The sequence below is a fragment of the Streptomyces flavusporus genome, assembly GCF_046267975.1.
In the GTDB taxonomy this organism is placed as follows: Bacteria; Actinomycetota; Actinomycetes; order Streptomycetales; family Streptomycetaceae; genus Streptomyces; species Streptomyces flavusporus.
Genome location: NZ_CP176503.1, coordinates 785,636 through 841,295, shown reverse-complemented (window position 1 = coordinate 841,295; position 55,660 = coordinate 785,636). Strand labels below are relative to the sequence as shown.

Below are 55,660 nucleotides of genomic sequence, written 5' to 3'. Positions count from 1 at the left end.
CGAGTGTGTGGCCAAGTCCAGGGCCGTGCACGCGCACAACACGGCGCATCCCGAGGACAAGTTGACGTGCGGCCCGGCCCGGCTCGACAAGATGCTGACCGAGGCCCGCGAGCGTACGCCGTGGCTGCGCGAGGGCAGTTCGGTGCCGCAGCAGCAGACCATCCGGGACTTCGGCAGGTCCCGCGCCAAGGCACACAAGAAGGTCGCCCGGCAGCGGCAGGACACCGGCCGCAAGTGGGCCAAGCGGGTGGTGCGCGACCACGACGCCATCGCGGTGGAGGACTTCCGTCCGAAGTTCCTCTCCAGGACGTCGATGGCGCGCAAGGCGGCCGACGCCGCGATCGGCGCCACCAAGAAGGCCTTGCTGGAGATGGGCCGTAAGCACGCACGGGACGTCCGCCTCGTACACCCCGCGCACACCACCATGGACTGCGCATCGTGCGGAGCGAGAACCAAGCACGCACTGCCGCTGTCGGAACGCACCTACACCCGCACCGCGTGCGGAGCCGCCTCCCCCAGGGACAAGAACTCCGCCCGCGTGATGCTCGTCCGGGCAGGTCTGAACCCGGCTGGTGCCGAGGGCGTAAGACCACCCGGAGCGCCGCTCCGGAAGGCAGCCTGAGCCAGAAATCCCCCCTCCCTTCAGGGAAGGGGAGCATTCAAGTCCTGGGAGCGCGTCAGTCGGCCACCCGCAGCAGCAACTTGCCCGTCGACGTGCGCCCGCCCATCAGCCGGTGGGCCTCGGCCGCGTCCCGCAGCGGGAACTCCGCGGTGACCGGAAGGCTCACGGTGCCGTCGGTGACCTTGCGGAAGGCGCGCTCGGCGAGCGAGCGCAGCGCCTCGGGCGCGGACTGTGCGAGAGCCAGGATGGAGAAGCCCGCGACCGAACGGCCCTGGGTGTAGAGCTCGGGCTGTCCGACGTGCCACGGCGCTGCCCCGCTCGCGTTACCGAAGGACACCAGGCGCCCGAAGACCGCCAGCACGTCGAGGCCGCGGCGCAGGGTGTCGCCGCCCACCGGGTCGAGGACCAGGTCGACGCCCCTGCCGCCGGTGGCGCGGCGGACGTCGTCGGGGAACGAGTCGGCGGTGAACACCTCGTCGTAGCCGTGCTTGAGGGCGTGCTCGGCCTTGGATGCGGACGAGACCACGCCGTACAAGGCTCCGGCTCCCGCCGCTCGGGCCAGCTGTCCGGCCACCGTGCCGATGCCTCCCGCGGCCCCGTGCACCAGCACGCTCTCTCCGGTGCGCAGCCGGCCGACCTCGTGGAGCAGGGCGTGCGCGGTCGGTACCACGGTGGGGAGGGTGGCTGCGGTCCGCAGGTCCAGGCCCTCGGGGAGCGGGAAGACGGTGGCGGTCTCGGCGACGACCACCTCCGCGTAGGCTCCGCTGTTGACGAGGGCCGCGACTTCCTGCCCTGGGCGCAGCCCCTCGACGTCGGGGCCGACGGCCCGGATCCGTCCGGAGACCTCCAGGCCCGGGCGGAAGGGCAGCGATTCCACCCGGTAGCCCTCGGCGCGGGCCTTGAGGTCGGCGAAGTTCACGCCCACATAGGCGGCGTCGATGGTCACCTGGCTCGGCCCGGGTTCGGGGGTCTCGGCCTGCACGATCCTCAACACCTCGGGGGCGCCGTACTCCCGGAATTCGACTGCACGCATCAGTGGAACGCACCCTTCGACGAGTGTTCAATGGAAAGCGAACACTGGGACTGTAAGATATCCGTCGAACACTCGGCAAGCGGCTGGGACACTTCGCGAGGGGCCCGGCGAGGGTGCGCAGGACGGGGGAGAGGGGCATGTCGAACCAGGGTGCAGGCGGCAGTCACCGCGCGGCGCCGGTGCACACGCATCCCGAGGACGTGTCCGTCCTCACCGCGCTGTCCGCGCTCGCCGACCCCGTGCGCATCCAGCTGGTCCGCGAGTTGGCAGGCTCCGCCGTCTGGACGCGCAGCTGTGGCAGCTTCGACGTACCGGTCGGCAAAGCCGCACTCAGTCACCACTTCTCGGTCCTGCGCGGCGCCGGCCTGGTCGAGCAGCGTGACGAGGGGCCCAGGCGGGTCAATCGGCTGCGCCGCGAGGAGTTCGACGCGCGCTTCCCCGGGCTGCTCGACCTGGTCCTCCGTGAGGACGTCGACGGCTGACATCGGCCATGACCCCGGCGGCATCGCCGGGACCGTGAGCTGAACCCCGGTCCGGGACGGCCGTCGGGATTCATCGATTACGCGTCCCTGGTGGACGAGGTGGCCGCTGGGCGCCTGGACGAGAAGGTCGTCGACGTGGCCGTGGCCCGCGACCTGCACCCCGAGGCCCCCACCGTCCTGGACGCACTCCGAGATCTGGACGCGAAGATCGAGTACGTGTCGCTGGGCCGGTTCGAGAAGGACGGCTCCCTCGACGCCGACGCCGACGCCGTGCGGGCCGCCGTGGCCGACGCCGACCTCGTCCTCGCAGTCCTCGGCGAACGCACGGGCTGGGTCGGCAACAACACCGCCGACGAGGGCGGTCCAGGAGGTCATGGCCAGGTACGTCGGCGCGGTGGACAGCCGGGACGGCGACGCTTTGACGTCCCTGTACACGACGGACGGCAGGGAGCGGCTCGTCTACCACAACAGTGGTGGAACTCCTCAGGAGATCGCGACCTTCGCCGGCAGGGCGGAGATTCAGACCTCGCTGAACACGCTTCTGCCGGAACACAAACCGGGGGCTTGGGCGCACCACACCACGTTCGATCACATAGTGACGCTCAGCGGCGACCGAGTAACGCTGCACGCGCAATTCGTCGTCTGGACCATCGCCGGCCCAAGGTGGTCCGCCCGTACCCGAGTTCACCGGCTACTACGACTGGCAGCTGGTCCGCGTCGACGCCGAGTGGCTCATCACTGACAACCAAACCGTCCTGACGGTCGCGCCACCGGGGACGCCCTCGCTCGATGCCGGTAGCCAAGGGCGGGCCTGTCTCCTCTTGAGCCGTGTCAATGCCCTCGTGCGATGCGGTGCAGACATCGCGTACGAGCGGCACCTCGCCCTGAGTGAGGGTCGTCCTCGAGGCGTCGAGCGCGAACAGTACGGCAACTGCCGGAGCTGGTAGGGCGCTCGACGCCTCGTCGAGCTCAGGGGCCGACGATCTCATCGAGGCGATCACCCACCTCGCCTTCTACGCCGGCTGGCCCAAGGCCATGACGGCGATCACGACCGCGAAGCAGGTCTTCGTAGCCTGAACACCGGGGGAGGAGCCGCCAGGGCCCCTCTCTGGCGGCGGGCCGCACAGCGGCTTGGCACCCCGAACAAACCGGGCGGGCGACCCGAACGGAAGGAAGCACTCCCATGCGAGGACCATTCACGCACGGTGCCGGCGCGGCTCTCACGCTCCCAGTCGTGGCGTCTGCCCGGACGTCACGCGTACGAGAGGCGGTGCGACCGTGAGTCGGATCCTGGTGACCGGTTCCGCGGACGGCCTTGGACGCGCTGCGGCGGATGCGCTGCTGTCCGCGGGACACGACGTGGTGGTGCACGCCCGCAACCGGGAGCGCGCAGCGGGCCTCGACCCGCTGGCCGACCGTGGGGCGCACCTCGTGGTCGGCGACTTCATGGACCGTGACGCCGTACGGCGCATCGCCGCCGAACTGAACGACGCCGAACCGCTCGACGCGGTCATCCACAACGCCGGCGTCTGGAGCGGACCGGCGGTCATGCCGGTCAACATCATCGCCCCGTACCTGCTCACGGCCATGCTCCGCGGCCCGCGGCGCCTGGTGTACCTCAGCAGCAGCTCGCACTTCGGCGGCCGGCCCTCGCTCGACGGCATCGACTGGCGGGGGCGGAGCGCGGGCTCGTACGCCGACAGCAAGCTGTTCGTCACGACGCTCGCGGCCGCGGTGGCCCGCCTGCGCCCCGAGGTGCTGAGCAACGCCGTGGATCCGGGCTGGGTGCCGACGAAGATGGGCGGCCCGAGCGCACCGGACGATCTCGAGCTCGGCCATCAGACGCAGGAGTGGCTCGCCTCCAGCGACGAACCCGAGGCCCTGACCACCGGCGGATACTGGTACCACCGCCAGAGACTGCAGCCGCACCGCGCAGTCCACGACGAGGCGTTCCAGGACCGTCTCCTTCAGGTATTGGCACAGAAGACGGGCACCACGCTCTGAACAGTGAAGCCTCCCCCAGCGGCCGTTCACGATCCCGGGGCCACCGGAGGCAAGGCCCGAATGAAAGCCCTGTTCAGCGAGGCTGAACAGGGCGGCTACGGCGTCGAGTTACGCGGAACCGGCGCCAGTGGGGGCAGGGCGATCGCAAGGGTGAGTGCCGCCGGCCGACGGGCGGCGGCACCGGCGGTCAGGCGGACCGCAACTCGAACCAGTCGAAGGCCACGCTGCCTCGCGTGGCGTACATGCCGAAGACCCGGCCGGTGAAGCCGCCGGCGACCTCGGTGGTGAGGTAACGGCCGTCGAGTTCGGCGAGGATCTCGAAGTCCCCGCTGTCCGTCTCGTAGCCCAGGCGGAGGGTGTCGGGGCCGCCGACCCGGAGGCCGGGCGGGGGAGTCGCGTCGGGGCCCGTGCCCCGGGCTGTGACCGTGGGCGGCAGGATGTCGGAGGTTGTGACGTCGATCCGCAGGGTCAACGGGCCGGACGGTACGGCTTGTTCGGCGATGGCGTGGCGCAGCGGGCCGATCCTGGCGACCGCGCGGACCATGCCGTCTCCCACCTCCACCTCGTAGTGGTGTGCCTCGTCCAGCCGTACCGTGAGCCCGCCCCGACCGCCTTCGGCGACGTCGGCCACTGTGCGCGCGGTGCAGTCGGCATCGCGCTGGCGCCGCCCCACGAAGAGTGCGCCGGGCCTGTCCAGGCTGTCCCCGCGGGCGTGCAGCACCAGGTGGCCGGGCCGTTCGTCGAGACGGGCGGCCTCCGGATCGTGGCGTCGGAGCGACACCCAGCACGGCGCGAGGGCGGGGGAGTCGAAGTCGTCCCGGTCCGGCTCCTGGGGCCAGGGGTGCGGCGCCAGTGCCGGGGCCTGCGCACGCAACTCCAGCGGGCCGGGCAAGGGCCACTCGTCCTCCCATCGCACGGGTGCCAGGAACGTCTCCCGGCCCATGCCGTGGTACATCGGTGTGTCGCCGCGGGGCCTGGTGCCGAGCAGCACCATCCACCACGTGCCGTCGTGCGCCTGCACCAGGTCGCCGTGGCCGGTGTTCTGCACCGGGTGGTTGGTACTGCGGTGGGACAGCACCGGGTTGGTGGGGTGGGGTTCGAACGGCCCGGGCAGGGCGCGGGCCCGGGCCAGCGACAGGGCATGCCCGCGTTCCGTGCCGCCCTCCGACAGCAGCAGGTACCACCAGTCGCCGACCCGGTACAGGTGCGGGCCCTCGGGATACTGCAGCCCGCTGCCCGACCACATCGGCACCGGCTCGCCGAGCAGTTCGCCGGACTTCGGGTCGATGCGGACCCCGCGGATGCCGTCCGACGAGAACACGCACCAACACGTCCCGTCCTCTTCCCAGGCCAGGTCGGGGTCGATGCCGGGTACGCCGATCGGCACCGGGTCCGACCACGGTCCCGCGGGGTCCTCGGCGGTCACCAGGATGTTGCCCGCCCCGGCGACCACGGTCGTGATCAGCCAGAACCGGCCGTCGTGGTACCGCAGTGTGGGTGCGTACACTCCCGTGGAGGACGGGGCCGTGTCAGGCAGCTCCAGCTGCGAGGGCCGGTCCAGGGCGTGGCCGATCAGCCGCCAGTGCACCAGGTCACGGCTGTGCCAGATCGGCACCCCCGGTACGTACTCGAAGCTGGATGTCGCGACGTAGTAGTCGTCACCGGCCCGGCAGATGCTCGGGTCCGGGCTGAAGCCGGGGATCACGGGATTGTCGAAGAACGCCATGTCCGTCCTGAAGGGTGTGGTCGGGGGAGTGAACACCGAGGCGGGCCGCACGGGTCGAACTGAACTGTTTAAGCGCTTCGAAAGTTCGCATGCGGGCCTGTGGCATGTCAACAGGTCAGCAAAGTATGGAGAGGTCGTTAGGGCAGCGGTGGCGTCGAAGCGCTTCGATCGGTGGCATCGTCCCGGGTCGTGGGCGACGGGCGTTCCGTCTGCGTCGGCCTGGCCGGTGAGGGCTGGGAGCCGAGCATGTCGAGGAGGACCAGGGCGTCGTACTCGGGTGTGTCCCGCTCGGCGTAGTACGTGATCAGACGGTGGCCGGGGGTGCCGTCCAGCTCCATGGACTGGTAGCCGAGGGTGAGGTCGCCGACCTCGGGGTGGTGGAAGGTCTTGCGGCCGTGGCTGTGGCCCTTGACGTCGTAGCGTTCCCACAGGCGGGCGAAGTCGGGGCTCTTGAGGAGGAGTTCACCGGCGAGCCGGGTCAGGTCGGGGGCGTCGGGGTCGGTGCCCGCGAGTGCCCTGAGCCGGGCGACGCAGCCGCGGACCTGGTTGTGCCAGTCGTCGAACAGGTCGCGGGCGGCGGGGTGGAGGAAGACGTAGCGCGCGACGTTGCGGTCCTTGGCGGGCCAGTCCTCGATACCCGCGAGCAGGCGCAGCCCGCTCGGATTGTGGGCGAGCAGGTCGTTGGTGCGGCTGACCACATGGGCGGGGTACGGGCGCATGCCCTCGAGCAGCAGCTTCACGCCGGGGCGCACCGTTCGTGACGGGGCGGCCGGCGGTTCGGGGATGCTGCGGGCGGCGCGGGCCGCCAGGCTGCGCAGATGCTCGTGCTCGCCCTCCTCCAGGCGCAGGACGCGGGCGAGGGAGTCGACGACGGACGGGCTGGGGCGGGTCTCCTTGCCGCGTTCGAGGCGGGTGTAGTAGTCGACGCTGATTCCGGCGAGTGTGGCCAGTTCCTCGCGGCGCAGCCCCGGCGTGCGCCGCACCCCGGAGCCGGCCGCGAGCCCGGCCTCGGCGGGGGTCACCTGGGCTCGGCGGGCGCGCAGGAAGCGCCCGAGCTCGGTGCCGCCGTCGACGGTGTGCTCACGATTCATGTCATCCAGTGTCACCAGGCCGTGACCTGCGCGGGAGGTGTCTGGGGGGCCCTGTCACTCCCTCGAACGGCACTCCCCGGCACAGCACGGCCTGCCACCGCAGGCCTCAGCGGCGAAGAGTGGAGGAGGCGGGAAGCGCCGTTTCCCCGCCCCGGGCCACCCCGGCCGCGCAGTGGTCCACCGGCGTCGGCCGCTCACCCCATCGGCCGGGAGCTGAGCCCGAAGCCGGCACCCCGCACCGCCACCTTCGAACGGAGCACCACCCATGAAGCACATCAAGCTCGGCGAGCTGGACGTCTCCCGCATCGGTCTGGGCGCGATGCCCATGAACGCGTTCTACACCGGCAAGGACACCGACGAGGCCGAGGGAATCCGCACCATCCACCGGGCCCTCGACCTGGGCATCACCCACATCGACACTGCCGAGGTGTACGGGCCTTTCACCAACGAGGTGCTGGTCGGCAAGGCCCTCAAGGGCCGCCGCGACCAGGTCGTCCTGGCCACGAAGTTCGGCTTCGTCTCGCACACGGGCCGCGAGGGCAACCTCGACAGCAGCCCGGCCGGCATCCGCATCGCCGTCGAGGGCTCCCTCAAGCGGCTCGGCACCGACTACATCGACCTGTACTACCAGCACCGCGTCGACCCCGAGGTTCCCATCGAGGAGACCGTCGGAGCACTCGCCGAGCTGGTCGGCGAAGGCAAGATCCGGCACATCGGGCTGTCCGAGGCCGCGCCCGCCACGATCCGCCGCGCCCACGCCGTCCACCCTGTGACCGCGCTGCAGACGGAGTACTCCCTGTGGTCGCGCGAGCCGGAGGACGAGATCCTGCCGACGACCCGGGAGCTGGGCATCGGGTTCGTGCCCTGGTCGCCGCTCGGCCACGGCTTCCTGACCGGCGCGATCCGCTCGACCGAATGGTTCGACGACGACGACTTCCGCAAGAACAACCCGCGCTTCACCCCGGGCAACTTCGAGAAGAACCTGCGCATCGCCGACGAGGTCAAGGCCGTCGCCGACGAGGCCGGCGCCACGCCGGCGCAGGTGGCCCTGGCCTGGCTGCTGGCCCAGGGCGACGACATCGCCCCGATCCCGGGCACCAAGCGGGTCGTCCACCTGGAGGACAACGCCGCCGCCGACGCGGTCGAGCTGACCGCCGAGCAGATCGAGAAGCTGAACAGGCTCACCCCTGCCACCGGTGAGCGCCTGGACGAGGCGGCCATGCAGCTGTCCAACCGCTGACCCGCCCGTCACTACTGAGCACCAGGAGAGACCTCATGCGAGCAACAGTGATGTACAGCGCCGGCGACGTCCGCGTCGAGAACGTCCCCGACCCGAAGATCCAGAACCCCACCGACGCCGTCGTCCGCGTGGCGGCCTCCTGCATCTGCGGCAGCGACCTGTGGCCGTACGCCCAGATGCCCGCCACCCCCACGGGGCGCCGTATGGGACACGAGTTCCTGGGCGTGGTCGAGGACGTCGGCTCGGAGGTGTCCGGACTCGACCGCGGTGACCTGGTGGTGGCGCCGTTCGTGTGGGCCGACAACACCTGCGACTTCTGCCGCGAGGGTCTGCACACCTCCTGCCGCCACGGCGGCCAGTGGGGCCTGGACGGCGTGGACGGCGGCCAGGGCGAGGCCGTGCGCGTGCCGCAGGCCGAGGGCACACTGGTGAAACTGCCCGTCGGTGCGGACTCCGCGCTGCTGCCCTCCCTGCTCACGCTCTCCGACGTGTACTGCACCGGCCACCACGGCGTGGTGACCTCCCGGGTCGGCCCGGGGAAATCGGTGACGGTGATCGGCGACGGAGCGGTCGGCCTGTGCGCCGTACTGGCCGCCCAGCGGCTCGGCGCCGAGCAGACCATCCTCATGGGCCGGCACAAGGACCGCACCGACCTCGGCCGCGAGTTCGGCGCCACCGACGTCGTCTCCGAGCGCGGCGAGGAAGGCATCGAGCGCGTACGGGAGCTGACCGGCGGCGACGGCACGCACGCGGTCGTGGAGGCCGTCGGCGCCGAGCAGTCGATGCACACCGCCCTCGGCATCGTCCGCGACGGCGGTGCCATCAGCCGCCTCGGCGTGCCGCAGTACACCGCCGTCCCGCTCGGCATGGACACGATCATGAAGAACGTCACCGTCACCGGTGGCGCCGCTCCGGCCCGGGCCTACATCGAGGAACTTCTCCCGGACGTACTGGAGGGGAAGGTCGAGCCGGGCCGGGTGTTCAACCGCACGGTCGGCTTCGACGCCGTTCCGGAGGGCTACCGGGCGATGGCCGACCGCGAGGCGCTCAAAGTGCTCATCCAGCCCTGACAGGTGAGCGGCCGTCAGCGTCCGCCCTCGACCGAGGATGCCACCGTCCGCTCGACCCCCGACATGTCGAGGAGGACCAGCTTGTCGTGATCGGGGGTGCCGGGTTCGGCGTAGTAGGCGATGAACCGCTGCCCCTGGGTGCCTTCGAGCTGCATGGACTGGTAGCCGGGAGTGAGGTCGCCGACCGCGGGGTGGTGGAACGTCTTGCTGCCATGGGTGTGCCAGCGCACGTCGTACCGCTCCCACAGGTCGGTGAACTCCGGGCTCTTCTTGAGGAGTTCGTCGACGAGTTCGGCCAGGTCCGGGGCGTCGGGCTCCAGGCTGTACAGCGCGCGCAGGCGGCCGACGACGGCGCGCAGCTGCTCGTCCCAGTCGTCGAACAGCGTGGTCGCGTTGGGATGGAGGAAGACGTAGCGCACCAGGTTGCGCTTGTCCGGCGGCCAGTCCGCCATGCCGGCGAACAGGCGCAGTCCGCTCGGGTTGCAGGCGAGGATGTCCATGGTGCGGCTGATCACGTACGCCGGGAAGGGCCGGAGGCTCTCCAGCATCAGCTCGGCCCCGGCCGGGACAGCCCGGGTGGACAGGGAGCCGGACTCCACGGGGGCGCTGCCCACAGCCAGGGCGACGAGCTCGCGCAGGTGCGTGTGCTCGGCCGGGTGCAGGCGCAGGGCCCGGGCGAGGGCGTCGACGACCGAGGGGCTGGGGTTGGTCTCCTTGCCGCGTTCCAGACGGATGTAGTAGTCGACGCTGACCCCGGCGAGCGTGGCCAGCTCCTCCCGGCGTAGCCCGGGGGTGCGCCGCAGTCCGGGGCCGGTGGGCAGTCCGGCCTCTTCGGGGGTGACCTGCGCGCGGTGGGCCCGCAGGAAGGTTCCCAGTTCGGTGCCGGCGTTGCCGTTCTGCCGCTCGCGTGCCATGTGCCCAGTGTGGCAGGCCGGGCGTGATGGGGCCATGAGCTGGGCTGACGCGCGGAGAGGGGCCCTGTCACACCCCCGAACGCCACTCCCCGGCACAACGCGGCCTGCCACCTCGCGCGCTCCGGGCGCAGGGTGGATCACGGATCACTCATCCGCCGATGGCCGCCGAGCCACCTCGTTCCACAAGCCGCGACCACGATCACGAGCCTGCTGCTCAGGCCCGCCCCCACCGCCGCGACGGCCGCGCCCGCCGCACCTGAGAAAGACCCCGAGAAAGAGGCGAAGCCATGACCACCACGACGGCTTGGACGGACGACGAACTCGACCGCGTCGGACATGCCGAGGAACTGCAGATCGCGTCACTACGGCGCGACGGCGGGCTCAGCAGCCGACGGACCATCTGGGTCGTACGCCTCGGCGACGACATCTACGTCCGCTCGGTCAACGGCCCCGGCTCCGACTGGTACCGCGGCACCCGCGTACGCCAGGAGGGCCGCATCCTGGCCGGCGGAGTGACCAGGGACGTCACCTTCGTCGACGCCGCCGACGACGAGGTCAACGACGCCGTCGACGCCGCCTACCGCGCCAAGTACGGCCACTACGCCGCCTACATCATCCAGGCCATCACAAGCCCCGAGGCGAGCTCCACGACCATCCGGCTCGTGCCGCGCCCGCACGGCTCCTGACCCACAGCTTCAACGGCCACGGAGCCGTCGAGGAACCACGCACACCCCGTTACCTTTTTCGTGGCCCCGCAATGGGGCGCCTGGCCCCCGGGTCCGGTATGGCTGTGTGCCCCCTGTCGTACGGATGACCTGGGGGGTGTTGCCGCCGGGCTTCGGGGCACCGCTTGACCGCTGATGAGGGGCCTGACGACCGCCTGGTCCGGCGCAATGCCGGGCCGCTTCACGGGCGGCATGTCTGCGTAACGTGGTTGCCGGCGTGTGGTGCCGCAGGGACGGCCGGGAGCTGAGGAGACGAGTGGCGAGGGGCACGCGCACATGGTCGACACGACCGCGATAGATCTCTTCCTCGGCCTGGACCTGGGCAAGGAGTTCCACCACGCCCACGGCCGGACCGCGGACGGCAGAACCGTGCACGACAAGCGGCTGCCCAACACCGAGCCGAGACTGCTGGAGCTGTTCACCAAGCTGGTGGCGAAGTTCGGCACCGTTCTGGTGATCGTGGACCAGGTCGCCAACATCGGCGCGCTGCCGTTGACGGTGGCCCGCGCGGCCGGCTGCCGGGTGGCCTACCTGCCCGGGCTGTCGATGCGGCGGGCCGCCGATCTGCACCCGGGCGAGGCCAAGACCGACGCCCGCGACGCGTTCGTGATCGCCGAGACCGCCCGCACCATGCCGCACACACTGCGCGCGGTGGACCGCGACGACGAGGTGCTGGCCGAGCTGACCATGCTCACCGGCTACGACAACGACCTGGCCGGCGAGGTCAACCGCGCCACCAACCGGCTGCGCGGCCTGCTCTCCCAGATCCACCCCTCTCTCGAGCGTGTGCTCGGCCCGCGCCTGGCCTACCCCTATGTCCAGGCCCTCCTTCAGCGCCACGGCTCCCCGGCGAGACTGAGGAAACTGGGCCGGGCCCGCTGCGAGGCCCTGCTCAAGGTGCACGGTTCGCGCAAGGCCCACCACCTGACCGCAGAGATCTTCGACGCGCTCGCCGAGCAGACCCTGGTCGTTCCGGGCACCGAGGCCAGCGCGCTGATCGTGCCAGGACTTGCCGCCCAGCTCGCCGCCGCCCACACCCAGCGCCGCCAGGCCGAGCAGGAGATCGCCGCCCTGCTGGAGGCCCTCCCTCTTTTCCACCTCTTGACGTCCCTGCCCGGCCTGGGCGTCAGGACCACGGCGGCCGTGATCGTCGCGATCGGTGACGGCACCGGCTTCCCCACCGCCGGGCACCTCGCCTCCTATGCCGGACTCGCGCCCGCCACGAAGTCCTCGGGCACCTCCATCCGCGGCGAGCACGCACCCCACCGCGGCAACCGGCTCCTCAAACGCGCCCTGTTCCAGGCCGCGTTCGCCGCGATCGGCTGCAAAGCCGACCTGTCCTCCCGGATCTACTACGACCGGCAACGCGCACGCGGCAAGACCCACACCCAGGCGATCCTCCGCCTGGCCCGCCAGCGCGTGAACGTCATCCACGCGATGATCCGCACCGGGGCCCTCTACGAAGCACGCACCCCGGGCGACGTCGACCTCGCCGCCTGACGACTCCACCGCCCTACCCTCCAGGCCCCATCACGCCCGCGTACCGGCACGGCCAATCCGGCCCTGCCGGCCACCGGGCTGCCCATCAGCCACCCGATCCGCCGGGAACACCCCGATCCGCGGGACGTTCCCGAAAACCACGATCAACCCCTACAAGCCGACCCCACCGGGGTTGACGAAACAGATAGGGGCACCCCCACGACTGGAGACAACGTGTTCACCATCAACGCTTACGGCGCGACGTCCGCGACCGAACCGCTCGTCCCCATGACCATCGAGCGCCGTGACGTCGGCCCACGCGATGTCCTCATCGAGATCAAGTACACCGGTATCTGCCACTCCGACATCCACCACACCCGCAGCGACTGGGGGCCGGTGAGCTACCCCGTCGCCCCCGGCCATGAGATCGCCGGAGTCGTCACCGCGGTCGGCTCGGAGGTCACCAAGCACGCCGTCGGCGACCGGGTCGGTGTCGGCTGCATGGTCGACTCCTGCCGCGAGTGCGACGAGTGCCGAAAGGGCGATGAGCAGTACTGCCTGAAGACACACACCTTCACCTACGGCGGCGTGGACAGGGACGGCCGACCCACCCAGGGCGGCTACGCCACACCTCACCCTGCGCGACCACGGCCGTCTCGCAGTCGCCGCCCTCACGGGCCTCGTTCACGCGGTCCTCGATTCCGTACGCGTCGACGCGCAGCAGCACGGCGGTCAGCAGCACCGCGACCGTGACGGCGAGTGCGCCCGCGCACTGCCCGCGTCGTACGACCTGCTCCGCGCGCCGGCGTGCCAGGAACCAGCCGTGGGCGATGCCGGCCGCCCACCACAGGAGCAGCAGGATCTCGCACCAGGTCTCGGCGGTGGATGCGGTGAGGTTGAGGAGCCAGCCCGTGCCGACCACGGCGAACGCGGCCGGCTTCCAGCGGCCCAGCAGCAGATAACCGATGCCGAGCAGCGAGGCGTTTCCGAGTGCCACCGCCACCGGGTCGCACGGCCTCGGGGCCCTGGGCGGCTCGGGGGGCTGCCGGTACGGGTCGTGTTCGTACGTCGGGGAGTCCATGGGCCATCACCCCTGAAGCGAAGTCGGTGCCGGGCCGCGTACGGAGAAGTAGTGGCGGCCGGCCTCGCCGCACACCATCCACAGGGCCGCCACATCGATGCCGGCGATCACGAACACCGCGAGGCTGGGCGCCCCGGAGGCCAGCGAGCCGAGGAAACCGAGGACCGTCCCGAACGCCACGAAGGACAGGCACACGATGAGCACGACGCGGACCCAGGGGCGGCGCCCCCGAGCCAGTACGACGCAGACGACCATGAGCGCCGCCAGCCCCCAGCAGAACAGCGCCACGAACCAGGCCATGCCCATCGGCATGAGCAGCTCCTGCCCGTGCTCCTGCTTGCTCTGGTTCTCCTCGATGATCGCCCAGCCGCCGAAGACAGTGCCCACCGCGTGCGCGGTGACGATCACGAGAACGAAGATGAGGACCCCGGGCATGCGCACCTTCTCGGGCACAACAGCCTGACCGGGCTGGTACGGAGAGCTCTGCATCGCGGATCACCTCACGCTTTCGTTGTCGTCCGGGGCGTGCGGCAGGTCGTAGACCCGGGCCCAGTCCACTTCGTAGACGGCGCTCTGCAGGTCGTCCCCGTGGAAGTTGTCGAGCTGGATGGTCTGGTGCATGGACGGGGCGCACTGGATGCAGTCGCGGTCCGCGTTGGCTCCGTCGGCGAAGCGGAACCACTCCTCGCCGTCGATGAAGCCGCGCAGATGGTCCGGGGTCCACTCGATGGCGACGTTGTGCCACTGCGACAGGTCCACGCCGCACTTCTGCGCGAACTCCTGCTGCACGGACACGCCCTCCGGGTGCGGGTAGTGCAGGAACGCCTCGGCGCAGCTCTCGCCCGGGGCGCCGTTCTCCAGGTAGTCGTACTCGCCGTCCTCGGGGTGCTCGTTCGAGTCCGGCCACAGAATCAGCAGCGGGTGGTACTGCCGCCCGTTGTCGGGGGCGGTGGCCCGGGAGCGTACGCGGGCCTCCCACCGGCCGTACTGCCGGCCGTACGGCGAGGCGAGCCAGCCGGTGTCGCCGTTCGCCTCGCCGGTCATGCGCAGTACGTCGCCGACGACCCGGGTGTTGACGTCGCAGCGGCGGCCGTTGTCGCTGTGGCCGGGCCAGCACTTGCCGGGGCCGCCGCCCGCCAGGCGCCACTTGTCGCGGTCGGGTATGGCGGGGTCGGCCTCGGAGCCGTAGTCGAACTCGTCCGACCACTCGGGCAGCGGGGCGCCCCAGCCGTACCGTTCGGCGGCGGTCGTCGGAGCGGCGGGGGTGGCGCTCACCGCGGTCGCCGTAAGCGTCGCCGCGAGTGCCGCCGCGCCGAACCCCACGGCGAGGTGCCGGGCGCGAAGTCGTCCGTACATGACTCCCCTTCAGCTGCCGTGCCTTGCGGACAAGGGGGCGGTCCGAGCCCTCCCCTCGCGGGGCTCCGACCGCGCCGTGGCCCGTCCTGGCCACGTCCCTCAGCCAGTCGACCGCCGTACGCCGTTGTTCGGCAGGTCCTCTCCCGGCACCGAACAACCCGCGAACCGAACGAGCTGGTAGGGAGGAAGCGTGAGGATCGAGTGAACTCCCGTGTCATGCCTGCCGATACCCGGAAGTTCGATTGCGGCCGTCCCTGCAACTCCCTACCGTGGGCGCCCGAGTGGACCCGCTGGGTAATGGCTTGTCGACGACAAGGTGGACGAGGGGAGAGCGGGCACGTGTCGGCACAAACAGGACCGGGGCGCACCGAGGGCGAGCTGGATCCGGAGGCCGGACCGGTGCCGCGGTTCGCCGCCGAACTGCGCGCGCTGCGCGAGTCCGCGGGGAGACCCACATACCGGGCGATGGCCCAGCGGGCGCGCTACGGGGTGACCACCCTGTCGCAGGCGGCGGCCGGGAAACAGCTGCCCACCCGTGCGGTGACGCTCGCCTACGTCAAGGCGTGCGGCGGCGACGTGATCGAGTGGGAGCGGCGCTGGCGCGAGGCGTCGGCCGAGTTGGCCGCCGAGACCGCCGACGACGAGACCTCCCGGCCGCCGTACCGCGGCCTGACCCGGTTCGAACCAGGCGACGCCGAACTGTTCTTCGGCCGCGACCAGCTCGTGGAGCGGCTGATCGAGCTGAACCGCAAGCACCGCTTCACCGCCGTCTTCGGCCCCTCCGGCAGTGGCAAGTCCTCCCTGCTGCGCGCGGGGTTGATCCCGCGGCTGCGCACCCCGCGCGACGGCGAAGGCGCCGGAGACCGTGACACCACGCCCGCGGCCGTACGCATCCTCACGCCGGGTGCGGACCCGCTGCGCGCACACGCCGACCGGCTCCTGCCCGTACCCGGCACCGAAGCCGACACCTGGCTGATCGTCGACCAGTTCGAGGAGCTGTACACCCTCGGCGCCGACCCGGCCGACCGGGACACCTTCATCGACCGCCTCGTCGCCGCCACCGACGCCGACAGCCGGCTGCGCGTCGTCATCGCGGTGCGGGCCGACTTCCTCGGCCGCTGCGCCGAACACCCCGGCCTCACCGCCGCTTTGCAGGACGCCACGCTGCTCGCCGGGCCGATGAGCCGCGCGGAGCTGCGGGAGGCCATCGTCCGCCCGGCCGCCGCGGCCGGCCTGATCGTCGAACGCGCCCTGACCGACCGCCTCCTGGACGAGGTCGAGGACGCCCCGGGCGGACTGCCGCTGATGTCGCACGCCCTGCTGGAGACCTGGCGCCACCGCAGCGGCCGCGTCCTGACCGAGAGTGCGTATGAGGCAGCCGGCGAACTGCACGGCGCCGTCGTCCGTACGGCCGAGCAGGTGTACGGCGAACTCACCGCGGCGCAGGCGAAGTTGGCCCGCCGTATCCTGCTCCGCCTCGTTGCCCCCGGTGACGGCACACCTGACACGCGTCGGCCCACCGAGCACGCGGAACTCGACTTCGGCAGCCCCGCCGACACCCGAGTGGTACTGGAACGCCTGGTCCGCGCCCGCCTCATCACCTTCGACGACGGCACCGTCGACCTCGCCCACGAAGCCCTCATCACCGCCTGGCCCCGGCTGCGCGCATGGATCGACGCCGAGCGCGACCGGCTGCGCGTCCACCGCTCGCTCTCCGAGGCCGCCCGCACATGGGAGGCGCTCGGCCGGGAGAACGCCGCGCTCTACGCCGGCTCCCGTCTGCACGCCGCCCGCGACGCCTTCCCGCAGGACGCCGCACGGGAGAACCACCGCAGCGAGGAACTCACCCCGCTGGAGCGGCAGTTCCTCACCGCCTCGATCCGGCGCCGGCGCCGCGCCGCGCGACTGCGCCGTACGGTCGTGGCCGTACTCGCCGTGCTCGTGCTGCTCGCCACCGGCACCGCCGTCGTCGCCCTCCAGGCGCGCGCCACCGCGCAGGCCGAGCGGGACGAGGCCGTCTTCGGCCGCCTCACCGCCGAGGCCGACAGTGTCCGCGAGACCGACGCCGGGCTGGCCGCCCGGCTCGACGTCGCCGCGCACCGCATGCGCTCCACCCCGGACCTGCGGACCCGGCTGGCCTCGGACGCGGGCCGGGTGCTGGCCACCCGGCTGCCCGGCCACGACGGTGTCGGCAGCGCCGTGGCGTACGCGCCCGACGGCCGCACCCTCGCCAGCGGCGGCCACGACGGCACGGTCCGGCTGTGGGACACCGACACGGGGAGACCGCTGGGCGAACCGCTGCGCCTCCGTACGGGACCGGTCGGCGCGGTCGCCTTCTCTCCGCAGGACGGCGACCTGCTGGTGGCCACGGGGAAAGGCGGCGGCATCCAACTGTGGGACGGACGCGACCGGGAGCGGCCCCGCCCCGTCGGCCGGCCGCTGGTGAGTCACGACGAGGAGAACGTCGTCTCCGTCGCGTTCGCCCCCGGCGGCCGGACGCTGGCCACCGCAGGCGACGACGGGACCGTACGGCTGTGGGACCTGAGCGACCCGGCCCGCCCCGCGCCGCTCGGCGAGCCCGCCGAGGCCGACGAGTCCGAGGCCGGCAGCGTCCGCGCCGTCGCCTTCGCCCCGGACGGGGACACCCTGGCCACGGCCGGCTTCGACGGGACCGTACGGATGTGGCGGTTCAGCGCCGACGACGGCATCGCACCGCTCGGCAAGCCGCTGCGCGAACACACCGCCTCCGTCTGGGCGTTGGCCTTCTCCCCGGACGGGCGGACGCTGGCCACGGCCGGCTTCGACGAGACCGTACGGCTGTGGGACGCGTCCGACCCGGGCCGCCTCGAGCCGCTGGGTGAACCGCTCACCGAGCACACCGCGCCCGTCATGTCGGTGGCGTTCAGTCCGGACGGCGAGACCCTGGCGAGCGCGGGCGAGGACGACGCGCCGATCCTGTGGAACGTGGCCAACCCCGCATACCCGCAGCAGCTCGGGGAGCCCCTGACCGGCCACACGGAGGCCGTGTGGGAGGTGGCCTTCAGCCGCGACGGCCGTACCCTCGCCAGCACCGCCGCCGACGGCAGCGTCCGCCTCTGGCACCGGCCGCCGACCGTCCTCACCGACTTCACCAACCCGCTGACCGCAGTCGCCTACAGCCCCGACGGCCGCCTGCTCGCCGCCGCCAGTACCGACGACGCACTGATCCGCCTGTGGGACGTGGCCGATCCGGGCAACCCGCGCCGCCTCCTGCGCACGCTCACCGGCCACGAGGACGAGGTGCTGGCCGTCGCCTTCGCGCCGGACGGCCGTACGGTGGTCAGCGGCTCGCAGGACGGCACCGTACGGCTGTGGGACGTCTCCGCGCCCGAACGTCCCGCCCCGCTCGGCGCACCGCTGGACGCGCACGACGGCGGCGCCCTCGCCGTCGCCTTCGCCCCGGACGGCCGCACGCTGGCCACCGGCGGGGAGGACGACACGGTGCGGCTGTGGGACGTACGGCGACCGGACCACGCACGGCCGCTCGGCGCACCGCTGCACGGCCACGCGGACGCCGTCACCTCCGTGGCCTTCGCACGGGACGGCCGCACCCTGGCCACCGGCAGCGAGGACGCCACGGCCCGGCTGTGGCACGTGGGCGACGAGGCGCAGGCGCGGCCCGAGGGTGCCGCCCTCACCGGGCACGACGAACCGGTCAACGCGGTGGCCTTCGCCCCGGACGGGAAGACGCTGGCAACGGGCAGCGACGACCGTACGGTGCGACTGTGGGACGTACAACAGGCGGACCGCCCCCTGCCGTTGGGGGAGGAGCTGGCCGGGCACCGTGCGCCGGTCAGGTCCGTGGCCTTCGCCCCGGACGGGAAGACGCTGGCGACCGGCAGCGGCGACCACACGGTCCGCCTGTGGGACGTGGCCGACCCGGTCCGTGCCGAGCCCTACGGCCAGCAACTCACCGGCCATGTCGACACCGTCACCTCGGTCGCGTTCAGCCCGGAAGGCGACGCCCTCACCTCCGTCGGCTACGACCTGACGGCCCGGGTGTGGACCCTGCACGCCGACCGCGCGGCGGACTACGTCTGCGCCCGCACCGGCGGCGTCCTCACCCGCGCCGAATGGGAGGAGCACCTGCCGCGACTCGGGTACCGGGAGGTGTGCGAGGGGCGTTAGGGGCGCTCAGGGGATGGTGAACTTCACCACGGCGCCGTCCTCGTTCAGCGCGACGACGGTCGCCTTCAGATCGTCGCCGAACCTGGCCTCACTGCCCTGGCCGCCGAGGTTCATGATGGCGCTCGGCGTCTGGAAGGTGACGGAGCCGTCCCCCGCGGTGACATGCACGCTCACCCCGTTCGCCGTGATGTCCACGGCAGAGGTCACCAGGATCTCGCACTTGCCGTCCGAGCACGCGTCGGTGTTCCTGCCGTCCGCCGCCTTGGGCAGCGGGCCGGTGGGCGTGGGCGAGGCCGCCTCCTCGTCGGGATTCCAGCCCGGGGCGCACTGCTCGGCGCGCTGGTACGCGGCCGCGAGCTGCGGATCCTTCTTCGTCAGCGCGAGCAGATCCGGCTGGGGCGGGGTGAGGGACTGGACGCCCTCGGCGTCGTCGACGGCATCGATCGGGGACACCTCGTCGAGGTGGTCCGCGACGCCCTTCACCTTCTTCAGCAAGGCGTTGCGCAGCCGGTCGGCCGCGGAAACGCCCGACGGGTCGAGCTCCGTCAGGGCGCTCTCCACGTCGTCCACCGCCAGCGGTGTCCGGGAGAGGTAGCTGACGGCGAAGAACTGGGCGTCCGAACCGACCTCGTCCGGGTTCCGGATCTGCTTCAGATCCGCCGCGCTCTCCGCCCGGAGGTCTTTGAGCGCGCTCGTCTGCACACACATGTCGCCGACCCACTTGACCAGTTCCTTGGACGGCGGCCGGGTCGGCGTCGGCTCGGCCGACGCCCTGCCCGACGCGTCGGCCTTCTCGTCCGTCCCGCCGCCGCAGCCGCCGACGGCCAGTACCAGCCCGGCGGCCACGACGGCGACGCTCCCTCTCCTGAACATTCAAGGACCTCTCTCCGTGCTGTGATCCCGACGTCTTCGCGGTGCGGATGCCGCCACCGTGGGCCCAGTTCAACGCGGCACGGATTGTTCAATCACCCGGTCCGCAGCGGTGAACAACACTGCGGAGGGCGGTGACCAGGCGGCTGCGGTCGCCGGCGCGGGTGGCAAGGACGGCGTGCGCCGGCTCGACTCCTTCGAGGGGGATCGTGGTCACGTCCGGGCGGTTGTAGGTGGCCATGGCTTCGGCGGGTGTGATGGCGTCGCTGGCGGCCACGAGTTCGAGTTTGTCCTCCACCGTCTCCACCAGCGGCCCGTCGGGTGCACGGCGGCCGTCGGGCGCCCCCACAGACCTCGGCGCGCAGGTGGCCCACGCCGACGTACGGGATGCTGCCGCGCTGACCGAAGCCTTCACCGGCGCCTAGCATGTCACACAGTGGCAAAGCTTTGATATGCTGATCACAGCGTTCCCGGGTGCCGTGGACACAACCTCCGCGATAGGTGTCCGGAACGCAACCCCTGCGACTAGAGCCCGCAGGTGCAGCGACCGGGCGCCACGCAATCCCCCGATGGGTGGCGCCCGGGCGCATTCATCGCCCGGCTACGGGCACCGGGCACAGCGTGCCGCTGCGCCGCCGTGTCGGCGAGGCGCCTAGGAACGCTTGGCGCGGTACAGGCCCCGGCCGGTCCGCTCGATACGGGAAGCACCGACAAGACGGTCGAGGGTGCTGCGGACGCCGTTGATGCTTCCGCTGTCGGAGTCACGACCGAGCGCCGCGGCAACATCACGGGCCCGGACGTCGACATCACCGACGTTGGCGAAGTACTCCATGATCTGTTCGGTGAGCTTGCCGTATTTCTTCTGCCCGACCGTGACGGTGCCGACGGCAACAGGACGTTCCGCCTCCTTGCCGCTCTCCGGCTTCCGGGGCCGGGGCGCGGACTTCGGTGTGGCGTCTGCGGACTCGGCGGAGGCACGGTCGGTCTGCGGTTCGCCGGGCGTCGCAGCCTGGCCCCGTTGCGCAGCTGCAGCGTCCGCCGTACCCGTCGGGGCCGCAGCAGCCCGGTCGAGCATCAGGGTCTCGAGGGCGCTGAGGGCTCGCTGTACCGAGCCGAGATGCGCCACGACCGCCGCCAGCTCCCTTTCCAGCGCCTGCTTCTGGACCTGCAGGCGGGCCAGCTCCTCCTGCAGGCTCTCAGCGGTGACCTCAATGTTGTGCGCCGCGTGAGTTACAGAGACCATGTGTTCCTCTCATCTCAACCCCTCGTGCCGCGCCCCGGCTCACGTGCGGTGCCGCTCAGACTGAACGCGGGAATGGGTCCCCCCTCGACATCATATGCAGTGCCCCGTTCGTCATGTAGACAGGTCACTGTGCCGCCCGCGGGCATTATTGCCACTGTTCGCGGAGAAGGACCGGGTATGGAAACACGGGAGTGCCGGAGCCGTTGCTCAGGCGGACCCGTGGGTGCCGTAGCGGAGTCCGTCGACGAGCAGGGCGATCATGCGCTGCGTGTGGCCGTTGTCGTCCTCCTGGGCGGGCAGGGTCAGGTTGCCCACGGCGCGCAGCAGGTCCTCGGGATCGATGTCGGAGCGGATCTGGCCGGCTTTCGCCGCAGTGTCGAGGAGCGCGCCGAGGACAGGCACGAAGCGCTGCTGGAAGTAGGAGGGCAGGCTGTCGTAGGCCGGGTCTCCCGAGTGCAGGGCGGCGCTGAGGCCGCGCTTCGTGGCGATGAAGGCCGCGAAACGCTGCAGCCACCGGGCGAGCGCGTCGACCGGTTCATGCTGGGCCACAAGGGAGGGGGCGGCGTCGGCGCAGGCGTCGACTTCATGACGGAAGACCGCGGCGATGAGGTCCGAGCGCTGCGGGAAGTGCCGGTAGAGGGTGCCTGCTCCCACGCCCGCCTTGGCGGTGATCTGTCGCACGGGGGCGTCCACGCCGGAGGTGGCGAACACCTCGGCAGCCGCGGTGAGCAGCGTGTCGATGCTGCGCTGCGCGTCGGCGCGCATGCGCTGGCGGGGCCGCCCCCCGTCCGCCGGGCCGTCGCTCATGGTGCACTCCTCTTGCTAACCGGAACAGCGTTCCGTATCGTCGTAACGGAACGCTGTTCCGCTTAAGCAAGCGTATCGCGCTGCTGCGCACCGGCCAACGCACGAGGAGAACCAATGAGGTACCGCACGCTGGGCCGAACCGGCATCAAGGTCAGCCCGTACTGCCTGGGCGCGATGATGTTCGGCGCCATGGGCAACCCCGACCACGACGACTCCATACGGATCATCCACAAGGCGCTGGACGCGGGCATCAACTTCGTCGACACCGCCGACGCCTACTCACGCGGCGAGTCCGAGGAGATCGTCGGGAAAGCCCTCAAGGGCCGCCGGGACAATGTCGTGCTGGCCACCAAGGCCCACCTCCCGATGGGAGACGACCCCAACCAGCAGGGCAACTCGCGGCGCTGGCTGGTCCGCGCGCTGGAGGACTCCCTGCGCCGCCTGGGCACCGACCACGTCGATCTGTTCCAGATCCACCGGCCCGCACCGGACACCGACGTGGAAGAGACCCTCTCAGCCCTCACCGACCTCGTGCGCGCGGGCAAGGTCCGGGCCATCGGCAGCTCGACCTTTCCCGCCTCGGACATCGTCGAGGCGCAGTGGGTCGCCGAGCGGCGCGGCCTGGTGCGGTTCCGCACCGAGCAGCCGCCGTACTCGATCCTCAACCGCAGCATCGAGCGCGAGGTACTGCCCGTCTGCGAGCGGTACGGCATGGGCGCCATGGTCTGGAGCCCTCTTGCCGGGGGTCTGCTCACCGGCCGCTACCGCAAGGGCCGACAGACCGACAGCCACCGGGCCCGCTTCGGTTTCCAGCACATGAGCGACGAGCGGCGGCTCGACGCTGTCGAACAGCTCATCCCCCTCGCCCAGAAGGCCGGGATGTCGCTGACGCACCTGGCGATGGCCTTCGCGATCTCCCATCCCGGCGTCACCTCCGCGATCATCGGACCGCGCACCATGGACCACCTCGACGACCTCCTCGCCGGCGCCGAGACCACCCTGACCGACGAAATCCTCGACCAGATCGACGCGATCGTGCCGCCCGGCACCGACATCGGGACGCTCGACACGGCCTACAACACACCCGCCATCCAGCAGACCGCGCTGCGCCGCCGACCCGACGAGCGCTCCGCCACCTGACCATCCACAGGCATGGTCCCCTTCAGCGCCACGCGGAACTCGGCTGCGTGTCACACGTACGCCGGTTATCCGGTCTCAGCTGACAGCCCCAGCAACTCTTTGTACAGCCGAGAAGGACCATGATTGAAATGTATTGGCGCGAACGGGCAGCATGCCTGCACGAAGACCCCGATCTGTTCTTCCCCATAGGAAACACCGGTCCGACGCTTGAGCAGATCGACGAAGCGAAGGCCGTGTGCCGTTGCCCTGTCGTGGAGCAGTGCCTCGACTGGGCCATACAGGTGGGGCAGGTGGAAGGCATCTGGGGCGGCATGACGGACAGCGAACGCCGCGCGGTGAGGCGGCGTCAGGCCCGTCAGACCAAGAACACGGTCACAACGGCGACGTGACGGTTCCCAGCACCTCCACCGACACGGTCGAAGTCCGAGCCTTGCACACCGGCGCACCCCAAAGGGCGGGGCGGCAAAGATGCCGCCCCGCCCGTTCGTCGTCACCTGCCACCAACCTCCGGTGAGCGCCCCTCAACTGGGGGAGAGCCGCTGCAGAACGTTGGAGATGGTTCTGATCCGTTCGTTGAGGTCTATGAGTTCCTGGTGAAGCTCGTTGACACGGGTCTGCAGTTCGGTGGCTTCAGCGGCCAGCGACACGACTGTGCCCGCGATGTCGATGCGGTTCTCAGCGGCTCGGGTCATTGTGTGCCCAGCTGTACAGCGGAGATGTCGAACATCAGCTTCACCTTGTCGCTGATCAGAACCCCACCTGTTGTCAGGGCCGTGTTCCAGTCAAGTCCCCAGTCGGAGCGCTGCAGGGTGGCCGTACCCCCGAAGCCGATGCGGTTCTGGCCGTAGGAGTCCTGGCTCGCTCCACCGAACTCGAGGTCGATGTGAACGGGCAGCTCCACGTCCTTGATCCGGAGGTATCCCGCCATGCGGAACCGGTCGTCACCGGCATCGAGGATTCCGGTGGAGTGGAAGCTCATCAGAGGGAACGCCGCTGAGTCGAGGAAGTCGGGGCCGGTGACATGTGCGTCCCGCTCAGCAAAACCCGTGTCCACACTGCCGGTCTGGACACTGAGGTAGGCCTTGGACCGCGTGGGATGGGCTCCATCGAGCTTGAGGAGCCCTTCGAAGGCGGTGAATTTCCCTCGCACGTTGGTGATCATGGCGTGCCGGACGGAGAATCCGATCGTGCTGTGGACCGGGTCAATGGAGTAGACACCGGTCAGCCCTTCATAGGGCGCGGCATCCGGAACAGTGGTTTCCTTGCGGATGAACATGGCGAGCCGGTTCCTTGGTGCATGGATCTCAGACAGGGGCGAATTCCGGCACACTGCGGCAAGGAATGCCGACGCAGTGGCTGTGTATGAGGCGGAGTGAACCTGCGGCCGGAATGCAGGGGGCCCCTGCCGGCCGGACGCCGGAATGCAGGGGCCCCCTGCAGGACTTACTGCTGCTGTGCGAGCCAGTCGGCGAACTTGGTCTCGGCGATGTGCGCGTCCGGACCCGGCAGGAGCGTGGTCTCCTGCAGCTGGGCACCGGAGTACGGGGCGTGCGGGTCCGTGACGACCGTGCGGGGGTCGTTCTTGGCGGTGAGTGCCTTGCGGATCAGCTCGTCGAGCTGGAACACGTCGGGGCCCGCGACCTCCACCACGCCGTTGACGGGCGTGCCGACCGCAGTGCGGCCGACGGCCGCGGCCACGTCGTCGGAGTAGATGGGCTGGATCTTGGCAGAGGACAGACGCACGGTGTCGCCCTCGGTCGAGATGTCCGCGATCCCCTTGACGAACTCGAAGAACTGGGTGGCGTGGACGATGGAGTAGGGCATGTCGGACTCCTTGATCAGGTCTTCCTGGGCCTGCTTGGCCCGGAAGTACCCGCTCTCCAGGAGACGGTCGGTGCCGACCACGGACAGCGCCACGTGATGCGTCACGCCGGCCTCGGCCTCCGCCTTGAGGAGGTTGGCCGTGGAGGTGCGGAAGAAGTTCATGACGGCCTCGTCCTCCCACGAGGGGGAGTTGGACACGTCGACCACGACCGACGCGCCCTTCAGGACCTCGGCCAGACCCTCGCCAGTCAGAGTGTTGACGCCGGTGTTGGGTGCGGCCGCGACCGCCTCGTGCCCGTGCTCATTGAGCTTTCCGACCAGCTTCGAGCCGATGAGCCCGGTTCCACCGATCACTACGACCTTCATAACGGCTTCCTCTCGGAGGTTTTCAATCTGTCTGCACTAGAAGAGACCGGACAGCGGCGGTACTTGTGACAGGGGGCTCGCATGAATCGGGAAAGTTTCCACTGTGGAGTTGCCCGAGGTCATTCGACAAGCTTTCCATCGGTGGAGACCTCCTGCATCAGAGAGGAAATCTCGTCCGGGATGGCCGGAATATTCTCGCGGGTGATTCCCGTCTCCGGGGACCACACGAGATTGACCTGCAGAGCGGGATCCAGGTCCGGGTAGTCGCTTCGGTTGTGACAGCCACGCGTCTCGCGACGCTCCAGTGCTGCTTCGAGGGTGGCCCGGGCTGCCAGGGCGGCGGACTTGAGATCGAAGGCGTGCGCGAGGTCCTGATAGCCGGCGATGTCCGGGTGTATGCCCACGTCCTCCATCCTCTTCTCGATCACCTTGAGTTCCGCCAGCCCGGCGCGCAGGCCCTCTTCGTCGCGTACGACTCCCGCATGCTCGGTCATGGTGTTGCGGATGGCGCGCTGCAGGGCGCGGACGTTCTCCGGTCCGTCGGCAGCGAGAAGATCGTCGATCTCCGCGCGGGCCTGCGCGATGGCCGACGCCGACCGCGGATGCGCGGTCAGGGACTGCGAGTAGGCGGCGGCCGCCTGGCCTGTGATACGGCCGAAGACCAGCAGCTCGATGAGACTGTTCCCACCGAGGCGGTTGGCGCCGTGCAACCCGCTCGACGCCTCACCGATGGCGTAGAGGCCACGCACGTCAGTGCTGTGGTCCTCGGGACGCACCCACACCCCGCCCATCGAGTAGTGGGCAGTGGGCGCGATCTCGATCGGTTCGCGGGTGATGTCCAGCATCTGCAGGTCCAGCAGAGTCTGGTAGACACGGGGCAGCCGCGTCATGATCGTCTGCCGCGGCAGGTGCGAGACGTCGAGCCACACGCCTCCCTTCGGGGTTCCCCGCCCTTCCTTGATCTCCGTGTAGGAGGCCAGGGCCACGCGGTCGCGGGTGGACAGCTCCATTCGCTCAGGGTCGTAGCGGGCCATGAACCGTTCCCCGAGCGCGTTGCGCAGGATCCCGCCTTCACCCCGGGCTGCCTCGCTGACCAGGGTGCCGGCCGCGTTCTCCGGCTCGATGATCCCCGAAGGATGGAACTGCACCAGCTCGGGGTCGCGCAGACGGGCTCCGGCCTCCACGGCCAGGCGGAAGGAGTCACCCGTGTTCTCGTCACGCCGGGAGGACGTGCGCCGCCAGATACGGGTGTGGCCGCCCGCGGCAAGAATGACGGCGTCGGCGTGGATCAGGTAACGCTTTCCGTCCGTGAGGTCGAAGCCGTAGGCACCGAAGACGGCGCCGTCATGCACCAGGAGCCGGGTGATGTACACGCCGTCGAGCACGGGGACTTTGAGCTGCTCCGCGCGCCTGATCAGCGTGCGCTGGATCTCCAGACCGGTGTAGTCGCCCGCGAAGGCGGTCCGCCGGAACCTGTGTGCGCCGAAGAAGCGCTGGGAGATCCGGCCGTCCTCTTCCCTGGCGAAGGCCATCCCGTAGCGTTCCAGGTCGTCGATGCCTCGGGCGGCGCCCTGAGTGACGATCTGGGCGGTGCGGGGGTCGGCGAGCAGATAACTCTCCTTGAGAGTGTCGGCTGCGTGCTGCTGCCAGCTGTCCTCGGGATCCATGGTGGCCAGGGCCGCGTTGATCCCTCCGGCAGCAAGCGCCGTATGGGCGTCCTCCTTGGGACGCTTGCCGACCGCAAGGACGTCGATACCGGCCTCAGCCAGTTCGATCGCCGCTCGCAGCCCGGCACCACCGGTGCCGATCACCAGCACCATGGTGGAAAGACGTTGTTCGCTGATAGCCACTGCCTGCTCCGATCGCCTGGGTTGTCATTCACTACGACCAGGGCGCCCCGGGATCTGTGACACTCTTCCGCGCCCACTCCCGCCCGCGCCGGGGCGTCACGGCAGGATGCGGTCCAGGGGCACGTTCGGGTCGGAGAGGAGCGCGTCGTCGATGTCCGACCCGGAGGTGATGAGGGACCGGATCGGGGCCATGACGTCCCACACGTTGACACTCATGCCTGCCAGTACACGGCTCCCCGCCATCCAGAACGCGATGAAGCGTCGCTCGGACGGCTCACCGCGGAAGACGACACGGTCGTAGCCGCCTGGTTCCGTGTAACCCGTGTACTCCATTCCGAGGTCGTACTGGTCCGTGTAGAAGTACGGCAGCCGGTCGTAGACAGCGTCCTTGCCGAGCATGCTGAGCGCCGCCACCTCCGGCTGATGCAGGGCATTGGCCCAGTGCTCGACCCGGAGGTGGCGGCCGAGCAGCGGGTGGTAGGCGCCTGCGACGTCGCCTGCGGCGTAGATGTCGTCTCCTGAAGTCTGCAGATGCTCGTCGGTGACGATGCCGTTCTGCACGTCCAGGCCCGCCTCCTGGGCGAGTTGGACATTGGGGGTGATGCCGACGCCCACGACCACGGCGTCCGCGGCCAGGTGCCTGCCGTCAGCGAGCAGCACCCCGTCCACACGGCCGTCTGTTCCGGTGAGGGACTCCACCTGCACATTGGGCAGCAGACTGACGCCGTGATCAGTGTGGAGGGCAGCGAACACTTCAGCCGCTTCGCGCCCCAGCACCTTCAGCAGGGGAAGCTCCGAGTGCTCGAGCACCGTCACCTCGGCGCCGGCCATCCGAGCGGCCGCGGCGGTTTCAAGACCGATCCACCCGGCACCGATCACGACGATCTTCGCCCCCGCCGTGAAGGCGGACTTGAGCCGTTCGCTGTCTCCCACACGACGCAGATACAGAACGTTGTCGAGGTCCGCTCCCGGGACGGACAGACGACGTGGCGTCGAACCAGTGGCCAGGAGCAGCTTGGTGTAGGGGATCTGACGACCGTCGTCGAGTTCCACCGTCCGTGCCCGCCGGTCGACCGCGCGTGCACGCGTGTCCAGCAGCAGGTCGACATCGTGCTCCCGGTACCAGTCATCGGGATGCACGAAGATCGAATCGCGCTCCTCCTTGCCCAGCAGGTAACCCTTGGACAGCGGCGGCCGAATGTACGGCTTCTCACGCTCGTCGCCGATGATGACGAGCGGGCCGCTGTGGCCGTGCTCCCGCAGTGCCTCGGCCGCCTTGCCCGCGGCCAGACCGCCACCGACGATCACGAAAGTATTCACAGGGGTTCCTCATCTCGGATGTCGCATGCCGCGAGTGAAGGGGGGAGGGACACCCCTCAGACCGCGTGGCCCCTCGTCCTGTGACATCCCCGGCGGCGGCCCGGGCGTGCGTCAGTAGTTCAGCGAAGCCACGTAAGGAGCCAGTCCGGCCGGATTCATTACTGACTTCGGCTCGTCAAGGTGAGGCTGGGTCGTCGAGGGTCAGGCCGGTGCCCGCTATGAAGCCGTCGAGGGTGTCGGGGCGGTACTGGAGGCGTTTGAGCCGGTTGCGTACGAGAGCTTCGAGCCGGTCGAGAGCGACCACGGCGAGGTTGGCCAGACTGCGCTTGACGTGCGCCCATACCCACTCGACGGGGTTCAGGTCCGGCGAGTAAGCGGGCAGCAGGAAAACCGTCAGCCAGTCACGCTCGGCGATCAGTTCACGCATGGCGTGGGAGACGTGGGTGTTGAGCCGGTCCCAGACCAGCACGATCGGCGCCTTGACGAGCTGGTGGGTGCCGTCGACCAGTGCGATGAAGTCGCGCTCGCCCATGCTGCGGCGCTTGCCCTTGCCCGCTCGGTGGGTGCGCAGGCGGTGGCACAGCCGGGTGCGGGAGCCGGGCCGCATGGCGATCAGCCCGGCCACGGACAGGCGACCTGAGCGTCGTCCGCTCACCGTCACCTGCGGGGTGTGGCCGCGTCGGCCCCAGGTGCGTCCTTTGGGCGGCCGGCGGGTGAAGCCTGCCTCGTCCTCGAAGCAGATGTAGCCCCCGCAGGCCGCCCGGGCTCTTTTACCTCGTCCCAGGTCGCCTCCTTCCAGACGGTGACGGCCTGCTCGTCGCGTTCGGCGACGCGCCGCGCGGGGACCTGCGGGCTGAAGCCGAGCCGGTGCATCAGCCTCGTGGCTCCCGAGACGCTGTAGGAGACGTGGAACTTCCTGCCGATCAGCGTGGCTACCCGGGCGGCGGTCCACACCTGGTCCTCCACCCAGCCGTGCGCGGCGGGTCCTTCATCGAGGTATGCGGCCAGTTTCTCCAGACAGCGCGGGGACAGCCGGCATCGCGAGCCGCTCGGGCCGCGGGATGCCAGCGCCTGCACGCCGCCGTCCCGCCACAACTGGTGCCACTGGTAGGCCGACTTCGGGCTCACCCGCAGGCGCCGTGCCACCTCGGGCGGCTTGATCTTCTGCTCGAACAGCTCGGCCGCCTGCATCCGTACCGTCTCCCGGCGCAGCCGTCCCGCAGGGGTCAGCCCGCCCCCATCCGCATACCTCACACACCACCGAATACAGCCACCACACCAGGCCCATCAGGGACTTCGGGAAAGTTCACCCTGACGAGCCGAAGTCAGTAACCACATGATGCGTTCGATGCCTCGTGCCGACACATCCACGGACAGCAGAGCCACCGACTTCCCCTCGGCGGAGAAAAGGACGGCCGGCCTGCCGTTGGCCTCGACCCGGCGAACGTCATGAGAACATCCTCCAACGCCGACAGACTGCCGGTCTGTGCCGCGGCGAGGAACACCTCCAGCAGTCGTCGGTGAGCGTCCGGGCTGACCGGCTCCCGGCGTTCCGCTGACAGATGCTTCCGGGCGCGGCTCACCAACTGGCGTGTATTGGTTTCACTGGTCTCCAGGATGTCCGCGATCTGCTGGTACGGGTAGTCGAAGGCTTCCCTGAGAACGTAGGCAGCCCGTTCCACGGGGTTCAGCTTCTCCAGGAGCAAGAGAACCGCCAGGTCGATTGCCTCGGCCCGCTCCGCGCCCACCTGCGGATCCATGCTTGTGTCGACCGGCTCGGGAAGCCAGGGCCCGACGTACGACTCATGCCGCATCCTGGCGGACTGGGCGAAGTTGATCGCCAGACGAGCGGTGACCGTGGCCAGGAACGCTGCCGGCTCGCGGATGTCGGCGCGGTTGATGGGCTGCCACCGCATCCACGCCTCCTGGACGATGTCCTCGGCTTCCACAGCACTACCGAGCAGCCGGTACGCGATGCCGAAGAGCTGGGGACGCGCTGCCATGAACTCCCTCGTTGCCTCGTCGAGGGCGCCTGCATCGTCCCTGGCGCGCATGGATGTCCTCCAGTTCTGGAGGACATCCATGCTACAAGCGGTCAAAGCAGGACGCGCGCCGTCATGCGCGGGCTGCCCCGCCCCTGCTCCGAGCGGGCACATCCGCTCGGGACGCCTGGGGTGCTCACCCCTGCCAGCCGTAGCGATCGCGCGCTTGGACAACCGTCGCCGGGTGGACTGCGCCGGCCCGCGCCAACTGGTCCAGGGCGGCAACCACGATCGACTCGGCGTCCACTCGGAAATAGCGGCGTACGGCATCGCGGGTGTCCGACAGTCCGAAGCCGTCCGTTCCCAGCGACGAGTAGTCCTGCTCGACCCACTGGCTGATCTGATCGGGCACCTGCCGCATCCAGTCGCTGACCGCCAGCACCGGCCCTTCGGCTCCCGACAGCGCGCGGGTCACATACGGGACGCACTCCTCACCTCGCAGCCGCGCCCTGTCGGCATTCAATGCATCGCGGCGCAGCTCCGTCCAGGACGTCACTGACCAGACGTCAGCCTGAACTCCCCATTGGGGCATGAGAAGCTCCTGGGCTTCCAGCGCCCAGTGGATGGCAGTGCCGGAGGCCAGCAACTGGATCCGTGGTCCTGCGTCGCTGGGCTCCGCCTGCCGGAACCGGTATATGCCCCGCAGGATCCCTTCCTCGACCGACGGCCCGGTGGGCATGGCCGGTTGCTGTTTGGGTTCGTTGTAGACCGTCAGGTAATAGAAGATGTCCTCGGGCTGGTCGCCGTACATCCGGCGCAGGCCTTCCCTGACGATCACCGCGATCTCGTACGCGAAGGCCGGGTCGTAGCTGACAGCGGCCGGATTCGTGGACGCCAGCAGGTGGGAGTGCCCGTCGGCGTGCTGCAGTCCCTCGCCGGTCATCGTCGTACGGCCGGCTGTCGCCCCGACGACGAAGCCGCGGCCCAACTGGTCGGCCAGGGCCCAGAACTGGTCGCCCGTGCGCTGGAACCCGAACATGGCATAGAAGATGTAGAAGGGGATCATGGGTTCGCCGTGTGTGGCGTACGACGTCGCCGCAGCGGTGAACTCGGCCAGTGACCCGGCTTCGGTGATGCCTTCGTCGATGAGCTGGCCGTCCTTGGCCTCCCTGTAGTGCAGTAGCTGATCGACATCGACCGGCTCATAGGTCTGACCATCCGGCGAGTAGATCCCGGCCGTCGGGAACAGGGATTCCATACCGAATGTACGTGCCTCATCGGGGATGATGGGCACCCAGCGCCGCCCCGTCTCCTCGACGCGCATCAGGTCCTTGACCAGCCGGACCAGCGCCATGGTGGTGGCCACCTCCTGTTTGCCGAAGCCCTTCTGGAGGGCTTCGAAGGGGCCGGACGGCGGCTGCTGCAGCGGCTTGGCCACCACCCTCCGTACGGGGACGGGGCCGGCCAGAGCCGAGCGGCGGTCACGCAGGTACTGCACCTCTTCAGAGTCTTCACCCGGGTGCCAGAACGGCACCACGTCCCCGCTCAGAGCGCTGTCCGGGATGGGCAGTTCCAGCGCATCGCGCATCTGACGGAACTGGGCCATGGTCAGCTTCTTCATCTGATGGTTGGCGTTGCGGGACTCGAAGTCCGGACCCAGCGTGTGACCCTTCACCGTCTGGGCGAGGACGACGGTGGGCCCGCCCCTGTGCTCGACCGCGGCTTTGTAGGCGGCGTAGACCTTGAGCGGTTCGTGTCCGCCCCGGGAGTTCTCGAACAGGTCGGTGAGCTGTGCGTCACTCAGACCTGCGGCAAGGCCGGACAGCGCATCGCCGGTGAAGAAATGCTTGCGTATGTAGGCGGCGTCCCGGGCGGCGTACGTCTGGAGCTGGGCATCGGGCACCTCGCCGAGGCGGCGGACGAGGGAGCCGTCGGTGTCCTGCTGCAGCACCGGGTCCCAGGCCTCGCCCCAGAGAGTCTTCACCACATGCCAGCCCGCGCCGCGGAACCGCGCCTCGAGCTCCTGCACGATCTTGGAATTCGACCGTACCGGACCGTCCAGCCGCTGCAGGTTGCAGTTGACGACGAAGGTGAGGTTGTCGAGGCCCTCACGGGCGGCAAGTTCCAGCGCAGCCGTCGACTCGGGCTCGTCCACTTCCCCGTCTCCGAGGAAGGCCCATACATGCGACCCGGACGTGTCCTTGATGCCCCGGTTGTGCAGATAGCGGTTGAATCTGGCCTGGTATATGGCGGCAAGAGGGCCGAGCCCCATCGAGACGGTCGGAAACTCCCACAGCCACGGCAGGCGCCGGGGGTGCGGGTAGGACGGCAGGCCGTGACCGTCGGCCTCCCGCCGGAAACTGTTCAGCTGCTCCTCGCGCAGTCGCCCTTCCAGGAACACCCGTGCGTAGATGCCGGGCGAGGCATGCCCCTGCAGGTACAGCTGGTCCCCGGAACCGTCCCCGTCCTTGCCCTTGAAGAAGTGGTTGAATCCGATCTCATAGAGCCATGCCGCCGAAGCGTAGGTCGAGATATGACCGCCGAGACCCAGGCGGGAACCGCGGGTCACCATCGCGGCCGCGTTCCACCTGTTCAGCGCGGTGATACGGGACTCCATGGCGACGTCGCCCGGGAAGACCGGCTGGGACGACGCCGGGATCGTGTTGATGTAGTCCGAGGACAGAAGCCTCGGGAGGGCCACTCCCGACCTGGCCGCGTACTCGTGCACGCGCCGCAGCAAGTACACGGCGCGTTCGGGCCCGGCATGCCTGATGACAGCGTCGAGTGATGCCTGCCATTCCCTCGTTTCCTCGGCGTCACGGTCGGGAAGCTGGTCGAGCTCACTCGTCGCGGAGGACTCTGTGGGCCGAGTCGGATCACTCATTGCGGCCTTCCTGTCAGGACGTGGGGAGAAGAGGGCAGACGGTGTTGCGGGCACGAGCGTGCCTTTGGCGGCCGTCGGGAAGAGGCGAGCGAAATCAGCCCCGTGCACCACATGAGACAGACCTGGCACCGCTGTTGTGACACTGAGCGGAAAAGTGTGACGAAGCGCCCACCTCGAGCGAGCTCCAAGACCAGAGACATCTGTCACAGAAGCACGGAGTGCTCGGTCTTCACTGCGAGGCAGCCGCGTGAGCCGTCTGAAGTGCACGGACGCTGTTACCGTCGAGTGAGAGGTGTTGGTACACCACCATCGCCACCGGCGGCGGCTCACGGTCATCCGCCTGCCTGTCGGGGCAACGACTACGGAGGTGCAACACAGTGTCAAGCAAGGACTCAGCGGGCGAGACGAACGACAAGCCGGGTTACGGGGCGTGGAAGACCGCGGTGACGATGCTGCAGGACGCCAAGCCGCCCCATGTCCCCGAGGGTGCCTCGGCCATGACCATCCTGGTCGAGTGGCCGCCTGGCGACCCCGGCACTCCTCCGCACCGCCACTCGGGCCCGGCGTTCGGGTACGTGCTCGAGGGCGAGGTGCGCTTTGAGCTGGAGGGCGAGCCGGAACGCGTGGTCAAGGCCGGCGAGACGTTCTGGGAGCCGGGCGGCGACGTGATCCACTACCAGGACGGCAACGCCCGAACGGATGCGCGGTGCCGGTTCATCGTGACCATGCTGTGTGCGCCGGACCAGCCGATGCTCACGCTGGTCGAGGAGGAGGAACTGGCCCAGCGGGCCCACCTGCGTGCCCCGCGGCCCGTGGGCTGAGCGGCGCAGAGAGGGCGGGTCGCGCCGGTGACAGGAGCGGCCCGACGGGCCGCCTCTGTCGGTCCGCGTGCGACCGGACCGCCGCGGCTGCCCAACAGCTCAGGCGAGCTCGAGCCCTCCGTCGATCGTCAGCACTTGACCGGTGACGTGTGCTCCCAGGGGATCGGCGATGCGCAGGATCCAGTCCGCGACGTCCTTCGGGTCGCCGAGACGGCCCGTCGGGATGCGGTCACGTTCATTGGCGCGCAGCTCGTCGATGGCGTCCTGGGGCAGGCCCGCCGCGGCCAGGACATCCGTCTCGGTGGGGCCGGGGGCGATCGCGTTCACCCGCACCCCTTCCGACGCGAGCTCCAGCGCCCAGCTCCGCGTCAGTTGCTCCAAGGCGCTCTTGGTTGCGGCGTAGTGTGCTGCTCCGGCCAAGGGGCGGTGACCGTAGGTGCTCGAGACGTTGACGATGGAGCCCGACGACTCGCGCAGGTGCGGCAGGGCCGCATGGGCGAGCATGCTCGGCGCCGTCACGTTGAGGTCGAACAGGCTGGTGATCACTGCTCGGTCCGTCTCTGCCAGAGGCATCACGGCAGTGATGCCGGCGTTGTTCACCAGCAGGTCGAGCCGGCCCCACCATTCCACGGCGGTGGCAACGACCGTGTCCGCAGCGCCCTCCTCGCAGATGTTGAGCGGCAGGACCGCGATGTTGGAGTGCGCGCGAGCAGTCTCCTCCAGGGCCTCCTTCCGGCGACCCACGCCGAGGACACGTGCGCCCGATTCGGCCAGGGCGATCGCAGTGGCACGACCGATGCCCGATCCTGCTCCCGTGACGATTGCGACACGGTCTGCGAAGTGCAGGGACGTAGAGCTGGGCATTGCTTTCCCTTGTTCGATGTTCGATGTTCGTAGGACGTAGAACAACGTAGCAGGTGTCTGCGTGTGGCATCGTGTGAAACGATGTGAAAGGTGTTATGGGAGCTGGTGGGGCCGGTCGACGCCGGTAGTCCGTCTCCCGTCGTAGGTCGGGGCGGCGTGGAGACGGACCGTACGTGTCCGGCTGGGGCGGGCGCCGGTCAGCCGAACTGGCCGGGCTGGTAGTCCCCGGCAGGCTGCTGGTTGATGACGTTGATGCGGTTGTAGGCGTTGATGACGGCGATGAGGGAGATCAGGGCGACCAGCTGCTCCTCGTCGAAGTGCTTGACGGCGTTTGTCCAGACCGCATCGGTGACACCACCGGCCGCGTCGGCGATGCGGGTGCCCTGCTCGGTCAGTTCCAGTGCGGCACGCTCGGCTTCCGTGAAGACCGTGGCCTCACGCCAGGCCGCGATCAGATTGAGGCGCTGCGGGGTTTCTCCCGCCGCGGCGGCGTCTTTGGTGTGCATGTCAGTGCAGAAGCCGCAGCCGTTGATCTGGCTTGCACGGATCTTCACCAGCTCCTGTATCGCGGTCGGCAGTGTTGAGTCCGACACCACCTTGCCGGCCGAGTTGATGTGCTTCAGGACCTTCGCGGCGAGGGGGTTGCCGAAGTAGTTGAGACGCGGTTCCACAGTGATCTCCTAGCCGTGTTGCGGATACACACAACTGACCGGGATGGCAGGGCGAAATGTGACAGGAAGTCGGGTATGACGTGCGTCTCATCTGTGACACGGCTCGTTCCCCTTCAAGAGCCCGACGTTCGTAAGGCACCGAACAATGGGTAACCTGGTCCCCATGCCGGCCCCGTCGTCACCACCCTCCCAGAGTGAGATCACCTTGCCGCGCCTGCTCGGCGCACTCAGTGACCCGACGCGGCTGGGCATCGTCCGAGTGTTGTCCGACGGCGCCGAACGCGGGTGGGGACAGTTGCGCGCTCCTGTGGCCAAGTCCACCCTGAGCCATCACCTCAAGGTGCTGCGTGAGGCGGGTGTCACGGAGACTCGCCAGGAAGGCACCCGTTGCTTCGTGACCCTGCGCCGCGGAAGCCTCGAGGCGCGCTTCCCCGGACTGCTGCCCGCCCTGCTGTCCGCAGCCATCGCCGACGGCGTCGGTGAACATGTGACAGAAAGCGACGAGGAGAAGTGACTAGCTACCGAGGACGGACAGGAGCTGAAGGCGTGCATGGCTCTCCGTGCCCGGTACCGCAGTGAACACCAGAAGCCGTTGTGACTGGTCGGGGTCGACCAGCGTCTGGCAGTGCAGCTCCAGGGCCCCGAGCTTCGGGTGCTGGAAGCGTTTGGGTGCGCAGTACGGTCCGAGTACCGGGTGCTCACGCCAGAGCGCGGCGAAATCGGGGCTGGCCGCCTGTAGTGCATCGACGAGGTCGGCGGTGCGCGAGTCACTGCCGTCCCGCACATACGCGCCGTAGAGATCCGCTACCAGCAGGCGGCTCTGTACGGAGTGGTCGCGCTCGGGAATCATCAGCCGGGAGGCGGGATCGGTGAACCACCGATAGTGCAGACTGCGGGCCCGTCCGGTGAAAACGGTCTCGTCACCCAGCAGTGCGACCGCCATGCGCGTCTGTTTCAGCGTCTCGCCCAGGTGGTTGACCACCTGCGCGGGGGTGTCTTCGAGCCGGTCGAGGATGCGCATCGTCCCCGGGTTGATGTGATCGCCCCGTCGGACCCTTTGGGGAACGGCGTGGCCGGCGAGCTGAAACAGATGATCCCGTTCCTCGAGAGGCAGATGCAGACCGCGGGCTATGGCGGCAAGCATCTGCTCCGAGGGATTGGGCCCTCGTGGTTGTTCGATCCTCGTGTAGTAGTCGACCGACATGTCGCACAGCGCCGCGACTTCCTCCCTGCGCAGCCCGCCGGTCCGCCGGCGCCGCCCACGTGGGAGTCCGACATCCTCTGGCTGCAGGGCCTCACGCCGTGCTCTGAGGAAGGCCGCCAACTCGGCTCTGTCCACTGTTGCTTGTCCTGTTCGTCCAAAGAGGATCTTCCGGCCCCGGGGCGTTGTGCGCACTCAGGTCAGCGCTGAGCGCACTATCTGCCGCACCATCGGGGTGCCGTCCAACTCCACCCTGATGTCGGCAAGACTCTGGTCGGCCAGCGCCTGGCGCCACGCCTGTTCCGCCCGGCGCATGGCCGCGTTGACAGCACATACACCTGTCGGCGGCGGTGACAGCTCGCCGATCTTGCCGCAGCAACGGATCTCTGTGCACTGAAAGAGCTGGGTGCCCCCCTCGATGGCCTCCACCACATCCAGCAGGGTGATGGCCTCAAGGGGCCTGGCCAGCCGAAAACCTCCGCGCGGCCCGGGCACGGAGACCACGAGCTGGGCCCGGGCGAGCAGCTGCAGTTGCTTGTTGAGGTAGGAGGCCGAGAGGCCGTGGGCCTCGGCAAGCTGGCCGCTGCCTACCGGGCCGCCGCCGATCATGTCCAGGTTGAGCAGCGTGTGCAGGGCCCACTCGACACCTTTAGCCATTCGCATATTACGGACATTACATGTCCAGGATCGGACCGGGTAACTGGCCCCGGTGTGCTCCCGTCCCGTCCTGCCCGGGGCGGCATCGCGAAGAAATCTTGACATTCAATATCCAGGATATCTAATGTCCAGAATAAGTGGTGCGGGCTCCGCGGGGGGCCACCGCGGCAGGGCAGCCCCTGCTCACGGAGCACCGGCTCATTACTTCGGCTTCGAAAACGGAGAAGTTCATGAAGGATGTCCTGATCATCGGTGGCGGCTTCGCCGGCGTGTGGAGCGCGGCAGGAGTGGTTCGCGCCGCACGTGAGGCAGGCAGCGCCGGCGACGAACTACGGGTGACACTCGTCAGCGGCGGCGATGACCTGGTCATCCGCCCCCGCCTGTACGAGGACGCCCCGGAAGGCATGCGGGTCGCACTGGACCGCGTCCTCGGCCCGATCGGCGTACGCCGCATAACGGCGACCGTCACGGGAATCGACACCGAGGCGCACACCGTACGTGCCGTCGGGCGCACCGGTGAGGAACTGGACCTGGCCTACGACAAGTTGGTGCTGGCCGCCGGCAGCCAGCTCGTGCGCCCCGACTTCCCCGGCTCGCAGGAAGTCTTCGACGTGGACACGCTTCCCGCGGCGGCCGCACTCGACAACCACCTGCGGCGGCTGCCCGAGCAGGCTCCGTCCCAGGGCCGCTACACCGCCGTCGTGGTCGGTGCAGGCTTCACCGGCCTGGAGATCGCCACCGCGCTGGGGCAACGGCTCCAGGCGATCGCCGACCGCCAGGGCGCAGTTGAAGACGTCCGGGTCGTTCTCGTCGACCGCGCCGACGTCGTTGGCCCGGAACTCGGCCCGGGCCCGCGCCCGACCATCGACGACGCGATCGACGAACTGAAGATCGAGCGACGCCTGGGAGTCACCGTGGCATCCGCGACCCGCCAGGACGTCACCCTCTCGGACGGTGAAGTGATTCCCGCGGCAACCGTCGTATGGACGGCCGGCATGGCCGCAAGCCCGCTCACGGCCCACATCCCGGGCGAACGCGACCGGCTGGGACGGCTGAGCGTGGACGCACACCTCCAGGTGATCGGAGTGCCTGACGTATACGCAGCCGGCGACACCGCACTCGCCCCCGCAGAAGACGGGCACACCACGACACAGTCCTGCCAGCACGCCCTGCCGATGGGGAAGTTCGCCGGTCACAACGTGGCAGCCGAGCTTCTGGGCGAGCCCCTGCTGCCCTTCACCCCTGACCCCTACGTCACCTGCCTGGATCTCGGCCCCGCCGGCGCCGTCTTCACGGAAGGCTGGGACCGCAAGATCGCGCTGACCGGGGAGGAAGCGAAGACTCTCAAGCAGAACATCAACGCCCTGTGGATCTACCCGCCGTTGGACGACCCGGAGCAGATCCTCGCCCAGGCAGGCCGCTTCTCCAACGGCTGACACGACAGCCCGGCCGGCCTCGTACCGCCGGATATTGACCACCACCGAACCGCCCGGTGCGCAGGGGTTCTTCCCCCCTTGCGCCCTGGGCGGTTCTCATGTGGCGTCTGTCGGTGACTGCGGCGTCGTGTGTGTATCTGCGGGGGTGGGCAGGGGGCGCCGGGTGACTTCGTGCGCCTCGTCCAGGGGCACGCCCAGCATCCTCAACGCCATCTCGGCCAGGCTTGCGGCGGCTTCCTCGCCGTCGAGGTCGGGGCGGGAGAACCGCAGTTCCACCAGGGACAGCAGTGCACCGCCGGTGGCGGACACGGCGACGGCCGGGTCGACGGGCAGGAAGCGACCGGAGGTGATGCCGCGCTCCAGGTCGCGTCGGGCGCGGGGGGCGAGGCCGCGGTCGGAGTGGATGTGGGTGAGTCCGCGGTGGCGCAGGACGCGCATGAGCTCCGGGTGCGAGTCGACCATGCGGGCCGTGAGGCGGAAGCCGCCCGCGACGAGCTCGGCCGGGTCCTCGACTCCCTCGAGGCTCTTGTCGATGGCCTGGCCGAACTCCTCCAGCGCATCCGCGACCGCCGCGTCGAACAGCTCCGCCTTCGACTGGAAATGGTTGTAGAAGGAGCCGAAGCCCACGTCGGCCCGATCGGCGATTGCCTGGATGCTGACGCTGGTGTCCCCGGTCTCGGCCAGGATCTGCCGGGCTGCCCGGACGAGCGCGTTGCGCGTCTCGGCGCGGCGTCGTTCGAAGCGGTTGCGGGGCGGCGCTGATGTCGGCATGAGGCGAGTCTAACAACCGGCCCGATGACCATCGCATTACTGATGAGATCGTCAGATTCATGGGTTGCGACTATTGACGACGGTCTGAGCACAGTTGATTATTTCCTCATCTTGGCACTGCTGCTTGGAGGGCGCCATGTCTCTGACCCCCGTGGCCAGGCCCCATGTCACGACCGCACACCAGGACCTCCACAGTGAGCAGGGTGCCCTGCGCGGCGAACACCCCGGTCGGTCCCTAAATCCGGTGATCAAGGTGGCCGACCTGGCCTGGCTGGAGTTCGAGAAGCCCGACCTGGACCGGGCGGAGGTGTTCGCCCGTGACTTCGGCTTCGGGGTCACCGCACGCACCCGGGGGGAGCTGTGGCTGCGCGGCACCTTCGCCGGCTCGCCCTGCATGGTCATCCGGCGAGGCCGCACCTCCCGGTTCATCGGCCCGGTCTTTCGCGCGGCCGAGCGGGCCGACCTGGAGCGACTGGCCCGCGCCACCGGCTCCGCCGTGCGGGACGCCGACGTGCCGGGTGGGGGACAGGTCGTGGACCTGTTCGATCCCTCCGGATTCCCGGTGCGGGTCGTGTGGTGCGGCGAGGAGCTGCCGGCGCTCCCCGAACAGCGGCCGCTCACCCTCAACTTCGGCATCGAGCAGCGCCGTACGAACGTCACACAGCGTCCGCCCCGGGAGCCGTCGCGTATCCAGCGGCTCGGTCATGTGGTGCTGGAGACCCCGGTGTTCGCGCGCGCCCTGAACTGGTACCTCGACATGCTCGGCATGATCGTCAGCGACTTCCTGTTCCTGGACGGGCAGCGCGAGCGCGGGCCGACGATGGCGTTCATCCGCTGCGACCGGGGGAGCGTGGCGGTCGACCATCACACGCTGGCGATGCACCTCGGGCCCGGCACCGGCTACGTCCACTCCGCCTACCAGGTCACCGACCTGGATGCGATCGCGGCGGGCGGCGAGTACCTGGCCGAGCGCGGCTACCGACGCAGCTGGGGCATCGGCCGGCACATCCAGGGCAGCCAGCTCTTCGACTACTGGCGCGACCCCGACCGTTTCATGCTGGAGCACTTCGCCGACGGCGACCTGTTCTCCTGCGATGTCGAACCCGGCTGGGCACCCATGTCGGCCGGCGGACTCGCCCAGTGGGGCCCGCCCGCCACCCGTGACTTCCTGGGCACCGATCCGTCCCCCGCCAGACTCCGCGAGGTCGCCCAGGCCCTGCGCGGCGACAACGAACTCGACCCCGCCCGACTGCTGGCCCTGCTGAAAGCGATGACCTCATGAGCACCAACGTCCTGCGCACAGCCGACGGCTGGTGGGTGGCGCGCGATGCGCGTGCCGTCCGTATCGACACGAAGGCCATGACCACCGCCGAGCTGCTCGCCGACCGTACCGCCGTACGCGAGGCCGCCGCGTCCGACGATCCCGGCACACCCGTCGCCGACCTGGTGGCACTGTCCCCGGTCACCACGCCCTGCCGGGTGGTGGCGCAGATGGTCAACTACCGCAGCCACGCCCGCGATTCGGGCTTCACCGGGGAGATCCCGCCGACGTTCTTCCGCAAGGCGTCCGGCTCGGTCAGCGGCCCGGCGGAGGCCGTCGTCCGGCCGCCGCACGTGAAGTTCCTCGACTACGAGATCGAACTCGGCCTGGTCATGGTCGCCCCCCTGCCCGTCGGCACCGTCGTGACCGAGCAGGACCTGCCCTCGTACGTCGCCGGTCTCGTCCTCACCAACGACGTCAGTGCGCGGGATGTGCAGCTGACCAAGGGGCAGTTCTACGAGAGCAAGTCCTACCCGACCTTCACGCCCACCGGTCCGTACCTCGCGCTGCTGGAGCCCGAGGACTTCGTCCATCTCCTCGATCTGCGGCTGAAGTTGTCGGTCAACGGCGAGCTGCGACAGGACCGCACCCTGGCCGACATGATCGTCCGCCCGGCGCAGGCGCTGACGCTGCTCGCCCGCTTCCAGACCCTCGACCCCGGCGACCTGCTGCTCACCGGCACTCCCGGCGGCACGGCTCTGAAGGCCCCGCCCAAGCCGGTCGAGAAGATCGGCGCACTGCTGCCACCCGAACTGAAGTGGAAGGCGTTCTTCAGGAGCCAGGCCCGCAACCCGCACTACCTCCACGCGGGTGACCTGATCATCGCCACGATCGCCACCCCGGACGGGCGGATCGACCTCGGCGAGCAGCGCACGCCCGTCGCGGACGCCGAGTAACGACGGGGGTGAGCCGCGTATGACCGCCGACCAGGCCGGAGCACGGGACGACACCGCGCCCCGGTCGGCACCGAACGTACCCGTCGTGATCGTCGGAGCCGGGCCCGTGGGCGTGACCGCCGCCCTCCTGCTCGCCCGGCGCGGCGTCCGCAGCGTCGTGCTCGAACGCCACCGGGACGTCTACCCCCTGCCGCGGGCCGTCGCCACCGACGACGAGGTCCGCCGCATCCTCCAGGCCGCCGGTGTCCACGAGGAGTTCGCCGCGCTCGCCCGCCCCGCGAACGGGCTGCGGCTGCTCGACGCACGGCACCGGCTGATCGCCGAGTTCCCGCGGCGCCCGCACGGGCATCACGGCTTTCCGCAGACCAGCATGTTCGACCAGCCCGAGCTGGAGCGCCTGCTGCGTGACGCGCTGGCCCGGCGTCCGGAGTGCGAGGTGCGCGGCGGGATCGAGGTGACCGCCGTGGAGCAGGGCGCCGACGGGCCGGTCCGTGTGACGTACCGGGACGACGAAGGTGAGCACCTTCTGCGGGCCGACGCGGTCCTCGGCTGCGACGGCGCGGGCAGCCTCACCCGCGAGGCCATCGGCGCCGTATGGGAGGACCTGCGCTTCGAGGAGTCCTGGACGGTCATCGACGTCCGCACCCGTGCCCGCGTCCGGTCCTGGGAAGGCGTCGACCAGGTCTGCGATCCGCACCGGCCCGCCACCTTCATGCGGATCGGCGAGGACCGCTACCGCTGGGAGTTCCGCCTGCGCGAGGGCGAGCACCTCGACGGCCCGGACGGCCGGGAGCACCTGCGTGAACTCGTCGCCCCCTGGGTGGACATCTCCTACGGAGACGACTTCCAGCTCATCCGGCAGGCGCAGTACACCTTCCGGGCGCGCATCGCCGACCGCTGGCGCCGTGGCCGGGTCTTCCTGCTCGGCGACGCGGCCCACCTGACCCCGCCCTTCATCGGGCAGGGACTGTGCGCGGGCATGCGGGACGCGTACAACCTCACCTGGAAACTCGCGCGAGTACTCCAAGACGGTGCGGACGAACGGCTGTTGGACACCTACGAGAGCGAACGCAAGCCGCACGCCCGGCATGTCATCCGGCTCGCGGTCGCCACGGGCTGGGCCATGACCGGTGGCCAGGGCGGTGCCGCCGCGATCCGCCGAAGCCTGTTGGCCGCGGCCTGCCGTGTGCCCGCCCTGCCCGCGGCGGCCGGCCACCGTCTCAGCCCGCGCGCGGGCCGAGGGCCCCTCGTGCGACGGCGTGTCCGACCGGGCGGCCGTGACCTGGCGGGCACCTTCTGCCCCCAGCCCTGGGTGACCGCCGACAGCCGGCGGACCCGCCTCGACGACGCACTCGGGGACGCCTTCGCCGTCCTGGCCGGCGCGCCCCTTCGGCCCTCGGTGCGGGCCGTGGCGGAGGGGATCGGTGCACGGGCCGTCACCACGGACAGCCTCGGCGACGACGGTACGCTCGCCGCGTGGCTGCGCGACGGCCGCGCGGACGCCGTGCTGCTGCGCCCCGACCGCATCGTCCTGGACACCGTCCCGGCCGGCGCCGGTTGTTTCACGGACATCGCCACCTGGGCCCCGCTGCTGTGCACGGCCCGCCGTCCCGTCCCGGACGAACAGCCGGCGAGGCCTGCCTGACGTAGCCGGCCTACGGCTCCCCCACGCGCAGCTGCTCGATGGCTTCGAGGACGCCCTTGCGGTTGGCATGGGTGCGCTCGTAGCCCTCGATCACCGTCAGGTCCAGCTGGGAGAGTGTGCCCAGTCGCTGCTGGATCTGCTCGGTGCTGAGCTGGCTGAACCCGGGAATCGGCAGGTCCTCCTCCCGCTTGACCGATCCCAGGACTTCTTCGGCAATGGGGCTGGGCTCGGCCATCTCCCTCCCCGCACCCCAGGGCCGTCGGCCACTGTGCTGGGCGACGTACAGCGCCCGGTCGAAAGCGGTCCGCATCGTATGGGCCGCCGTGTCGGCCAGAGCGGCGATACGGTTCTCGCTCGGGCCCGGGCCGTTGGTGGACGCCGCCACGACGCGGGCGTGCTCGGCGAGGCTTGCCTCCAGTTCCTGCAGCAGCTCCTCGTCCTGGCGGCGCAGCGAGCCGAGCAGCTCGGCGGTGGACTGGGCGTCCACTTGTTCGGCGAGGACCTCCCCGGCCCGGCACGCCGCGAGCGCCCGCGCCGCGACCGCGTACTCGTCCTCCGCATTCCTCAGCAGCCGCCGCGCATCGGCCGGGCCCCCGCCGGGCAGCAACCCCCGCACGATCGACGACCCGATCGTCAGCGGCAGCATCGCCGCGCGCACCGCGCCCCGGGAGACGGACCGGGTCAGACCGACCGCGGTGCCCATCAACCCCCTGGGCTGCAGATCGCGTACCTGGCGTTGAATGCGCTGGAGGCTGTAGTGGACCTCGACGCTCTGGCGTTCGAGCATCTCCCGGTGCGGGCCCGGCGGCGTGACGGTCGCATCCGCCCGGAACCGGTCCAGTACTGCGGCATGCGCCTGGCGCGTATCCTCCAGCGCCGGTACAAGTTCCTCCGTTACCACTGCCATGCCGGGCTCCTGAGTGGGGAAGGGGCGGCAGTCCGCCGCACACGGGAAGCGGCTGCCCTCAGCGCCCCCACGGCCGGGCAACCGGCACCATCCTGCGGGACCCACGTCAAGATCGCCTGTCGAGGCGGGACCGGTCATGCGCGTACCGAGTCCGTCCTCGGGTACCCGGGCATCACAGGAGCCCAACGAGCATCACGTTGGGAGGCAGCGGATGATCTCCGACTTGGTGTTGGTGCCCGCAGGCGAGGCGCCGCTCGCAGGCGATCTGGTCGTCCCCGGCCCGGTGCGGTCGGTGGTTGTCATCGCCGAGGGCGGCAGCAGCTCCCGGGGCAGTACACGCGACCGTGCGCTCGCCGACGCGTTTCACCGGGCAGGCATGGGCACGCTCCTCCTCGATCTCCTCACCGAACTGGAGAAACGGGAGGACGCGCGCTCGGCCCGGCATCGCTTCGACGTCCAGTTCCTGGCCCGGCGGCTGGTGGCTGCCATCGACTGGCTGGAGCAGCGGCCGGAGACCGTCGACGTCCCGGTCGGTCTGTTCGGTGCCGACACGGCCGCGTCGGCGGCTCTGCTGGCGGCTGCCGAGCGGCCACAACGAGTCCTGGCCGCGGTCACCCGAGGCGGGCGTCCGGACCTGCCGTACGAGGTGCTGCAGCGCGTCCGGGCCTCGGTGCTGTTCATCGTCGGTGGCGAGGACGAGACCGATCTGCGGCTCAACCAGGAAGCGGCCGGAATGCTCAGCGCGCCCAGCGAGATCCGTATCGTACGCGGCGCAACCCATCTGTTCCATGAGCCCGGGACCCTTGAGGAGGTAGTCACTGTGGCTCGGCACTGGTTCGTCTCCCACTTGGAGAACGGACGTCGTTCAGCCTGATCCCAGAGCCACGCCCGACCGTGCGGCATTTTCGAGCTGCACGGCCGGGCGGGTGATTCCGGTGATCTTGTTGTGGGGGGCTAACCGGCCAGGGTGGGGACGTAAGGGGACAGGGCCGGAGCGAGTTGCACTCCGGGCGCCAGGCCGAGGGCGGTGAGCGCGTCGGGCAGGCCGTGTCCGAGGCGGGATGCGTCCAGGGTGCCCGGGGCGGCCAGCGGGCGGCAGCTGGCGGCGATGATCTCGAACAGGCGCCGCACCCGGCCAGGTCCGCGGGGCAGCAGTTGGCCGTGGAAGTCCTCGTGGTGGGCGAGAACGAGGGCGGCGAGACCGACGACGTGGGCCGAGGCCGTGCCGGTGCCGTCGAGGGCCGTGTACCCGCCCTGCGGCGAGCACGACAGGACGGCCACACCGGGGGCGGCCGCGTCGACCCCGGGTCCGTGGCAGCTGAACGGCGCGGCGAACAACCCGTCCGGCGTCAACTGGGGGCCCACATGGGTGGCTTGGGAGGTGTCCGGCGGGAAGGTCCCGAAGGCTCCGAGCGCACCCACGGTGAACACGGTGGGCAGTGAGCCGGGGAAGCAGACCGGTCCGCCCGAGTCGCCCGCCGGGGCGACGCAGGCGATGCCCACCGCGTTGGCGTCGGCCAGTTTGCGTGAGACGAGCGCCGACGCGTACGGCGTTGCCACGGCGATGTGCGCGACGTCGACCTCGCGTTCGATGCAGTGGTCGAGGGCGGCGATCAGGTCACTGAAGCAGCCGCCGGGCAGCACCTGACAGACCTCGATCTCGGCATCGACCGCGGTACCGATGATCCCCTTACCGGTGTCCGCCCCGGCGATGACGCCGGCCGCATGGGTACCGGTGCCCGCCGTGTCGTGGGCCCAGCCCTCCTCGGTTCCGCGGACGAGATCGATCCCGGTGCGCACCCGCTGCTTCAGATCGGGATGCTCGGCGGCGACACCCGAACCGATGACCCCGACCTTGATCCCGAAAGCGCGGAACGTGGGAGGCAGCCGGTCCACCCGCATGGCCTGCTGGCCCCAGCCGTACTGTTGCCTGTCCTCCAGCCCCGGGTACACCTTGGCCAGTGGCGTGAGGGTGACCAGGTTCTCCCCGGTCACCGACAGGTCCGGACGACTGATCCAGCGGTCGGTGTAGCCGCCCACGGGCCGGACGTACAGCGCCTGGACGGACTGCACCGTCTCCGTGGGCAGCGCGACGGTGACCGTACCGTCGGACCCGGTGACACCCTGGCCGGGCCATGACGACCCGATCAGGAACACGCCCGCGCCGGCCAGCGGTTCTCCGTCCGGGCCGCAGACGCGCAGCGAGATCTCCACCGGTTGTTCCAGCGGCATGACCAGTCCTGGATCACGCAGCGCGATCCCCACGGCCGGCGCGGCGGCGGGTACGGCTGCGGACAGCGGCAGGTCCGGCTCGATGTGTACGTGCAGCGTCCGCATCGCCGGCAGCTGAGCCCCGGGCGCCTCGACGACCGCGATCTCCGGGCAGGCGGGGGGCAGCCCGGCCGATCGCAGCTTCTCCGACGGCCGGAGTCTGCGGATCACCTTGACGTCGGGCATGCGCCCCAACTGGTCACACACCGCATCCATACTGAGTTCGGGCACTCCCGGTGGGAGCAGTTGCTGCGGCAGCGGTGTCACCATGTACCGCTCCCGGCGCGGCTGTACGGGGAGGGACTGCGCGCCTTTCCCGGCCGGCTCTGTCTGCTTGCCCTCCGGTCCTTCTCCAGCAGCCCCCGCACCACCCCCTGGCCCGCGCGCCCCGCTGTTTCCGGGCCTTTCCTTGACCATCACGTCCACCTTCACCACGCTTACGTCGTAACTCGTGCTCCTGATTCGGCCGTTGGGGCAGCTTCCGCTTCCACGTGACCGCTTCCACGGTGACGCGGTGTGCCCGGAACCGGTCCGGGCACACCGCGTGCGCTGCCCAGGTGTCAGCCCATACCGAACGGCTGACCCATCTGGCCGAAGCCGAAGCCGGGCTGCTGCTGGTACTGCGGGGACTGCTGGCCGAACCCACCGCCCCACTGCTGGCCCTGCATGCCCTGCTGGCCCTGCATGCCCTGCTGGCCCTGCTGGCTCTGCTGGAGCAGGGTCACGATCGCGGTGGGCAGTGCCTGCTGTACGGACTGCTCCACGGCGTGGCGGATGCCCGAGTGCAGCGCGCGGTGCAGCGCGAGGGCCAGGTACGGGTGCGCCTGCTGGGCCATGCCCGGCTGCTGCAGCTGCTGCTGGATCTGCTGGATCTGCTGGAACGTCTGCTGCACCTGCTGCGCGACCTGCTGGGCCGTCTGCTGACACGCCTGCTGGATGGACTGCTGGACCACCTGGGCGATCTGCTGCGCACCGCCCGGCTGCTGACCGCCGAGCTGTGAGCCGAACTGCTGGGGTTGAGTACCGGTCATCACCGACATGAATTCTCCTTGCGGTACCACTGAGGGAAAGTCGACATAGGTGTTATGTCGGCTTTGTCGGAATAGTCCGACGACCTGAACCTAGGGTCGCGTCGACCGGGCCGCAAGCCGAGGAGCTGACCCGGCCGCTTCAACTCGTGCTGTCAGGTCGGGACATGGTCGACGCGGACCGGGAGGAGGTGGCCGGTGGGATCCGCGACCCGGCCGACTTGATTCGACGTACCTCTATGTTGACGCCTGTCGATTCAAGGTGCAGTCTTGTTTTTATGGATGTCGATTCAGTGAGGAGTGCTGCCATGACCGAGCAGACGCCCGAAGAGGTACGGGAAGCCGTCCGCGTGGGCTATGCCGCTGCCGCCGTGAAGGTGCTCGAGGACGGTGCCGCGTCGTGCGGGCCGCAGAGTGGCGGCGACTGCTGCGGTCCGCAGGCGGTCGAGATCGACGAGGGCTTCGGGGCCGGCCTCTACGGAGCCGAGGACCGCGACGGACTCCCGGCCGAGGCGGTCGCGGCCTCTCTGGGCTGCGGCAACCCGCTCGCGGTGGCGGAACTGCGCGAGGGTGAACGCGTACTGGATCTCGGCTCCGGCGGTGGCATCGACGTGCTGCTGTCCGCGCGCCGGGTCGGGCCGCGCGGGAGGGCGTACGGGCTGGACATGACCGACGAGATGCTCGCCCTCGCCCGGGCGAACGCACAGAAGGCCGGCGCGACGAACGTGGAGTTCCTCAAGGGCACCATCGAGTCCGTGCCGCTGCCCGCGAACAGCGTCGACGTCGTCATCTCCAACTGCGTGATCAACCTGTCGGTGGACAAGCCAGCCGTCTTCGCCGAGATGTTCCGCGTTCTGGGCCCCGGCGGGCGCGTCGGCGTGACGGACGTCGTGGCCGAGGATCACCTCACCTCCGACCAGCGCGCCGAGCGCGGCGCATACGTCGGCTGCATCGCGGGCGCCCTGTCCTTCGCCGAGTACCGGCAGGGGCTTGAGGACGCAGGATTCACCGACGTCGAGATCACGTCGACGCATCAGGTCGCGGACGGAACGCACTCGGCGATCGTCCGTGCCGTCAAGGGTTGCAGCTATTCGCCGACGACTCGCAGGTTGTAAGCGGCTTTGAGGTCGGGAATCCAGTCGTCGAAGAAACGGATTCCGTGCGGCTCGCCGAGGAGATTCATTTTGTCGAGCCCGACCGGCCCCTGTCGCAACCGTTCTTCGAAGTCGATGAAGAAAAGCTCGAACCCGCCTGGCGTATACAGTTCGACAATCCGCGCCGGCTCGTGCCCCGCGTTCCACATGGTGTGGGGGATTCGGCGAGGCTTCAGCACCCAGCACCCGTCTGTCGCCTTGACGACCTCGTCGTCGACCCGGACATGCATTTCCCCTTCGAGCACGTAGAGCCAGACATCGTTCTCGTGAACGTGCGGCGGGAGAAGAAGCCCAGGCTCGAACGGCTGCTCTATGATCGAGATAGCCCCGTTGGTCTCCTCGCCGTAAAGCTTGATGACGACACCATTGGTGCTGTCACCCTCATCCCTGGCGATCAGCGTCTTGCCCTTGATTCGTCCACGCATAGCGCACCTCGCCAATTGTGTCGGAGGCCGTTTCTTGTTTTCACCGGGGTGATGACCCCCGGAGTCGGCACCGCCATGACTCATGGTCCTCCACCGGCCCGCACGACCGGAAACGTCCGCAGGCACGCGCGGTGCTTTGCACCTACGGTGGTCCGAGAGGGGCCGGTGAGCCGAACCGGTCATGTGGAGGAGGCTGCGATGGAGGAGCACTTCGTCTGGGTGACGACGCGCCGCGTCCGGCCGGGCGCCCTGGAGGAGTTCGAGCGGGCGTGGCGCCCGCCCTCCTCCCCGCAGGGGCTGCGCCGCGCCTTCGCGTACTGGTCCGAGGACGGACAGGAGATCACCGGCGTGTCGTTCTGGGACTCCAAGGAGGTATGCGACGCCTGGCGGGCCTCCGAGCCGGAGAAGCAGCGGCGTGCGGCCATGGCCCCCTACGTCGTCGAGGAGCGGGAAGGCTTCTACCGCGGCCGCGAACTGGCCATCCCTCAGCGGTAGCCAACAGGAACGGCCTGCGTGTCGACGCTCCGGTGGGGGAGTTCGTGCCTGTGGTGCCGGACGCCGTGGGAGCGGACCACCTCGTCCATGGCTCGGAACAGGACGAGTTCCATGGCCTCGGGCGCAGTCAGGGTGCCGCTGCCATCGGGCGGGCGGAGCCAGCGCAGGTCTCCCCAGCGGCAGTGCGGGGCAGGGGCGGCGATCCACCCGCCTCTTGCGACATAGCGCGTGCCCCGGCCGACCCAGGTGGACACGGGGTCGGGTGGCATGAAGAAACCGACTTGCTGTCGCCTTTCGTCCAGGAGAACAGGGCCGGGGACGAGGCGAGGAATGCCGTCGAGGCAGTCGGCGGCGCGCAGCCCGAGGCATGCGGGGACGATCAGTACGTCCCAGAAGCGTCCGGCGGCCAGAAGGTGGACTCCGGTACTGCCGTGCTGCCAGTCCTTCTTGCAGGCCCGGGGGTCCTGTGCGGCTGCGGCCAGCCATTCCATCGCGTTCGTCCACTGTGCCAGTGCCATGAACAAACCTCCTGCGTGGTGTCGGGCCTTGGTGCCCGGCAGACCAAAGGTTGTCTGTGTTCTCGTTGGCGCCTTGCTTCCGTAGGTGAGCGGTTCGTGTCCCTAAGTGCTACGGGGCGCACGACGGCACGGCCATATGGCAGGGGCGCTGTTCACCGGATATGGCGAGCGCCAGCGCACCGAGGGCGCAGATATATGCAGACGAGCGCCCTCGTGTGCTTCGGTGCGGCGGTTGATCACCGGGCGCGCTGCAATCCGTGCCTGTGCAGCAGGGACGCCGTGCACCGGCTCCCGTCGAGGAGCCGGTGCACGGCGTTGGTTTGCGAAGGTCAGCCGTGGCGCTGAGCGCAGCGGCTCATGCCGCGAGTTCCTTGCGGATGCGGTCCAGCATGAACGCCGAGGATTCACGGGCCCGTTCCTCCCAGGCGAAGACACAGGCCGTGGCGACGCCGTCGAAGTCCAGTTCGCGCAGGGTGCCGAAGAAGGCGTCCCAGTCCACCTCGCCCTGACCGATGTCGAGGTGCTGGTGGATGCGGGCGGTGGTGCCCGGCGGGTTGAGGATGTAGCGCAGTCCGGAGGATCCCTTGTGGTTGAAGGAGTCCGCGATGTGCACGTGCTGGAGCTTGTCGCCCGCGTAGCGCATCATCGCCGCGATGTCCGCCTTCGGGTCCGCCCCGGACAGGTGGAAGGAGTGCGGGGCGCAGTAGAGGTAGTTCACCCATGGTTTGTTGATGGCGCGGACCAGGTCGACCGCGGGGGAGTTCTCCTCGCAGAAGTCGTCCGGGTGCGCCTCCAGGTTGAGGGCGATGCCCTCCCGCTCGAAGACCGGCAGCAGCTCCTCCATCGAGCGCCAGAACGCCGCCTCGCTCTCGGCGGCGCGCTCGGGGCGGCCGTTGAACTCCGAGTTCATCAGCGGGCATTCGAGCTCGGCCGTGATCTCGATCATCCGCTTCCAGTAGCGGACGGCGGCCTGCCGCTCGGTCTCGTCCGGCGAGGACCACTTGTACAGGGGGAGTACGGAGGAGAGTTGCACGCCGTGCGTGCGCAGGGAGTTCTTCAGCTGCACGATGCGTGCGTCGTCCGCCCGGGGGTGCAGGAAGAACGGCATGAAGTCGTCGCGTGGCGACAACTCGATGTATTCGTAGCCGAGTTCGGCGACCGTGCGCACCATGTCGTCCATGGGAAGTGCGCGGAACATGTACGGGTCGAGGGCGATCTTCATGCCGTGCCTCCGTAGAGCGCGGGCCGGGGCTTCATGTCGACGGTGACGACCTGGCCGTCCGCCTCCAGGGAGCGCACGGCTGCGTCGGTGATGACGGTGGCGGCGTAGCCGTCCCAGGCCGACGGGCCCGTAGGTTCGGTGTCGGCCTCGACCGAGGCGATCCACTCACGGAACTCCGTGTCGAAGGCATCCACGAACCGGCCCTTCCAGTCCTGGAGTACGGCGGTGCTGTGCCGCTCGGTGGTACGGATGCCGACGGCTGCCGGGTCGGGCAGGCGGACCAGGCCGTCCTCGCCCACCGTCTCGCACTGGATGTCGTAGCCGTACTGGCAGTTGACGAAGACCTCGAGGTCGATGCGGACGCCGTTCGCGGTCTCGAAGAGCATGATCTGCGGGTCCTTCAGGTGCGCGAACCGCTTGCTCGTGGCGCGCGGGGTGATCACCTGGGCGGAGACGATCTCGTCGTCGAGCAGCCAGCGCAGTACGTCGATCTCGTGGACCGCCGTGTCCTGCGCGGCCATCGCGGAGGTGTAGGAGTCCGGCACGGTCGGGTTGCGGTGGGCGCAGTGCACGATCAGCGGCGTGCCCACGGAGCCGGCGGCCAGCACCTCCTTCATCTGGCGGTATCCGGCGTCGAAGCGGCGCATGAAGCCGACCTGGACCAGACGGCGGCCGTGCGCCCGCTCGGCCTCGACGATGCGCAGACAGTCCCCGGCGGTCGTGGCGAGCGGCTTCTCGCAGAACACCGGCTTGCCGGCCGCGATGGCGTTCAGGACGTGCTCGGCGTGGGTGGGACCCCAGGAGGTGACGAGGACGGCGTCCACCTCGGGGGAGTTGATCAGATCGGTGCCGGTCGGCACGGCGGTGGCGCCGATGCGGGCGGCGACCTCGGCCGCGCGGGCGGCGTTGGCGAATGTCACCGTGCGGCGGGTGTCCCAGCCGGACAGCAGGCCGTGGCAGAGCGCGCCGCCGAAGGCGTCGCCGGCACCGAGGCCGTTGACGACGTCCACCGGGACCGGCGGGATCTCGGCAATCGAGCCGTCGTGTCCCATGGCCAGCACGCCCTTCGGCCCCTGCTTCACCACCGCCAGCTGCACCCCGGCCGCGAGCAGCGCCTTCGCGGCGGCGTACGGCTCCCGCTCACCGGTGGCGACCTCGCACTCGGCGAGGTTGCCCACGGCGACGGTGGTGTGCCGCAGCGCCTCGGCGTAGTGCGCACGGGCCTCGGCCGGGTCGGCCCAGAACATCGGCCGCCAGTCGAGGTCGAAGACGGTCGTGCCCGACGTCGCGCGGTGGGCGAGGGCCGCAAGGGTCGCGCTGCGGCTCGGCTCCTCGCTCAGCCCCGTGCCGGTGACCCAGAGGATGCTCGCGTCACGGACGGCGCCCAGGTCCAGTTCCTCCGGGCTTATGTCCAGGTCGGGAGCCTTGGGCAGGCGGTAGAAATACAGCGGGAAGTCGTCCGGCGGGAAGATCTCGCAGAACGTCACCGGGGTCGGCGCGATGTCCGACGTACCGACGAAACGGCTGTCGACGGCGTAGCCCTCCAGCGCCGTACGGACGAAGTCACCGAACGGGTCGCGGCCCGTCTTGGTGATCACGGCCGAGGAGTGTCCGTACCGGGCGGCGGCGACGGCGACATTGGTGGGGCTGCCACCGAGGTACTTGCCGAACGAGGTGACCTCGGCCAGCCCCACCCCCGTCTGGAGCGGATACACATCCACCCCGACGCGGCCCATGGTCAGCACTTCGAACGGCATCGCGGATTTCCCTTCGCACCGGAGACTCCGGGGAGCTTTGATCGACTGTCGCGCTCTACTAGCGCGCTCTAGGCGAGTACGATGACCCCAGTCCAAATGTCATGTCAATAGGTTGTTGCCAGGAGATTTCACGGCCGCCGTAAGGTGGTCGGCGTCGGAGGGTGGGTTCAGCAGTGGATGTATCGGGCAAGCAGCGGCCCACGATGGCGGACGTCGCCGAGAAGGCGGGTGTCTCGCGGGCCCTGGTCTCGATCGTCTTCCGTGATCAGCCGGGGGCCAGCCAGGAGACCCGCGAGCGCGTGCTGCGCGTCGCGGACGAGATCGGCTACCGCCCCGACAACGCGGCCCGGCTGCTGGCCCGTGGCCGCAGCCGCACGCTCGGCGTGATGTTCACCGCCCACCACACGTTCCACGCGGACCTGCTGGAGGGCATCTACGGCGAGGCGGAACGGCTCGGGTACGACGTCCTGCTGTCCGCGACCGCGCCGGGCCGGGGCGAGTCCAAGGCGGTCGAGTCCCTGCTCGGCCACCGCTGCGAAGCGGTGATCCTGCTCGGCACCGACGCGGCGACGGCGGACCTGGACGCACTCGGTCGGCGCACGGTCGCCGTCGCGGTGGGCCGACGCGTGCCAGGAGCCCGCCTCGACAGCGTCCACAGCGCGGAGAGCAAGGGCATACGGCAGGCCATGGACCACCTCGTCGAACTGGGGCACCGCCGGATCGTGCACATCGACGGCGGCCGGGGCCCCGGCTCGGCCGAGCGGCGACGCGCCTACCGGGCGGCGATGCGCCGTCATGGGCTGGAGTCGGAACTGCGGGTGATTCCCGGCGATCACACCGAGCTGTCCGGCATTGAGGCCGGCCAACTGCTCCTGGCGGAACGCGACAGCGGGGGGCGGTTGCCGACGGCGGTCCTCGCGGGCAACGACCGTTGCGCGATGGGCCTGTTGATGCCCCTGACGCGGGCGGGCGTCGAGGTCCCGCGTGACATGTCCGTCGTCGGCTACGACGACAGCCACCTCTCCCATCTGATGCCGATCGGCCTGACCACGGTGCGTCAGGACGCGGTCCTCATGGCGGAGTGTGCGGTGCGGTTCGCAGTGGAGCGCCTGGACAACGAGGAGTTGGAGCCGCGGGAGGCGGTGCTGGATCCGAAGCTGGTGGTACGGGGGACCAGCGGGCCGGCACCCGACACGGCGGCCGGCTGAGCCTCAAGCGGTCTCGTCCGCATCATCGCGTCTGCCTCTTTGAGCCAGCGAGAACTTTTTGAACTAGCGAGACCTTTTGTTCACCTTTTGTCGGTGGAAAAGATCAAGCCGCCCGGCGACGTTTTCCAGCCCCCACTGGCGCCAGGAGTACCACCGTGAACGTCTCCCTCACCGTCTGGCTGCTGACCGTCGCAGCCCTCTGTGTCCTCGTCGCCGTCGACTTCTTCATCGGCCGCAAGCCCATGAGGTCTCGCTCCGGGAAGCCGGCACCTGGACGGTGGTGTGGATCGTCCTGGCCTGTCTCTTCGGCGTGGGGCTGGACTTCTACGGCGGTGGGGGGCCCGCCGGGGAGTTCTTCGCCGGGTACATCACCGAGAAGTCGCTGAGCGTCGACAACCTCTTCGTCTTCGTACTGATCATGGCGAAGTTCGCCGTGCCCTCGCAGTACCAGCAGCGGGTGCTGATGATCGGCGTGCTGATGGCCCTGGTGCTGCGCGCCGGGTTCATCGGCCGGCGCGGCGATCATCTCCGCGTTCTCGTGGGTGTTCTACCTCTTCGGCGCTTTCCTGATCTGGACCGCCTGGAAGCTGATCCAGGACACCCGCAAGGAGGAGCACGAGGAGGAGTACCAGGAGAACACCCTGCTGAAGGCCGTCGAGCGGCGCTTCGGTGTGGCCGACCGCTATCACGGCACGAAGCTGTGGGTGGAGCAGAACGGCAAGCGTGTCATGACCCCGATGCTGGTCGTGATGCTCGCGATCGGTTCCACCGACGTGCTGTTCGCGCTGGACTCCATCCCCGCCATCTACGGGCTGACCCAGGACCCGTACATCGTGTTCACCGCCAACGCCTTCGCCCTGATGGGCCTCAGGCAGCTGTACTTCCTCATCGGCGGCCTGCTGACTGCTGAAGAAGCTGGTCCACCTGTCGTACGGCCTGTCGGTCATCCTGGGCTTCATCGGCGTCAAGCTGGTGCTGCACGCCCTGCACGAGTCCGGGGTCCACGTCCCGGAGATCAGCATCCCCTTCTCGCTCGGCTTCATCGTTCTCGTCCTCACGGTCACCACCCTCACCAGCCTCCGGGCGGCGAGGAAGCGAGAGGACGAGGTGAGCCGG

The 55,660-nt window shown here is 69.6% G+C and carries 51 protein-coding genes and 4 pseudogenes (2 of these 55 cut by a window edge); 25 read left to right on the top strand and 30 right to left on the bottom strand.

All coding sequences use genetic code 11. The features are described 5' to 3' along the window. Window positions 1-622, top strand: a pseudogene (locus ACKTSN_RS04205) (zinc ribbon domain-containing protein) (it extends 111 nt beyond the left edge of the window). A gap of 55 nt (window positions 623-677) precedes the next feature. On the opposite strand, the gene ACKTSN_RS04200 reads toward ACKTSN_RS04205, so the two are convergent. Next, the gene (locus ACKTSN_RS04200; RefSeq protein WP_409467829.1) at window positions 678-1,655 is read right to left on the bottom strand and encodes a quinone oxidoreductase family protein; all 978 of its coding nucleotides are present in this window, start codon (window positions 1,653-1,655) and stop codon (window positions 678-680) included. 137 nt (window positions 1,656-1,792) lie between these two features. On the opposite strand from ACKTSN_RS04200, the gene ACKTSN_RS04195 reads away from it, so the two are divergent. From ACKTSN_RS04195 to ACKTSN_RS04180, 4 genes are all read left to right on the top strand, one after another. Further along, complete coding sequence (locus ACKTSN_RS04195; RefSeq protein WP_409467828.1) at window positions 1,793-2,137, top strand: ArsR/SmtB family transcription factor; 345 nt, start codon at window positions 1,793-1,795, stop codon at window positions 2,135-2,137. 373 nt (window positions 2,138-2,510) lie between these two features. Beyond that, window positions 2,511-2,879, top strand: coding sequence for a nuclear transport factor 2 family protein (locus ACKTSN_RS04190; protein ID WP_409467827.1), 369 nt, complete (start codon window positions 2,511-2,513; stop codon window positions 2,877-2,879). 146 nt (window positions 2,880-3,025) lie between these two features. Next, entirely contained in the window at window positions 3,026-3,214 is a 189-nt protein-coding gene (locus ACKTSN_RS04185) for a hypothetical protein (RefSeq protein WP_409475118.1), read from the top strand. 201 nt (window positions 3,215-3,415) lie between these two features. Next, complete coding sequence (locus tag ACKTSN_RS04180) at window positions 3,416-4,141, top strand: SDR family NAD(P)-dependent oxidoreductase (RefSeq protein WP_409467826.1); 726 nt, start codon at window positions 3,416-3,418, stop codon at window positions 4,139-4,141. Between the two features lie 187 nt (window positions 4,142-4,328). On the opposite strand, the gene ACKTSN_RS04175 is transcribed toward ACKTSN_RS04180, so the two are convergent. Both ACKTSN_RS04175 and ACKTSN_RS04170 read right to left on the bottom strand, forming a co-directional pair. Continuing rightward, on the bottom strand, window positions 4,329-5,867 hold the full coding sequence (locus tag ACKTSN_RS04175; RefSeq protein ID WP_409467825.1) for a glycoside hydrolase family 43 protein: 1,539 nt from the start codon (window positions 5,865-5,867) through the stop codon (window positions 4,329-4,331). Window positions 5,868-6,004: 137 nt separating this feature from the next. After that, window positions 6,005-6,958 carry a helix-turn-helix transcriptional regulator gene (locus tag ACKTSN_RS04170; protein WP_409467824.1) on the bottom strand — a complete coding sequence of 318 codons (954 nt, stop codon included), beginning with the start codon at window positions 6,956-6,958 and terminating at the stop codon, window positions 6,005-6,007. Between the two features lie 265 nt (window positions 6,959-7,223). Between ACKTSN_RS04170 and ACKTSN_RS04165 the strand changes: the two genes are divergently transcribed. Next, entirely contained in the window at window positions 7,224-8,198 is a 975-nt protein-coding gene (locus ACKTSN_RS04165; RefSeq protein ID WP_409467823.1) for an aldo/keto reductase, read from the top strand. A 35-nt stretch (window positions 8,199-8,233) separates the two neighbouring features. Further along, window positions 8,234-9,268, top strand: coding sequence for a zinc-binding dehydrogenase (locus tag ACKTSN_RS04160; RefSeq protein WP_409467822.1), 1,035 nt, complete (start codon window positions 8,234-8,236; stop codon window positions 9,266-9,268). Window positions 9,269-9,282: 14 nt separating this feature from the next. Here the strand turns inward: ACKTSN_RS04160 and ACKTSN_RS04155 are convergent, their stop codons facing one another. After that, entirely contained in the window at window positions 9,283-10,182 is a 900-nt protein-coding gene (locus ACKTSN_RS04155) for a helix-turn-helix domain-containing protein (protein WP_409467821.1), read from the bottom strand. 287 nt (window positions 10,183-10,469) lie between these two features. On the opposite strand from ACKTSN_RS04155, the gene ACKTSN_RS04150 reads away from it, so the two are divergent. The 3 genes and pseudogenes from ACKTSN_RS04150 to ACKTSN_RS04140 all read left to right on the top strand — a co-directional run. Then, entirely contained in the window at window positions 10,470-10,868 is a 399-nt protein-coding gene (locus ACKTSN_RS04150; RefSeq protein ID WP_409467820.1) for a DUF2255 family protein, read from the top strand. A gap of 315 nt (window positions 10,869-11,183) precedes the next feature. After that, entirely contained in the window at window positions 11,184-12,407 is a 1,224-nt protein-coding gene (locus tag ACKTSN_RS04145) for an IS110 family transposase (RefSeq protein ID WP_409467819.1), read from the top strand. 267 nt (window positions 12,408-12,674) lie between these two features. Next, window positions 12,675-13,013, top strand: a pseudogene (locus ACKTSN_RS04140) (alcohol dehydrogenase catalytic domain-containing protein); the annotation flags it as partial. Here the strand turns inward: ACKTSN_RS04140 and ACKTSN_RS04135 are convergent. Genes ACKTSN_RS04135 through ACKTSN_RS04125 form a run of 3 tightly spaced genes read right to left on the bottom strand, consistent with a single transcriptional unit; the run spans window position 12,961 to window position 14,823 of the window. Next, window positions 12,961-13,467, bottom strand: a complete 507-nt coding sequence (locus ACKTSN_RS04135) for a hypothetical protein (RefSeq protein WP_409475117.1) — start codon at window positions 13,465-13,467, stop codon at window positions 12,961-12,963. The pseudogene ACKTSN_RS04140 and the gene ACKTSN_RS04135 sit on opposite strands and share 53 nt — an antisense overlap. A gap of 6 nt (window positions 13,468-13,473) precedes the next feature. Beyond that, entirely contained in the window at window positions 13,474-13,956 is a 483-nt protein-coding gene (locus ACKTSN_RS04130; protein ID WP_409467818.1) for a hypothetical protein, read from the bottom strand. Between the two features lie 6 nt (window positions 13,957-13,962). Then, complete coding sequence (locus ACKTSN_RS04125) at window positions 13,963-14,823, bottom strand: glycoside hydrolase family 16 protein (RefSeq protein WP_409467817.1); 861 nt, start codon at window positions 14,821-14,823, stop codon at window positions 13,963-13,965. Window positions 14,824-15,162: 339 nt separating this feature from the next. Between ACKTSN_RS04125 and ACKTSN_RS04120 the strand changes: the two genes are divergently transcribed. After that, complete coding sequence (locus ACKTSN_RS04120) at window positions 15,163-18,990, top strand: WD40 repeat domain-containing protein (protein ID WP_409467816.1); 3,828 nt, start codon at window positions 15,163-15,165, stop codon at window positions 18,988-18,990. A 6-nt stretch (window positions 18,991-18,996) separates the two neighbouring features. Here ACKTSN_RS04120 and ACKTSN_RS04115 read toward each other — a convergent pair whose 3' ends face one another. The 4 genes from ACKTSN_RS04115 to ACKTSN_RS04100 form a co-directional block, all read right to left on the bottom strand. Then, entirely contained in the window at window positions 18,997-19,836 is an 840-nt protein-coding gene (locus tag ACKTSN_RS04115; protein ID WP_409467815.1) for a hypothetical protein, read from the bottom strand. Between the two features lie 115 nt (window positions 19,837-19,951). Beyond that, entirely contained in the window at window positions 19,952-20,275 is a 324-nt protein-coding gene (locus tag ACKTSN_RS04110) for a hypothetical protein (protein WP_409467814.1), read from the bottom strand. 237 nt (window positions 20,276-20,512) lie between these two features. After that, window positions 20,513-21,103 carry a hypothetical protein gene (locus ACKTSN_RS04105; protein ID WP_409467813.1) on the bottom strand — a complete coding sequence of 197 codons (591 nt, stop codon included), beginning with the start codon at window positions 21,101-21,103 and terminating at the stop codon, window positions 20,513-20,515. 207 nt (window positions 21,104-21,310) lie between these two features. Next, entirely contained in the window at window positions 21,311-21,910 is a 600-nt protein-coding gene (locus tag ACKTSN_RS04100; RefSeq protein WP_409467812.1) for a TetR/AcrR family transcriptional regulator, read from the bottom strand. Between the two features lie 114 nt (window positions 21,911-22,024). Here ACKTSN_RS04100 and ACKTSN_RS04095 point away from each other — a divergent pair, with 114 nt between their 5' ends. Together ACKTSN_RS04095 and ACKTSN_RS04090 are read left to right on the top strand one after the other, a co-directional pair. Continuing rightward, window positions 22,025-23,050 (top strand): aldo/keto reductase, encoded by a 1,026-nt coding sequence (locus ACKTSN_RS04095; RefSeq protein WP_409467811.1) that lies wholly within the window; start codon window positions 22,025-22,027, stop codon window positions 23,048-23,050. 128 nt (window positions 23,051-23,178) lie between these two features. Then, entirely contained in the window at window positions 23,179-23,439 is a 261-nt protein-coding gene (locus ACKTSN_RS04090; RefSeq protein ID WP_409474736.1) for a WhiB family transcriptional regulator, read from the top strand. A 132-nt stretch (window positions 23,440-23,571) separates the two neighbouring features. On the opposite strand, the gene ACKTSN_RS04085 is transcribed toward ACKTSN_RS04090, so the two are convergent. From ACKTSN_RS04085 to aceE, 8 genes and pseudogenes are all read right to left on the bottom strand, one after another. Further along, window positions 23,572-23,742 (bottom strand): hypothetical protein, encoded by a 171-nt coding sequence (locus tag ACKTSN_RS04085; protein WP_409467810.1) that lies wholly within the window; start codon window positions 23,740-23,742, stop codon window positions 23,572-23,574. Next, window positions 23,739-24,326, bottom strand: a complete 588-nt coding sequence (locus tag ACKTSN_RS04080) for a YceI family protein (protein WP_409467809.1) — start codon at window positions 24,324-24,326, stop codon at window positions 23,739-23,741. Before ACKTSN_RS04080 ends, ACKTSN_RS04085 begins: the two co-directional genes overlap by 4 nt. A 167-nt stretch (window positions 24,327-24,493) precedes the next feature. Further along, window positions 24,494-25,240, bottom strand: a complete 747-nt coding sequence (locus ACKTSN_RS04075) for an SDR family oxidoreductase (RefSeq protein ID WP_409467808.1) — start codon at window positions 25,238-25,240, stop codon at window positions 24,494-24,496. A gap of 119 nt (window positions 25,241-25,359) precedes the next feature. After that, the gene (locus ACKTSN_RS04070) at window positions 25,360-27,060 is read right to left on the bottom strand and encodes an L-aspartate oxidase (protein WP_409474735.1); all 1,701 of its coding nucleotides are present in this window, start codon (window positions 27,058-27,060) and stop codon (window positions 25,360-25,362) included. Window positions 27,061-27,186: 126 nt separating this feature from the next. Continuing rightward, window positions 27,187-28,410: an NAD(P)/FAD-dependent oxidoreductase gene (locus ACKTSN_RS04065; protein WP_409467807.1), complete on the bottom strand. Its 1,224-nt coding sequence runs from the start codon at window positions 28,408-28,410 to the stop codon at window positions 27,187-27,189. A 175-nt stretch (window positions 28,411-28,585) separates the two neighbouring features. Further along, window positions 28,586-29,664 (bottom strand): IS630 family transposase gene (locus ACKTSN_RS47520; RefSeq protein WP_431197143.1). Its coding sequence is split into 2 segments (ribosomal slippage): window positions 28,586-29,163 and window positions 29,163-29,664, totalling 1,080 coding nucleotides; the frame shifts between segments, so codons are not numbered across the junction. Window positions 29,665-29,697: 33 nt separating this feature from the next. Further along, a pseudogene (locus tag ACKTSN_RS04050) lies at window positions 29,698-30,464 on the bottom strand (sigma-70 family RNA polymerase sigma factor). A 124-nt stretch (window positions 30,465-30,588) separates the two neighbouring features. Beyond that, window positions 30,589-33,276, bottom strand: coding sequence for a pyruvate dehydrogenase (acetyl-transferring), homodimeric type (gene aceE, locus ACKTSN_RS04045; RefSeq protein ID WP_409467806.1), 2,688 nt, complete (start codon window positions 33,274-33,276; stop codon window positions 30,589-30,591). 449 nt (window positions 33,277-33,725) lie between these two features. Between aceE and ACKTSN_RS04040 the strand changes: the two genes are divergently transcribed. Further along, complete coding sequence (locus ACKTSN_RS04040; protein WP_409474732.1) at window positions 33,726-34,097, top strand: cupin domain-containing protein; 372 nt, start codon at window positions 33,726-33,728, stop codon at window positions 34,095-34,097. Window positions 34,098-34,196: 99 nt separating this feature from the next. On the opposite strand, the gene ACKTSN_RS04035 is transcribed toward ACKTSN_RS04040, so the two are convergent. Both ACKTSN_RS04035 and ACKTSN_RS04030 read right to left on the bottom strand, forming a co-directional pair. Then, window positions 34,197-34,961: an SDR family NAD(P)-dependent oxidoreductase gene (locus tag ACKTSN_RS04035; RefSeq protein ID WP_409467805.1), complete on the bottom strand. Its 765-nt coding sequence runs from the start codon at window positions 34,959-34,961 to the stop codon at window positions 34,197-34,199. Between the two features lie 197 nt (window positions 34,962-35,158). Beyond that, the gene (locus ACKTSN_RS04030) at window positions 35,159-35,632 is read right to left on the bottom strand and encodes a carboxymuconolactone decarboxylase family protein (RefSeq protein ID WP_409467804.1); all 474 of its coding nucleotides are present in this window, start codon (window positions 35,630-35,632) and stop codon (window positions 35,159-35,161) included. A gap of 163 nt (window positions 35,633-35,795) precedes the next feature. On the opposite strand from ACKTSN_RS04030, the gene ACKTSN_RS04025 reads away from it, so the two are divergent. Continuing rightward, window positions 35,796-36,146 carry an ArsR/SmtB family transcription factor gene (locus ACKTSN_RS04025; protein ID WP_409467803.1) on the top strand — a complete coding sequence of 117 codons (351 nt, stop codon included), beginning with the start codon at window positions 35,796-35,798 and terminating at the stop codon, window positions 36,144-36,146. Here ACKTSN_RS04025 and ACKTSN_RS04020 read toward each other — a convergent pair whose 3' ends face one another. Next, window positions 36,147-36,971, bottom strand: a complete 825-nt coding sequence (locus ACKTSN_RS04020) for a helix-turn-helix transcriptional regulator (protein WP_409467802.1) — start codon at window positions 36,969-36,971, stop codon at window positions 36,147-36,149. It lies immediately after the preceding gene. Between the two features lie 57 nt (window positions 36,972-37,028). Further along, window positions 37,029-37,496, bottom strand: a complete 468-nt coding sequence (locus ACKTSN_RS04015; protein WP_409467801.1) for an RrF2 family transcriptional regulator — start codon at window positions 37,494-37,496, stop codon at window positions 37,029-37,031. A gap of 224 nt (window positions 37,497-37,720) precedes the next feature. Here ACKTSN_RS04015 and ACKTSN_RS04010 point away from each other — a divergent pair, with 224 nt between their 5' ends. Then, window positions 37,721-38,926, top strand: a complete 1,206-nt coding sequence (locus tag ACKTSN_RS04010) for an NAD(P)/FAD-dependent oxidoreductase (protein ID WP_409467800.1) — start codon at window positions 37,721-37,723, stop codon at window positions 38,924-38,926. 96 nt (window positions 38,927-39,022) lie between these two features. On the opposite strand, the gene ACKTSN_RS04005 is transcribed toward ACKTSN_RS04010, so the two are convergent. After that, a complete protein-coding gene (locus ACKTSN_RS04005; protein WP_409467799.1) occupies window positions 39,023-39,697 on the bottom strand; it encodes a TetR/AcrR family transcriptional regulator in 675 nt (224 codons plus the stop codon). Between the two features lie 136 nt (window positions 39,698-39,833). Between ACKTSN_RS04005 and ACKTSN_RS04000 the strand changes: the two genes are divergently transcribed. Genes ACKTSN_RS04000 through ACKTSN_RS03990 form a run of 3 tightly spaced genes read left to right on the top strand, consistent with a single transcriptional unit; the run spans window position 39,834 to window position 43,559 of the window. Continuing rightward, window positions 39,834-40,979, top strand: a complete 1,146-nt coding sequence (locus tag ACKTSN_RS04000; protein ID WP_409467798.1) for a VOC family protein — start codon at window positions 39,834-39,836, stop codon at window positions 40,977-40,979. Beyond that, window positions 40,976-41,914, top strand: coding sequence for a fumarylacetoacetate hydrolase family protein (locus tag ACKTSN_RS03995; protein ID WP_409467797.1), 939 nt, complete (start codon window positions 40,976-40,978; stop codon window positions 41,912-41,914). Before ACKTSN_RS04000 ends, ACKTSN_RS03995 begins: the two co-directional genes overlap by 4 nt. Window positions 41,915-41,933: 19 nt before the next feature. Further along, on the top strand, window positions 41,934-43,559 hold the full coding sequence (locus ACKTSN_RS03990) for a bifunctional 3-(3-hydroxy-phenyl)propionate/3-hydroxycinnamic acid hydroxylase (protein ID WP_409467796.1): 1,626 nt from the start codon (window positions 41,934-41,936) through the stop codon (window positions 43,557-43,559). 10 nt (window positions 43,560-43,569) lie between these two features. Here ACKTSN_RS03990 and ACKTSN_RS03985 read toward each other — a convergent pair whose 3' ends face one another. Then, window positions 43,570-44,466 (bottom strand): hypothetical protein, encoded by an 897-nt coding sequence (locus ACKTSN_RS03985; protein WP_409467795.1) that lies wholly within the window; start codon window positions 44,464-44,466, stop codon window positions 43,570-43,572. A 211-nt stretch (window positions 44,467-44,677) separates the two neighbouring features. Here ACKTSN_RS03985 and ACKTSN_RS03980 point away from each other — a divergent pair, with 211 nt between their 5' ends. Next, the gene (locus tag ACKTSN_RS03980) at window positions 44,678-45,340 is read left to right on the top strand and encodes a dienelactone hydrolase family protein (protein WP_409467794.1); all 663 of its coding nucleotides are present in this window, start codon (window positions 44,678-44,680) and stop codon (window positions 45,338-45,340) included. An 80-nt stretch (window positions 45,341-45,420) separates the two neighbouring features. Here the strand turns inward: ACKTSN_RS03980 and ACKTSN_RS03975 are convergent, their stop codons facing one another. Next, complete coding sequence (locus tag ACKTSN_RS03975; RefSeq protein ID WP_409467793.1) at window positions 45,421-47,007, bottom strand: S8 family serine peptidase; 1,587 nt, start codon at window positions 47,005-47,007, stop codon at window positions 45,421-45,423. 287 nt (window positions 47,008-47,294) lie between these two features. On the opposite strand from ACKTSN_RS03975, the gene ACKTSN_RS03970 reads away from it, so the two are divergent. Together ACKTSN_RS03970 and arsM are read left to right on the top strand one after the other, a co-directional pair. Beyond that, complete coding sequence (locus ACKTSN_RS03970) at window positions 47,295-47,738, top strand: hypothetical protein (protein ID WP_409467792.1); 444 nt, start codon at window positions 47,295-47,297, stop codon at window positions 47,736-47,738. Between the two features lie 335 nt (window positions 47,739-48,073). After that, entirely contained in the window at window positions 48,074-48,880 is an 807-nt protein-coding gene (gene arsM, locus ACKTSN_RS03965; protein WP_409467791.1) for an arsenite methyltransferase, read from the top strand. On the opposite strand, the gene ACKTSN_RS03960 is transcribed toward arsM, so the two are convergent. Continuing rightward, window positions 48,853-49,344, bottom strand: a complete 492-nt coding sequence (locus tag ACKTSN_RS03960; RefSeq protein WP_409467790.1) for a cupin domain-containing protein — start codon at window positions 49,342-49,344, stop codon at window positions 48,853-48,855. The genes arsM and ACKTSN_RS03960 overlap by 28 nt on opposite strands. A gap of 198 nt (window positions 49,345-49,542) precedes the next feature. Here ACKTSN_RS03960 and ACKTSN_RS03955 point away from each other — a divergent pair, with 198 nt between their 5' ends. Next, window positions 49,543-49,839, top strand: coding sequence for a hypothetical protein (locus ACKTSN_RS03955; protein ID WP_409467789.1), 297 nt, complete (start codon window positions 49,543-49,545; stop codon window positions 49,837-49,839). Here ACKTSN_RS03955 and ACKTSN_RS03950 read toward each other — a convergent pair. From ACKTSN_RS03950 to iolC, 3 genes are all read right to left on the bottom strand, one after another. Beyond that, window positions 49,830-50,357 (bottom strand): hypothetical protein, encoded by a 528-nt coding sequence (locus tag ACKTSN_RS03950; protein WP_409467788.1) that lies wholly within the window; start codon window positions 50,355-50,357, stop codon window positions 49,830-49,832. The genes ACKTSN_RS03955 and ACKTSN_RS03950 overlap by 10 nt on opposite strands. A 355-nt stretch (window positions 50,358-50,712) precedes the next feature. Next, window positions 50,713-51,579, bottom strand: coding sequence for a sugar phosphate isomerase/epimerase family protein (locus ACKTSN_RS03945; protein WP_409467787.1), 867 nt, complete (start codon window positions 51,577-51,579; stop codon window positions 50,713-50,715). Beyond that, entirely contained in the window at window positions 51,576-53,315 is a 1,740-nt protein-coding gene (iolC, locus tag ACKTSN_RS03940) for a 5-dehydro-2-deoxygluconokinase (RefSeq protein WP_409474731.1), read from the bottom strand. The genes ACKTSN_RS03945 and iolC overlap by 4 nt, the downstream gene beginning before the upstream one ends. Before the next feature lie 224 nt (window positions 53,316-53,539). Here iolC and ACKTSN_RS03935 point away from each other — a divergent pair, with 224 nt between their 5' ends. Both ACKTSN_RS03935 and ACKTSN_RS03930 read left to right on the top strand, forming a co-directional pair. Further along, window positions 53,540-54,544, top strand: a complete 1,005-nt coding sequence (locus ACKTSN_RS03935; RefSeq protein WP_409474730.1) for a LacI family DNA-binding transcriptional regulator — start codon at window positions 53,540-53,542, stop codon at window positions 54,542-54,544. A 155-nt stretch (window positions 54,545-54,699) separates the two neighbouring features. Next, window positions 54,700-55,660: pseudogene (locus ACKTSN_RS03930) on the top strand (TerC/Alx family metal homeostasis membrane protein); it runs 9 nt beyond the window's last position.

Coding starts and splice junctions, on each gene's coding strand:
- ACKTSN_RS04200 (WP_409467829.1), bottom strand. CDS start 1,655: ATGCGTGCAGTCGAATTCCGGGAGTACGGCGCCCCCGAGGTGTTGAGG.
- ACKTSN_RS04195 (WP_409467828.1), top strand. CDS start 1,793: ATGTCGAACCAGGGTGCAGGCGGCAGTCACCGCGCGGCGCCGGTGCAC.
- ACKTSN_RS04190 (WP_409467827.1), top strand. CDS start 2,511: ATGGCCAGGTACGTCGGCGCGGTGGACAGCCGGGACGGCGACGCTTTG.
- ACKTSN_RS04175 (WP_409467825.1), bottom strand. CDS start 5,867: ATGGCGTTCTTCGACAATCCCGTGATCCCCGGCTTCAGCCCGGACCCG.
- ACKTSN_RS04170 (WP_409467824.1), bottom strand. CDS start 6,958: ATGAATCGTGAGCACACCGTCGACGGCGGCACCGAGCTCGGGCGCTTC.
- ACKTSN_RS04165 (WP_409467823.1), top strand. CDS start 7,224: ATGAAGCACATCAAGCTCGGCGAGCTGGACGTCTCCCGCATCGGTCTG.
- ACKTSN_RS04160 (WP_409467822.1), top strand. CDS start 8,234: ATGCGAGCAACAGTGATGTACAGCGCCGGCGACGTCCGCGTCGAGAAC.
- ACKTSN_RS04155 (WP_409467821.1), bottom strand. CDS start 10,182: ATGGCACGCGAGCGGCAGAACGGCAACGCCGGCACCGAACTGGGAACC.
- ACKTSN_RS04150 (WP_409467820.1), top strand. CDS start 10,470: ATGACCACCACGACGGCTTGGACGGACGACGAACTCGACCGCGTCGGA.
- ACKTSN_RS04145 (WP_409467819.1), top strand. CDS start 11,184: ATGGTCGACACGACCGCGATAGATCTCTTCCTCGGCCTGGACCTGGGC.
- ACKTSN_RS04135 (WP_409475117.1), bottom strand. CDS start 13,467: ATGGACTCCCCGACGTACGAACACGACCCGTACCGGCAGCCCCCCGAG.
- ACKTSN_RS04130 (WP_409467818.1), bottom strand. CDS start 13,956: ATGCAGAGCTCTCCGTACCAGCCCGGTCAGGCTGTTGTGCCCGAGAAG.
- ACKTSN_RS04125 (WP_409467817.1), bottom strand. CDS start 14,823: ATGTACGGACGACTTCGCGCCCGGCACCTCGCCGTGGGGTTCGGCGCG.
- ACKTSN_RS04105 (WP_409467813.1), bottom strand. CDS start 21,103: ATGGTCTCTGTAACTCACGCGGCGCACAACATTGAGGTCACCGCTGAG.
- ACKTSN_RS04100 (WP_409467812.1), bottom strand. CDS start 21,910: ATGAGCGACGGCCCGGCGGACGGGGGGCGGCCCCGCCAGCGCATGCGC.
- ACKTSN_RS04095 (WP_409467811.1), top strand. CDS start 22,025: ATGAGGTACCGCACGCTGGGCCGAACCGGCATCAAGGTCAGCCCGTAC.
- ACKTSN_RS04090 (WP_409474736.1), top strand. CDS start 23,179: ATGTATTGGCGCGAACGGGCAGCATGCCTGCACGAAGACCCCGATCTG.
- ACKTSN_RS04085 (WP_409467810.1), bottom strand. CDS start 23,742: ATGACCCGAGCCGCTGAGAACCGCATCGACATCGCGGGCACAGTCGTG.
- ACKTSN_RS04080 (WP_409467809.1), bottom strand. CDS start 24,326: ATGTTCATCCGCAAGGAAACCACTGTTCCGGATGCCGCGCCCTATGAA.
- ACKTSN_RS04075 (WP_409467808.1), bottom strand. CDS start 25,240: ATGAAGGTCGTAGTGATCGGTGGAACCGGGCTCATCGGCTCGAAGCTG.
- ACKTSN_RS04070 (WP_409474735.1), bottom strand. CDS start 27,060: ATGGTGCTGGTGATCGGCACCGGTGGTGCCGGGCTGCGAGCGGCGATC.
- aceE (WP_409467806.1), bottom strand. CDS start 33,276: ATGAGTGATCCGACTCGGCCCACAGAGTCCTCCGCGACGAGTGAGCTC.
- ACKTSN_RS04040 (WP_409474732.1), top strand. CDS start 33,726: ATGCTGCAGGACGCCAAGCCGCCCCATGTCCCCGAGGGTGCCTCGGCC.
- ACKTSN_RS04035 (WP_409467805.1), bottom strand. CDS start 34,961: ATGCCCAGCTCTACGTCCCTGCACTTCGCAGACCGTGTCGCAATCGTC.
- ACKTSN_RS04025 (WP_409467803.1), top strand. CDS start 35,796: ATGCCGGCCCCGTCGTCACCACCCTCCCAGAGTGAGATCACCTTGCCG.
- ACKTSN_RS04015 (WP_409467801.1), bottom strand. CDS start 37,496: ATGCGAATGGCTAAAGGTGTCGAGTGGGCCCTGCACACGCTGCTCAAC.
- ACKTSN_RS04010 (WP_409467800.1), top strand. CDS start 37,721: ATGAAGGATGTCCTGATCATCGGTGGCGGCTTCGCCGGCGTGTGGAGC.
- ACKTSN_RS04005 (WP_409467799.1), bottom strand. CDS start 39,697: ATGCCGACATCAGCGCCGCCCCGCAACCGCTTCGAACGACGCCGCGCC.
- ACKTSN_RS04000 (WP_409467798.1), top strand. CDS start 39,834: ATGTCTCTGACCCCCGTGGCCAGGCCCCATGTCACGACCGCACACCAG.
- ACKTSN_RS03995 (WP_409467797.1), top strand. CDS start 40,976: ATGAGCACCAACGTCCTGCGCACAGCCGACGGCTGGTGGGTGGCGCGC.
- ACKTSN_RS03990 (WP_409467796.1), top strand. CDS start 41,934: ATGACCGCCGACCAGGCCGGAGCACGGGACGACACCGCGCCCCGGTCG.
- ACKTSN_RS03985 (WP_409467795.1), bottom strand. CDS start 44,466: ATGGCAGTGGTAACGGAGGAACTTGTACCGGCGCTGGAGGATACGCGC.
- ACKTSN_RS03980 (WP_409467794.1), top strand. CDS start 44,678: ATGATCTCCGACTTGGTGTTGGTGCCCGCAGGCGAGGCGCCGCTCGCA.
- ACKTSN_RS03975 (WP_409467793.1), bottom strand. CDS start 47,007: ATGGTGACACCGCTGCCGCAGCAACTGCTCCCACCGGGAGTGCCCGAA.
- arsM (WP_409467791.1), top strand. CDS start 48,074: ATGACCGAGCAGACGCCCGAAGAGGTACGGGAAGCCGTCCGCGTGGGC.
- ACKTSN_RS03960 (WP_409467790.1), bottom strand. CDS start 49,344: ATGCGTGGACGAATCAAGGGCAAGACGCTGATCGCCAGGGATGAGGGT.
- ACKTSN_RS03955 (WP_409467789.1), top strand. CDS start 49,543: ATGGAGGAGCACTTCGTCTGGGTGACGACGCGCCGCGTCCGGCCGGGC.
- ACKTSN_RS03950 (WP_409467788.1), bottom strand. CDS start 50,357: ATGGCACTGGCACAGTGGACGAACGCGATGGAATGGCTGGCCGCAGCC.
- ACKTSN_RS03945 (WP_409467787.1), bottom strand. CDS start 51,579: ATGAAGATCGCCCTCGACCCGTACATGTTCCGCGCACTTCCCATGGAC.
- iolC (WP_409474731.1), bottom strand. CDS start 53,315: ATGGGCCGCGTCGGGGTGGATGTGTATCCGCTCCAGACGGGGGTGGGG.
- ACKTSN_RS03935 (WP_409474730.1), top strand. CDS start 53,540: ATGGCGGACGTCGCCGAGAAGGCGGGTGTCTCGCGGGCCCTGGTCTCG.